Origin of the sequence: Pseudomonas sp. 30_B, assembly GCF_017491605.1 — a bacterium.
Taxonomy (GTDB): Bacteria; Pseudomonadota; Gammaproteobacteria; order Pseudomonadales; family Pseudomonadaceae; genus Pseudomonas.
Genome location: NZ_JAFGYY010000001.1, coordinates 1 through 56390 on the forward strand (window position 1 = coordinate 1; position 56390 = coordinate 56390).

A 56390-nucleotide genomic window follows, 5' to 3' on the forward strand; every position below is an offset into this window, starting at 1 on the left:
CCCCAAGCTGCCCCCGGCGGGCCCCGTGGATAGCACCCTGGCTCCGCTCAAGAACTGGGCGCACCCAGTGGGCGACAAGTCCGATCCCCTCGCGCAGTTGACCAACCTCGCCAGAGCGTGCGGCGGCTATTACCCATTGGGCCGCAACGGCTTCTGGCATGGCGGTGTGCATTTCGATGCCGGCACGGCGGGCATCGTGGGCATCGACCAGCCCAACGTCCATTGCCTGGCCGACGGCGAGGTCGTCGCCTATCGCATCGACTCGCGATACCCGCTCAGTACCCTCTACACGAAGACGAACGCGCCCATCGAGGCGCCTTTCTCCACAGGCTTCGTGCTCGTTCGTCATCGCCTCCAGGCTCCCGTCATCGAGGGCACTGAGGGGGCTCCGCCATCATTGACCTTCTACAGCCTCTACCTGCATTTACAGAGCTGGGACGAGTACGAAAAGAACCCCGGGCAGGCACGCCCGGTTTTCTGGAAAGCCGGCACTTATCGAGTCAAAGCCGATGCCGCCGATCCAGGTCCGCTGGGCTTACCTGTGTACAAGGAGGCTCGGGCGAAGAGCGGCATTTTGGCCGTACTGCCCCGTAGCACACGGGTGACCATCAACGGCCATCAGGGCTTCGTCAAACTCACCAGCGCGCAAGGCATCGACCTGCCCAGAGTCGACGCGTCGAGCAATACCCTGGGCTTCGTCAGGCTTGATGCTCTCGAAGCCAGCGAGGGCGGCTACCGGGTACGCGACAACGCCATAGGCCAAACACCCGGAGCCCACCTCAACGTCCTGGAAGAGGCCTCCGAAAGCAGCAAGGTCATCGCGACCCTGCCTCGTTGCACCGAAGTGGTGATCAGCGGAACGGGCGACTATCGCAAGCTGGAAGCGATCCAGCCTGCCGGCATCAGCCCGGACAGCGAAGCGGAGGATGAAGCGGCGAGCGACATCCCGCTGACGGACAGCCCTCCCGGCCCACCACTGGAAAAGAACCAGTGGGACGGAACCGACTTCGACGGCCCCAAGGGCTATGTACGCTTCTCCGCGTTGGAACCGATACCGGCGCCGCAGCAATTCGACCGCGTCATAGTTCCCGATCCACCTATCCCCATCAAGGCAGGCCAACTGATCGGCCACATGGGCAACGTCCAGAACGACGAGGAATCCATCCCGGAGAGGCTGCTGCACCTGGAAGTCTTCAGTGGCGACAACGTGGAAGTCTTTATCGAAAAGAGCCGCGACTGGGCGAACAAGCTCCCCGCCACCAGCAAAACCTGGCTGAAACTGGCCAAGGGCACGAAGGTCATCTCCCATCAGGACAGCTTCAAGAAGGATAACCCGCCCACTCTGCAAGCCGACGGCGTGGAAAGCGCCAATGACCTGCTGATTCCCCGCAGCCTGCTCGGCGGTCTGCGCCCGGAGTCGGTCATCCAGGTGCCCGCGAAGAATGGCGCCAACGCCCTCAACTGGTATCGCCTGGATAGGCTGCTCAACAGCGCCAACTATACCTTGCTCGATGGTTGGGTCTGCGAGGAAGTGGGCGTAACGCCCTGGGTCAGCCCCTGGTCCTGGGAAGGGTTCGAGTGCATCTACGACGACTCATCCCCTCGCGAAAACCTTGCCTACTCCATGCGCGCTGAAAATGAACTGGATGAGCAGCAACTGGAACGCTACTGCCGTCTGATCGAACAGCAGGAAAAGAACCCACTGCAAAAGCGCCTGTACGACCTGATTCCCGACGGTTACTGCAATGGAAAAATGACCGCCAGAGAGTTGCACGCCGGCTTGCGCATACCCGCCGTCGCCCAATCGATATCACAACTGATCATTCACTACGAAAGCGAATGGTTTGACGACTCAGGAAAGTGGGATCGGTTGGACGAAATGCTTGGGCACAGCAACTCGACACCCAACCCCAATTGGCTGGCCAGCAAGGAACGGATGCGGATGTTCAGTTGGTGGCGGGAAGTGGCGGAGAGTGCGGGCTTGCCGGGGAACGGGGAGGCTTTTCACTTTCATCCGATTGGGTTTGTTGGTTGGTTGAAAAGAATTTGTCCGAAGGAGTGTGCAACGGATGTTTATGAAATGGATACTCCTATTGGTATTTATAAAGTGTCCAAGGAGGTTTTTGAATTTATTTTGGATAAGGAAGGTTATCGAAAGTTCCCGTATGTGCCCGCCGGGTCTAGTGGGGTGACGGTTGGCTATGGATATGATCTTGGTCAACAGAGTTCCGCTCAAGTTATGCTTGATCTTAATGGGCTATATAATGAGCATGATCTTGCTCGGCTTTTAGCGGTTGTGGGAATGCAAGGTGATGCAGCAAGGGGGGCGCTAGGAACGGTTTCAAATATTCAAATTAGTAAGGAATCAGCCTTGGATCTTGCTGTAACTATGAAGAAGCGCTATGCGAAAGATGTGGTCAGTATTTACCCTGGCGCATTGGGTCTTCATCCGTTTTGCCAAGGGGCGCTGCTTTCGCTCGTTATAAATAGAGGAACTAGTCTTGTAGATCGGCCAGGGCAAGTCTCACGTTTAGAGATGAGGCAGATACAGGAGGATTTTTCGTCCGGAGATATCGATAAAATTCCTTCGAGGCTTGAGGAAATGCAGAAGTATTGGGTTAGTAGTGAAAATAGAGGTGTTGGGATTCGCAGGCGAGAAGAGGCTGATTTCTTTAGAAGGGGGCTTAAATGCGAATGTTGGGAGTAAATGAGGTCACCTGGATTGCAAGCCTTTTTTATGTGTCTCAGATTGCCTTGGCTTGCGATGATGTAGCTGGGTTGGAGGGCTGTGTAAGTGAGTACCACAAGAAATCTGATCTTGCGTTGAATCACCAGTATCAGCTTTCGATGAAATCTCTGCCTTTAGAGCTTAAAGGAAAACTAAAAACAGTAGAGATGTTGTGGCTTGATTATCGTAAGGATGTATGCGGGGGGCTCAATACGCTTGATCGTCTAGGGTGTGAAAGTTCCTTGATGGATCAGAGAACGCAGGAATTGTACTTTATTGAAAGAAGGTTTTCGCAAGAGACTGGTCGCGGGGTTTATGAGCTGATTTCCAAAAGGTACGGGGGAGGTGCAGATTCAGAAATATTGAGTGAGGCTCTTGAGATGCAGGCGCAGAAAGAAACTTGGAGTGTTTATTCTAGTAGTCATTGTGATTTTGTGAGGGAAATCATAGGGGAGCCTGTCGAAAGCTGCAAGATAAGATTGATTTTAGAGGGCTGGAATGGTTTTCGATGAATTGATGCGCTCCTGAGAATTATGGGTTTCTAAGTTTTAGTGGGGCGATGGCGGATGATTGGGGTACGACTTGCGATAGGGGCTTTTTACTTGTGTCCATAAGTGAAGTTTGTTGTGGGGAAGGGGAAAATTGCATTTGAGGTAAGAGATGATTGTTTTTATCGAGGGTCTAATCACAGGATGGAATATCTGGAATTAGTTAATGATGGCTTGTAGGGTGTTTGTAGATGAGAGAGTTTCTCGTCGTATTTTTGTTCATTTTCTTTTGTGCGAGATTGAGCTGGGCGACTGATCGAGAATATGTGGGCTTCCCTCATCCAGCAGTTCTGGCTGAATTGGATGGGAAGAAATCTGTTGTATTTTTTGTTAGGAATACTTATCCGGGATTAATCAATTCTTCAGGGGGTGAGGGTCACATTCACGATATTGACGTTTATAGTGTCCCACAGGATGGTGGGGAGGTAAGTTATGCCGGTCCAGCTCCAGATGGGAACGTAATTTCAGCGTTCTTTTTTACCTCGAAGAATGGCGAGAAATATCTATATGTGTTGTCCTCGGAAGATGGGCGTGATAGGGGGGTGGAGGGGCGAGTGTACAATGCTGTTAATTACTCGATGAGTGTAATTGGTGGGAGGCTTGTTGTCCGTGATTATCCGGGCGATCTCCAGTACTTCGACCTGAGCGGGTGTTTCGATGGTCGAGATTTAGAAACAGGGAGGATCATGCGCTGCCCATTTTATGATGCTCAGACTACCAAGAAATATTTAAAGAGCTTAGAGCAAGGAGGTCCGCCGTTCCAAGGTCTGAATAGGCCCTAAATGGCCGTAGGTAAAGGTAGAGCAATGGGCGATTTTTCGGCCAGCGAGCCAAGAATAAAGTGCGGTAGGACAATACAACACCGTAACGAAAGGTTTGGTGTTGCATTCAGTTTTTTGTGGCTACTCATTTTATTAAATGCTGTGCTGCGCCAGTTGCGTCTCGGCATGCCGCACCAGCATCTCCAGCAGCAGTGCCTGGGTGTGCGGCGGCGTTTCGTCGGCGCGGGTCAGGGCGTAGAGCGTGACCTTCACCGGTGGTGACAGCGGGCGCAGCGCGGTGAGTCTTTCGTCCGCACCCAGGGCGGTGAAGGGATCGACCAGCGCCAATCCCGTCCCGGCCTCTACCAGCGTGCGCGCCAGGGCATAGGTCTGCACGGCGATACGCACGCGTGGCGGCGGTTCGACATTGGCCAGGTGGCTTTCCAGGCGTGCAGACAGCGGATCGGAAGTGGACAGTCCGATCATCGGCTCGCCCGCCAGTTCGTCCAGCGTCAGCGCTTTGCCCAGTCGATCCTCCGGCCAGTGCCCGCGTGGCGCCAACGCCACCAGCGGGCCGCTGGCGATGGGCTGTGAGCGCAGGCCGGGGTGGTCGGTCTGTTGCAGGGTGAGGGCGAGGTCGAGTTCGCGCATCAGCAGGTTCTGCACCAGTTCGCGGGAATGCTGGGTGGCCAGTTCGCAACTGCTCTGCGGGTAGCGGTCGGTCCATTCGCGGATCACCGGCGGCAGCAGCGACAGCGCCATGGCGGGCGTTGCGCCGACCCGCAGGCGGTTCTCCGGCTGGCGGCGCAGGCTCTGCGCCAGGCGACGCACGCCCTGCAGGCTTTCGCTGACCTTGGCCACTTCGCGCTCCAGCTCCAGCGCCTCGGGCGTCGCCTGCAGTTTTCCCCGTACGCGCAGGAACAGCGGGAAACCCAGTTGCTGCTCGGCGTGCTGCAGCACCTTGGTCACCGCCGGCTGGGAGACGTGCAGCAATTGCGCCGCGCCGCTGATCGAGCCGGTCTCGCGGATGGCCTGGAACACTTCGATATGGCGCAGGCGCATGGGCACTCCCGATAGATGTATAACGCAAGGTTATGGGGTGCCCATCTTTATTCATTGTCCGCCGCCTGTCATCCGGCTCTAAGGTCGAGGCCTGGAATCGACTGGCGGTGGGACGGAAATGGCACAGCGGGTTTGCATCATCGGCGCGGGCGTGGTCGGACTGGCCACCGCTCATGCGCTGGTCCTCGAAGGATTCGACGTCACCGTGCTGGAAGCGCGGGATGCGGCCGGGCTGGAAACCAGCTTCGCCAACGGCGGCCAGCTGTCCTATCGCTATGTGGCGCCGCTGGCCGATGCCGGCGTGCCGCAGCAGGCGCTGGGCTGGTTGCTGCGCGGGGACTCGCCGCTGCGCCTGCGACCGCGCCTGGACCTGGCGCAATGGCGTTGGCTGCTCGAATTCACCGCCGCCTGCCGGCGCTCGGTGAACCAGGCCAATGCCAGGCATCTGCTGCGCCTCGCGCTGTTCAGCCAGGCCGCGCTGGCGCAGTGGCGCGAAGACGGACTGGACGGCTTCGAGTGGCGGCGCAACGGCAAGCTGGTGGCCTTCCGCGATGAAGGCAGCTTCCGCAGCGCACGGCAGAACCTGTCCGATCCTTCCGTGCAATTCGTGCTCTCGGCGCAGCAGTGCCGCGACCTGGACCCGGCACTGGAGCGTGCGCCCTTCGTGGGCGGCATCCACACGCCGGACGAGGAGGTCGCCGATTGCTTCCTCTTCTGCCAGCGGCTGGCTGAGCGCCTCCAGGCCTCGGGCCGTTGCCGCATCCTCTACGGGCATCCCGCCGCGCGGCTGGTCGTGCGAAACGGCGCCGTGGCTGGGGTGGAGGCGGGCGGGGATACCTTCGAGGCCGATCATGTCGTGCTCGCCGCCGGTTACCGCAGCGCCGCGTTGCTGCCGGGCGGGCCACGCCTGCCGCTCTATCCGCTCAAGGGCTACAGCCTGACCGTGCCGATCCGCTCAGGTGACCATGCGCCGGACGTGAGCCTCACCGACTACGACCGCAAGGTGGTCTACGCGCGCATCGGCGACCGCCTGCGCATCGCCGCCATGGTCGACATCGTCGGTTTCGACCCGCGCCTCGAGCCCAAGCGCTTGGCGCTGATCCGCCAGCAGGCGGCGGACACTCTGCCCGACGCCTGCGACTACGGCGCTGCCATCGAATGGGCCGGCATGCGCCCGGCCACCCCGACCGGCGTGCCGCTGGTGGGCGCCTGCGGGCCGCGCGGGCTGTGGCTCAACCTCGGCCACGGCGCGCTGGGCTTCACCCTGGCCTGCGGTAGCGCGCAGCTCATCGCTGCGCAAATCGCCGGGCGTAGTCCCGGCATCGATACCCAGGGTCTGACACCCCAGCGTCTGGCCGGCTGATTTCGCGAATCTGGAGACTGACCATGCAACTCACCCGCATCGCCACCAACGACCGCCTCTCCGGCGCTATGGTCTTTGGCTCGCTGGTGTTCCTCTCCGGGCAGGTGCCCGGCCAGGCCGCCGACATCCAGGGCCAGACCCGCGAGGTACTGGCGAAGATCGACGCGCTGCGGGCTGAGGCCGGCACCGACAAGGCGAACATCCTGAGCGCCACGATCTACCTGAAGGACATCGCCACCGACTTCGAGGCCATGAACGGCGTCTGGTCCGCCTGGTTGCCCAAGGGCTGCGCGCCGACCCGCACCACGGTGCAGGCGTTGCTGGCGCGGCCTTCTGTGCTGGTGGAAATCACGGTGATCGCTGCGCGGCCCTGAATCTCAACCTGCTTCACAACAACAAGAGGGATCGAACCCATGAAACGATTTGCACTGGGAATGCTGGCGGCGTCCAGCCTGGTCTGTGCGCTGGCGCAGGCGAACGAGGCGCTGGACGGCACGCTGAAGAAAGTCGCCGACAGCGGCACGATAACCCTGGGTTATCGCGACGCTTCTGTGCCGTTCTCCTACCTGGGCGACAACAGCGGCCAGCCCATGGGCTACTCGGTGGAGCTGGCCGGCAAGGTGGTCGAGCGCATCAAGCAGAAGCTGAACAAGCCCGATCTTGCGGTGAAGTACAACCTGGTGACCTCGCAGACGCGCATCCCGCTGGTGCAGAACGGCACCGTGGACCTGGAGTGCGGCTCCACCGGCGTTACCGCCGAGCGCCTGAAGCAGGTCGCCTTCTCCTACGGCTTCATCTATGTGAAGGGCCAGTTGCTGACCGCCAAGGACAGCGGCATCCACGACTTCGCCGACCTCAAGGGCAAGAACGTGGTGACCACTGCCGGCACCACCAACGAGCGCTACCTCAAGGCCTACAACGCCGAGCACAAGCTGGGCATGAACGTGGTCAGCGCCAAGGACCACGGCGAAGCCTTCCTCATGCTGCAGTCCGGCCGTGCGGTGGCCTTCTATATGGATGACGCGCTGCTCTATGGCGAGAAGGCCAAGGCCCGCGATCCGCACCAATGGGTGGTGGTGGGCGAGCCGCAGTCGCGGGAAATCTATGCCTGCATGGTGCGCCGCGACGATCCGCAGTTCCTCGCCCTGGTCAACCAGACGCTGGCCGACCTGTACGCCTCCGGCGAGATCAAGGGCATCTACCAGCGCTGGTTCGAGCAGCCGATCCCGCCGAAGAACCTCAACCTGGAATTCCCCATGACCGCCGAGCTGCAGGCGATCATCGCCAAGCCCACCAGCGAGCCCGTGCAGTAACCCAGGTCAGCGTTGCAGGCCGAGGTGGCGGATTACCGGCTGCGCCTCGGCCAGGCGCTCCCAGACGTCGTCGAGCAATTCGGCGGGGTAGAAGGAAGGCAGGTGCGGCAGTTGCGCGCGCGGCACCCAGGCGGCTTCGCGGATGTCGAACTCGTCGCCGCCCAGGCCGCGCAGGTTGTCCAGGCTGACATCCCCGGCCCAGGCGTCCACCCGGTAGAACAGCTCCATGTGGAAGCGCCCGGCCAGTGGCTCGGCGAACTCGCGCACGTACACCAGTGGGCCGACTTCCACGGCCAGCCCCGTCTCCTCGAAGCATTCACGGCGCACCGTGTCGCGGGTGGACTCATCCTTGTCCGACTCGAAGCCGCCTCCCGGCGGAATCCAGTAGCGGTCGCCGCCCACCTCGTGGCGCACCAGCAGGATGTGCTCGTCGCGCACCAGCAGGCCGGCGGCGCGGATGCGATGTTGCAGGGGAGCAGTCATTGCCAGTCGAGCCTCGCCAGTTTCCAGTCGGAGCCTTCGCGCCACCATTCCAGTTTCACACTGTAGTGCGCGGCACTGTCGGGGATCAGGCTCTCGGCGCCGGTGAGGGCTACCTGCGCCTGGGTATGGCCGCGGCTGGAATAGGTCGGGTCGAGCTGGCTTTCGCTGGAGAGGACGATCACCTTGATCTGCTGGTGACGCAGGAACATCAGCGTCATGGTACGCCGCGCCCAGTCGCGGTCGAATTCGCCGTTGGCGCGGAAGTCGCTGTGCAGCTGTTCCATCACGGCCCCGCTATTCTTGGCTTCCAGGTTGTTCTGCAATTGCTTGACGGCGGCGTCGAGTTGCACGCGCGGGTCGTCGCGACCGCAACCGGTCAAGGCCAGAGGCAGCAATATCAGAGAAAGAAACAACTTCCGTGGCATGGCGCACGAACTCCTTTATGGGTTTTTCGCTGGCCCGAGTATCATGCCCGACACCGTGGGCGGCGAAGACCTTCGAGAGAGGTCGCGCTGCATCAACGCGACTTTCGACAAGTCGGTGCAGGCCCTAGGATGGTTACTGGTCCGGGAGCGACCGTACGCACTGATCCAGGAGCGAGCCATGCAATCTTTGTATCCGGAAATCAAGCCTTACGCCCGCCATGAACTGGCCGTCGAGGAACCGCACGTTCTCTATGTGGACGAGAGCGGCATGCCCGATGGATTGCCGGTTCTGTTCATCCATGGCGGCCCGGGCTCCGGTTGCGATGCCATGTCGCGGCGCTTCTTCGATCCCAATATCTACCGCATCGTCACCTTCGACCAGCGCGGCTGCGGGCGCTCCACGCCGTACGCGAGCCTGGAGAACAACAGCACCTGGCACCTGGTGCAGGATATCGAGCGCATCCGCGAGCACCTGGGCATCGACAAGTGGGTGCTGTTCGGCGGCTCCTGGGGCTCGACCCTGTCGCTGGCCTACGCCCAGACCCATCCCGAGCGCGTGCTGGCGCTGATCGTGCGCGGCATCTTCCTGTGCCGCCCGCAGGAGATCCACTGGTTCTACCAGGAAGGCGCGAGCCGCCTGTTCCCCGATTACTGGGAGGACTACCTGGCGCCGATCCCGGCGGAGGAGCAGGACGACCTGGTGAGCGCCTTCCATCGCCGCCTGACCGGGCCCGACCAGATCGCCCAGATGCACGCCGCCCGTGCCTGGTCCACCTGGGAAGGGCGCACCGCCACGCTACGGCCGAACCCGGCGGTGGTCGATCGCTTCTCCGACCCGCACCGCGCGTTGTCCATCGCCCGCATCGAGAACCACTACTTCGTCAACAACGGCTTCCTGGAGCCGGACCAGCTGCTGCGCGACATGCACAAGATCGCCCACCTGCCGGGCGTGATCGTCCACGGCCGCTACGACGTGGTCTGCCCGCTGGACAACGCCTGGGCGCTGCACAAGGCCTGGCCCAACAGCGAACTGCAGATCGTCCGCGACGCCGGCCACGCGGCGAGCGAGGCGGGGATCACCGACGCGCTGGTACGGGCGACCAATGAAATCGGCCGTCGCCTGCTGAACCTCCCGCCGGAGGCTGAATGAAGGGTTTGATCCAGCGGGTGCGTGGCGCCCGTGTCGAAGTCGAGGGTGAAGTGGTCGGTTCCATCGATCACGGATTGCTGGTCCTGGTGGGCGTCGAGCCGCAGGACAGCGAGGAGTCGGTAAATCGTTTGTTGCACAAGCTGCTTAACTATCGAGTGTTTGGCGACGATGAAGGTAAAATGAACCTTTCGTTGAGCGATGTCGGTGGCGGTTTGTTGCTGGTTTCGCAGTTCACCCTGGCCGCGGATACCCGAAAGGGGCTTCGGCCAAGCTTTTCCAGCGCGGCGCCACCCGAAAGGGGCGCCGCGTTGTTCGATCTACTCGTGGAACAGGCACGAGCCCGTCATCCGCTGGTCGCCACGGGTCGTTTCGGCGCCAACATGCAGGTCCACCTGGTCAATGACGGGCCAGTGACCTTTCTTCTGGAGGCTTGAACGCGCGGCAGCTTGTCATAACGCCGTGGGATGATGGTTAGGGCATATGCATCTAGAACAATGCGTCTCCGGGAGCCGTAAGTACCCGTGGAAAATAACGGGGAATCATTCAGGCTCACCGGGGTCGGAATTCAATCGCCGGCAAATTGGCATCGCCTTTGCTGGCCTTATTAGTTTTGTGTTCACGGACGAGGGGGACTCGTGATTTTCCGTTCCGTTCAACAACCTCTTTCTCGCAACCTCCTGCGCGTGCTGGTCGGTTCCGCCCTCGTGGCGTTGAGCACCAGCCAGGCATGGGCTTTCAACCTCGATGACGTGGCCGAGCGGGCCAAGTCGCTGGCGGGCGAAAAGTACAGCGCGCCGACCAGCAACCTGCCATCGGAATTCAGCGAAATGAAGTTCGCTGACTACCAGCAGATCCGCTTCCGCAACGAGAAGGCTTACTGGGCCGGCGACAAGACGCCCTTCAAGATCAGCTTCTATCACCAGGGCATGCATTTCGACACGCCGGTGAAGATCAGCGAAGTGACCTCCACCAGCGTCAAGGAGATCAAGTACGATCCCTCGCGTTTCGACTTCGGTTCGCTGAAGTTCGACGCCAATGCCACCAAGGACCTGGGCTACGCCGGCTTCCGCATCCTCTATCCGATCAACACTCCGGACAAGCAGGACGAGATCGGCACCTTCCTGGGCGCCAGCTACTTCCGCATCATCGGCAAGGACCAGTGGTGGGGCCTGTCCGCCCGTGGCCTGGCGCTGGACACCGCGCTGCCGTCCGGCGAGGAGTTCCCGCGCTTCCGCGAGTTCTGGATCGAGCATCCCAAGCCTACCGACAAGCACCTGGTGATCTTCGCCCTGCTGGATTCGCCCCGTGCCACCGGCGCCTATCGCTTCATCATTCGCCCGGGCAACGACACCGTGGTCGATGTGAAGGCGCGCGTGTTCCTGCGCGACAAGGTATCCAAGCTGGGCCTGGCGCCGCTGACCAGCATGTTCCTGTTCGGCTCCAACCAGCCGTCCGCCGAGCACAACTTCCGTCCGGAACTGCACGACTCCACTGGCCTGCAGATCCATGCCGGCAACGACGAGTGGATCTGGCGTCCGTTGAACAACCCGAAACACCTGTCCGTCAGCGCCTACAGCGTCGAGAACCCGAAAGGCTTCGGCCTGCTGCAGCGCGGCCGCGAGTTCTCCCGCTACGAAGACCTGGACGACCGCTACGACATGCGTCCGTCCGCCTGGGTCGAGCCGCAGGGCGACTGGGGCAAAGGTACCGTCGAGCTGGTGGAGATCCCCACGCCGGACGAAACCAACGACAATATCGTCGCCTTCTGGAACCCCGAGAAGCGTCCGGAAAACGGCGAGCCGCTGGACTTCGCCTACCGCATGCGCTGGACCAAGGACGAAGAGGCGCTGCACGATCCGAAATCCTCCTGGGTCATGCAGACCCTGCGCTCGGTGGGTGACGTGAAGCAGAAGAACCTGATCCGCCAGCCGGATGGCAGCATTGCCATGGTCGTCGACTTCGTCGGCCCGACCCTGAAAGCGCTGGCCGGTGATGCGCCGGTGAGCACTCAGGTGAGCACCGACGACAATGCCGAGGTCAAGGAGAACAACCTGCGCTACAACCCGGTGACCCAGGGCTGGCGCCTGACCTTGCGGGTCAAGGTCAAGGATCCGAAGAAGCCGACGGAAATGCGCGCCGCGCTGGTGAATGGCGGCCAGACCATTTCCGAAACCTGGAGCTACCAGCTGCCTGCCGATGAATAACTCCACCGCTACCACCGCGCCGGTGGCCGATTACCTCGCGCACCTGCCGCTTTCGGCGGCCGAGCGCGAGCGTCTGGCCCGGGCCGGTTCCTTCAGCGAGCTGCACGAGCAGCTCGCTGGCGATGATGCCCAGAGCGACGATGTTGCGCTGGCCTCGGTCGGGGCGCGCCTGCGCCACGGCTATGGTCAGGAACTGGACGATGCCCGGATGCTGGGTATGGACGATAACGGCCGCACCTACCTCAAGGCCGCGCCGCCGATCCAGCGCACCAAGGTCATCCCCGAACCCTGGCGCACCAACCCACTGATTCGCGGCTGGCGCCGCCTGATCGGCCGCAGCAACCCGTCCAGGCCGGTTCGCGACTTGCCCAAGGCGCGCTGGCAGCGGGTCGGCTCCTGGCGCCGTTTCATCCTGGTGCTGCTGATGCTGGGCCAGACCAGCGTCGCCACCTACTACATGAAAGGCATCCTGCCCTATCAGGGCTGGGCCTTCGTCGACCTGGAAGAGATCAACCGCCAGACCTGGCTGCAGACCCTGGTGCAGGTGCTGCCGTACCTGATCCAGTTCGGTGTGCTGACATTGTTCGCCATCCTGTTCTGCTGGGTGTCGGCCGGTTTCTGGACCGCCCTGATGGGCTTCTGGGAGCTGCTCACTGGCCGCGACCGCTACCGGATTTCCGGCAGCAGCGCCGGCAATGAGCCGATTGCCGCCGAGGCGCGCACCGCGATCGTCATGCCGATCTGCAACGAGGACGTGCCGCGGGTCTTCGCCGGCCTGCGGGCGACCTACGAGTCGGTGGTCGCCAGCGGCGAGCTGGATCGCTTCGACTTCTTCGTGCTCAGCGACACCAACCAGCCGGACATCGCGATGGCCGAGGAAAAGGCCTGGATCGAGCTGTGCAACGAAGCCAAGGGCTTCGGCCGCATCTTCTACCGCCGCCGTCGGCGCCGGGTGAAGCGCAAGAGCGGCAACATCGACGACTTCTGCCGTCGCTGGGGTGGCCAGTACAAGTACATGGTCGTCATGGACGCTGACAGCGTGATGAGCGGCGACTGCCTGACCAAGCTGGTGCGCCTGATGGAGGCCAATCCCGAGGCCGGCATCATCCAGACCGCGCCCAAGGCGTCGGGCATGGATACCCTGTATGCGCGCATGCAGCAGTTCGCCACCCGCGTGTACGGCCCGCTGTTCACCGCCGGCCTGCACTTCTGGCAACTGGGCGAATCGCACTACTGGGGCCACAACGCGATCATCCGCGTGAAGCCCTTCATCGAGCACTGCGCCCTGGCGCCGCTGCCGGGCAAGGGTTCCTTCGCCGGTGCGATCCTCTCCCACGACTTCGTCGAAGCCGCGCTGATGCGCCGCGCTGGCTGGGGCGTGTGGATCGCCTACGACCTGGAAGGCAGCTACGAGGAATTGCCGCCCAACCTGCTGGACGAGCTCAAGCGCGACCGCCGCTGGTGCCACGGCAACCTGATGAACTTCCGCCTGTTCCTGGTCAAGGGCATGCACCCGGTGCACCGCGCGGTGTTCCTCACTGGCGTGATGTCCTACCTGTCGGCGCCGCTGTGGTTCTTCTTCCTGGTGCTGTCCACCGCGCTGCTGGCGGTGCACCAGCTGATGGAGCCGCAGTACTTCCTGGAGCCGCGCCAGCTGTTCCCGATCTGGCCGCAGTGGCACCCGGAAAAGGCCATCGCCCTGTTCTCCACCACCCTGACCCTGCTGTTCCTGCCCAAGCTGCTCAGCGTCATGCTGATCTGGGCCAAGGGCGCCAAGGCGTACGGTGGCGTGATCAAGGTGACCCTGAGCATGCTCCTGGAGATGTTCTTCTCGGTGCTGCTCGCCCCGGTGCGCATGCTTTTCCACACCCGCTTCGTGCTGGCCGCGTTCCTCGGCTGGGAGGCCCAGTGGAAGTCGCCGCAGCGTGACGACGACGACACCCCGTGGAGCGAAGCGATCCGCCGTCACGGCCTGCAGACCCTGCTGGGCCTGTGCTGGGCGCTGCTGGTGGCGTGGCTGAACCCGCGCTTCCTGTGGTGGTTGTCACCCATCGTCGGTGCCCTGATGCTGTCGATCCCGGTCTCGGTGATCAGCAGCCGGGTCAAGCTGGGCCTGGCCTCGCGTGACGAGAAGCTGTTCCTGATTCCCGAGGAATACGACACCCCGCGCGAGCTGCGTGCCACCGACGAGTACACCTACCAGAACCGCTGGCAGGCGCTGAAGGACGGCTTCGTCCGTGCAGCCGTGGACCCTGTGCTCAACGCCCTGGCCTGCGCCATGGGCACGGCCCGCCACGGCCATTCCGCCGCCATCGAATCGACCCGCACCGCACTGGTCGAGAAGGCGCTGGACGCCGGCCCCGAGCAGCTCGACGGCAATCGCCGCCTGGCGCTGCTGAGCGACCCGGTTGCGCTGTCGCGCCTGCACCTGGCGCTCTGGCAGGGCAACAAGGAGCAGTGGATCGGCCAATGGCAGCAGTCGCTGCGGGCCGACAGCCACGCGCCGGCGGTGCCGCTGGCGCCGGTGGCCGAACAGCCTCCGCTGTCGTTGCCCGCCGCGCAGTCCTGATCCTCGCCCGCCCTCGTCCCTACGTGGACGAGGGCGGTTGGCGAGTTTCCTGGTTTTCCCCGCGCGGCGCTGCTGGTACCCTGCGCCGGCTATCCAGAAATGATCGAGAAATCAGGCGCATGGGGTAGTCTTCGCACCCTTGTGCTGCACAGTGCGCCGTATTGCCCGCCGTCATGGATGCGCGACTCGATTTCTGGAACAACAAGAAGACCTTTTATTTGCTTGGGAGTTTGGGGATGAAAAAGTACCTGGCATCGCTGGTCATGGGCGTCTGCGCCCTGGTGGGCGTGGCCTCGGCGCAGGCTGGCGCCATCGATGAAGCGGCCAAGCGCGGCACCCTGCGCGTGGGCATGGACCCGACCTACATGCCGTTCGAGATGACCAACAAGCGCGGTCAGATCGTGGGTTTCGAAGTGGACCTGCTCAAGGCCATGGCCAAGGCCATGAACGTCAAGCTGGAACTGGTTTCCACCAGCTATGACGGCATCATCCCGGCCCTGCTGACCGACAAGTTCGACATGATCGGCTCGGGCATGACCCTGACCCAGGAACGCAACCTGCGCCTGAACTTCTCCGATCCCTTCATCGTGGTCGGCCAGACCCTGCTGATCCGCAAGGACCTGGAAGGCACCATCAAGTCCTACAAGGACCTGAACGATGCGAAGTACCGCATCACCTCCAAGATCGGCACCACCGGCGAGTTCGTCGCCAAGAAGCAGCTGTCCAAGGCCCAGTACCACGGCTTCGACAACGAGCCCGAGGCGGTGATGGACGTGGTCAACGGCAAGGCCGACGCCTTCATCTACGACTCGCCCTACAACGTCGTGGCCGTCAACAAGTTCGGCGCCGGCAAGCTGGTCTTCCTGGACCAGCCGTTCACCTACGAGCCGCTGGCTTTCGGCCTGAAGAAGGGTGACTACGACTCGATCAACTTCATCAACAACTTCCTCAAGCAGATCCACGAAGACGGCACCTACGATCGTCTGCATGACAAGTGGTTCAAGAGCACCGACTGGCTGAAGGACATGGAATAATCCACGTCTGATGCTGGTTCACCCGACGCGCAGGCCCCAGGCCTGCGCGTTCGCATTTTCACGGTAGAGATTCGTGGCTAGAACGAAACGCGCAACCTGGCCCTGGCATGGGCTGACCGGCCTGATCATCCTGCTGATCGGCTTCGGGCTTTGGTACTCCACCTCGCTGATTTCCTACGAGTGGCGCTGGAATCGCGTCCCGCAGTACTTCGCCTACCAGGCGGAGGAGCCGCAGCGGGCCGAGAACATCTCGCGGGTGGAGAAGATCGAACAGAGCGGGCACGACGCGCGCGTCACCCTGCAGGGCGAGGATGGCCAGCAGCAGGTGCTGAGTGTGGCCGCCGACAGCCTGCAGTTCGCCGAGAACGACGATGTCGCCGAGGGCGATGTGGTCGGCATGCAGCGCCATTGGGCGGCCGGGCCGCTGGCCTGGGGCCTTTGGACCACCTTGTGGATTTCCTTCATCTCCGGTGCCGTCGGCCTGTTCATTGGATTGCTGGCCGGTCTCTGCCGCCTGTCGAAGAACCCGACCCTGCACGACCTGTCGACCGTCTACGTCGAGCTGGTGCGCGGTACGCCGCTGCTGGTGCAGATATTCATCTTCTACTTCTTCATCGGCACCGTGCTGAACCTCTCCCGCGAGTTCGCCGGTGTGGCCGCACTGGCGCTGTTCACCGGTGCCTACGTCGCCGAGATCGTCCGTGCCGGTGTGCAGTCCATCGCCCGTGGCCAGGATGAAGCCGCCCGTTCGCTGGGCCTGAACGCCGCGCAGTCGATGCGCCACGTGATCCTGCCGCAGGCCTTCAAGCGCGTGCTGCCGCCGCTGGCCGGGCAGTTCATCAGCCTGGTCAAGGACACCTCGCTGGTCTCGGTGATCGCCATCACCGAGCTCACCAAGAGCGGCCGCGAGGCGATCACCACCTCGTTCTCCACCTTCGAAATCTGGTTCTGCGTCGCGGCGCTCTACCTTGTGATCAACCTGCCGCTGTCGCACCTGGCAGGCCGTCTGGAACGGAGGCTCGGCCAAAGTGATTGAAGTTCGCAACCTGACCAAGGTCTTCGACACCCGTGGTCACACCGTCCGTGCCGTCGACGACGTGAGCACCTCCGTGGCCAAGGGTGAAGTGCTGGTCGTGCTGGGCCCGTCCGGCTCCGGCAAGTCCACCTTCCTGCGTTGCCTGAATGGCCTTGAGGAGTTCGACTCCGGCTCGGTGAGCATCGATGGCCTCGACCTGGCCAACCCGAAGACCGACATCAACGCCTACCGCCGTGAAGTCGGCATGGTGTTCCAGCACTTCAACCTGTTCCCGCACATGACGGTGCTGGAGAACCTGTGCCTGGCGCAGAAGGTTGTGCGCAAGCGCGGCAAGGCCGAGCGCGAAGCCAAGGCGAAGGCGCTGCTGGAAAAGGTCGGCATCGGCCAGAAGGCCAACGAATACCCGTCGCGCCTTTCCGGCGGCCAGCAGCAGCGCGTGGCGATTGCCCGTGCGCTGTGCATGGACCCGAAGGTGATGCTGTTCGACGAGCCCACCTCGGCGCTCGACCCGGAGATGGTCGGCGAGGTGCTGGACGTGATGAAAACCCTGGCCGTGGAAGGCATGACCATGGTCTGCGTGACACACGAGATGGGCTTCGCCCGCGAAGTGGCCGACCGGGTGCTGTTCTTCGATCACGGCAAGTTGCTGGAAGATGCATCGCCCGCGCAGTTCTTCGCCCAGCCCAGGGACCCGCGCGCGCAGGCGTTTCTGCGGCAGGTGCTTTGAGGTTTTTGCTTTATTGAAAAAGCCGCCTTCGGGCGGCTTTTTTGTGCCTGAACACCGTGCGTAGGAGCGGACTCTGTCCGCGATAGGTCCGCATCGCGCCGGAAACCATCGCGGACGGAGTCCGCTCCTACGGTTGCCGGGGACCTCGGCAAAAAATCCGAGGCAAAAAGAAACCGCCCCGAAGGGCGGTTTCTTCTACAGCGTCAGTCGCGGTTGCGGGTCAGCAGCGCCGGACGCTCGGTCTTGCGGCGCGGTTCCAGCTCTTCCAGCTGCTCGGCAGTGGGGAAGCGGTCGCCGCGAACCAGGTCGCGTTTGTTGATCACCACCGGCTGACGGGTCGGTTTGGCGGCGCCGTACTCGCTCGGCTCGCGCAGCGGGGCGTCGTTCATGCGGGAGGCCGGAGCCTTGCCGCCGCGCTTGCGTTGCTGGCCCTGCTTGCCCTGGCCGTTGCCGCCCTGGCCCTGGCTGCGACCAGCGCCGTTAGGCTTCTTCGCGGCCTTGCCTTGGCCCTGACCTTGACCCTGGCCACGGCTCTGACCGTTGCCTTGGCCGCCGCCCTGGCCACCCTGACCACGGGAGCGCTGCTGGCCCTGATTCTGGCCTTGTCCCTGACCTTGGCCGCCACGGCGGCGCTGGCCGCGTTGCTGGTCCTTGTCCGGGAACGGGCTGACATAGTCGGCGCGGTTGCCGAAGTTGTCGAAGTCGTCGTCGAGGAATTCTTCCGGATCGCGATTACCGTCGATTTGCGGCGCGCGAGCTGGCTTGGGCTGCTGCTGACGACCCTGGCCCTGCTGCTCCTGGCGGGGCTGACGCGGCTGGCGCGGTTGCGCGTTGGCATTGGGCTGAGCGTCGCCGCCCTGGCCTTCGCCCTTCTTCTTGCCACGGCCGCCACGACGGCGGCGCTTGCCGGCGGGCTTATCGCCCTCAGCGGCTTCACCGGTAGCGGGAGCGGCGTTCTGCTGCTCTTCGGCCTGCGGCTGCTGGGATTTTTCCTTGCTGCGCTCCTTGCGCTCGCCACGCTTGGCCTTGTCCTTGCGCGGCTGGCGCTGCGGAGCTTCCTTCGGCTCGGGCTGCTGGACTTCCGGCAGCACGACGTCAGGATCGAAACCTTGCATGTCGCCATCGGGGATGCGCTGCTTGGTCAGGCGTTCGATGGCCTTGAGCAGCTTGTCTTCGTCCGGAGCCACCAGGGAGATGGCTTCACCGGTACGGCCAGCGCGGCCGGTACGACCGATGCGGTGGACGTAGTCTTCCTCGACGTTGGGCAGCTCGTAGTTGACCACATGGGGCAACTGGTCGATGTCCAGGCCGCGGGCAGCGATGTCGGTGGCGACCAGGATGCGCACGTCGTTGGCCTTGAAGTCGGCCAGGGCCTTGGTGCGCGCGTTCTGGCTCTTGTTGCCGTGGATCGCGGCGGCCGGCAGGCCGTGCTTGGTCAGGTACTCGGCGAGGCGGTTGGCGCCGTGCTTGGTACGGGTGAACACCAGCACCTGCTCCCAGGCGCCAACGGTCACCAGGTGCGCGAGCAGGACGCGCTTCTGCACGGCGGGGATGCGGAACACGCGTTGTTCGATGCGCTCGACGGTGGTGTTCGGCGGGGTGACCTCGATCCGCTCCGGGTTGTGCAGGAGCTTGTTGGCGAGGTCGACGATGTCTTTGGAGAAGGTCGCCGAGAACAGCAGGTTCTGGCGCTTGGGCGGCAGCTTGGCGAGGACCTTCTTCACGTCGTGGATGAAGCCCATGTCGAGCATGCGGTCGGCCTCGTCGAGAACGAGGATTTCCACGTGAGACAGGTCGATGCTGCCCTGGCCGGCCAGGTCGAGCAGGCGACCGGGGCAGGCGACCAGGATGTCCACTCCCTTGGAAACGGCCTGGACCTGGGGATTCATGCCGACGCCGCCGAAGATGCAGGCGCTCTTGAGCGGAAGGTCGCGGGCATAGACCTTGAAGCTGTCATGCACCTGGGCGGCCAGCTCGCGGGTCGGTGTCAGGACCAGCACACGGGCCTGGCGCGGGCCGTGGCGGTGTTCGCGGTCAGGATGACCTTCGGGGAACAGGCGCTCGAGCACCGGGAGGGCGAAGCCGCCGGTCTTGCCGGTGCCGGTCTGGGCGGCAACCATCAGGTCGCGGCCTTGCAGGACGGCGGGGATGGCGCGTTCCTGAACCGGAGTGGGGCGCGTGTAGCCAGCGGCTTCGACGGCGCCAACCAGGGCCTCGGAGAGACCGAGGGAAGTAAAGGACATGCGGGGTTCCTGTAGGCCGGCGACCTGCCGGCTCGAGGGCGCGTGATTTCAAGCTCGGGGCGAGCGCTCAGCCTGGGGCTGGAAGCACTCCGTCCACGATACGCCGGCGTTGCGCTGGCCGGGATCGCGGACGGTAAGCCCGGAGCAATGATCCTCAGCGGGGGAGCTTGAGGTTGTTCCAGAGCGCCAGGCTGGGTTCAGCCTGGTTCAGGGTGTAGAAATGCAGTCCGGGTGCGCCGCCTTCAAGGAGGCGTTCGCACATTTCGGTGATCACCTGCTCGCCAAAGGCCTGGATGCTGGCGATGTCGTCGCCGTAGGCTTCCAGTTGCTTGCGAATCCAGCGGGGGATTTCCGCGCCACAGGCGTCGGAGAAGCGGGCCAGTTTGGTGTAGTTGGTGATTGGCATGATACCCGGTACGACCGGAATGCTGACACCGAGTTTCTCCGCACGCTCGACAAAATGGAAGTAGCTGTCGGCGTTGAAGAAGTATTGTGTGATGGCAGAGTCGGCGCCGGCCTTGACCTTGCGCACGAAATTCGCCAGATCATCCTCGAAATTGCGCGCTTGTGGGTGAACTTCCGGATAGGCGGCAACTTCGATGTGGAAGTGATCGCCGGTTTCGGCGCGGATGAACTCCACCAGCTCGTTGGCGTAGCGCAGCTCGCCGCTGGCCATGCCCATGCCCGAGGGCAGGTCGCCGCGCAGGGCGACGATGCGACGGATGCCGGCATCCTTGTAGTGGGCGAGCAGGGCGCGCAGTTCGGCCTTGGTGTCGCCGACGCAGGACAGGTGCGGGGCGGTGGAGATCTGCACTTCGCCGTCGAGCTGCAGCACGGTGCTCAGGGTGCGGTCGCGGGTCGAGCCGCCGGCGCCGTAGGTGCAGGAGAAGAAGTCAGGCTTGTACGCGGCCAGCTGGCGCGCGGTGGCCAGCAGTTTTTCGTGGCCGGCTTCGGTCTTGGCGGGGAAGAACTCGAAGCTGAAACGGCGTTCTTGAGACATAGGAGAAGGCTCTCTTCTCAGCGGCAAACTTCAAGCGGCGGACTGCCAGCGGGTATTCGCTGGCAGTCCGTGGCCTGCAGCTTGCGGCTGCGATCAGTAACGGTAGGTGTCCGGCTTGAACGGGCCTTCCACGGTTACGCCGATGTAGTCGGCCTGCTGCTTGGTCAGCTGGGTGACGACACCACCGAAGCCTTTCACCATCTCCAGCGCCACTTCTTCGTCCAGCTTCTTGGGCAGTACTTCGACGGTCAGGCGCTCGGCTTTCTTCTCGGCGGAGAGGTCGGCGTACTTCTGCTCGAACAGGAAGATCTGCGCCAGTACCTGGTTGGCGAAGGAGCCGTCCATGATGCGGCTCGGGTGGCCGGTGGCGTTGCCCAGGTTCACCAGGCGGCCTTCGGCCAGCAGGATCAGGTAGTCGTCGTTGGCCGGGTCGAAGGCGCCGGCGCCGGTGCGGTGGATCTTGTGCACCTGCGGCTTGACCTCTTCCCAGGCCCAGGTCTTGCGCATGAAGGCGGTGTCGATCTCGTTGTCGAAGTGACCGATGTTGCACACCACGGCGCGCTTCTTCAGCGCCTTGAGCATGCCGGCGTCGCAGACGTTGACATTGCCGGTGGTGGTGACGATCAGGTCGATCTTGCCCAGCAGGGCGGCGTCAACGCTGGCTTCGGTGCCATCGTTCAGGCCGTTCTTGTACGGGGAGACCAGCTCGAAGCCGTCCATGCAGGCCTGCATGGCACAGATCGGATCGATTTCGGAAACCTTCACGATCATGCCTTCCTGGCGCAGGGACTGGGCGGAGCCCTTGCCCACGTCGCCGTAGCCGATCACCAGGGCCTGCTTGCCCGACAGCAGGTGGTCGGTGCCGCGCTTGATGGCGTCGTTCAGGCTGTGGCGGCAGCCGTACTTGTTGTCGTTCTTGCTCTTGGTCACAGCGTCGTTGACGTTGATCGCCGGGACTTTCAGGGTGCCGGCCTTGAGCATGTCGAGCAGGCGGTGCACGCCGGTGGTGGTCTCTTCGGTGATGCCATGGATGCGCTCGAGCATCTGCGGGTATTTCTTGTGCAGGATCTCGGTCAGGTCGCCGCCGTCGTCCAGCACCATGTTGGCGTCCCACGGCTTGCCGTCCTTGAGGATGGTCTGCTCGATGCACCACTCGTATTCCTGCTCGGTCTCGCCTTTCCAGGCGAAGACCGGGATGCCGGCGGCGGCGATGGCAGCGGCGGCCTGGTCCTGGGTGGAGAAGATGTTGCAGGACGACCAGCGCACTTCGGCGCCCAGCGCGGTCAGGGTCTCGATCAGCACGCCGGTCTGAATGGTCATGTGGATGCAGCCGAGGATCTTCGCGCCTTTCAGCGGCTGGCTGGCGGCGTACTTGCGGCGCAGGCCCATCAGCGCCGGCATTTCGGATTCGGCGATGATCAGCTCACGGCGGCCCCAGGCGGCCAGGGAAATGTCGGCGACTTTGTAGTCGGTGAAACCGGCAGGCGTCATGACAGCGCTCATGCGTAACTCTCCATTCGTTGTCTGCGAATGGGCGCCGTTGATGCGTTTGGCGACCGGCGGATGCCGACCGTGACGCGCCCCATCCGAGCCTGACAAATCGAAGCGAATCGATCTGCTGCAGCGCCCCTCGGATGGGTGGCGGGAACGGCCGGGCAGCGCCGGCCGTGAATGAAACCTGCGGATTATAGCCATGGCGGATGACAAGCCAAAGGCTTTTGGTCGCGTTCGCGCAATCGGTCGCGCCCAGGCTCCCCGTCGCGCCCGCGCCGGGGGCCGTGAAAACCCTGGCGCGGGCGTCGTTGCGGGGATCGTTGGGCGCTCGCCGGAGCGGGCGCCGATGGTCAGTCGTAGGGGTTTTACCGTGGAGCGGGAAAGTCAGATGACGCCGCCGTCGCGCAGCTTGCCGATGGCGGCCGAGTCCAGGCCCAGCACGCCTTCGAGGATTTCCTGGGTGTGCTGGCCGAGGGTCGGCGGGGCGTTGCGGTATTGCACCGGCGTTTCGGACAGGCGGATCGGGCTGGCCACCTGCGGCACGGTTCCGGCCAGGGGGTGTGGCAGCTCCACGCGCAGGCCACGGGCGATTACCTGCGGGTCGGCGAAGACCTGCGAAAGGTCATTGATCGGCCCGCAGGGCACGCTGGCCTGTTCCAGCACGGCGATCCACTCGGCGGTGGTGCGCATCACGGTGGACTGGCGGATCAGCGGGATCAGCACGTCGCGGTGCGCCACGCGCGCCTGGTTGGTGGCGAAGCGCTCGTCGGTGGCCCACTCCGGGTGGCCCGCCAGCTCGGCGAACTTGCGGAACTGCCCGTCGTTGCCGACGGTGAGGATGAAGTCACCGTCGGCGGTGGGGAAGTCCTGGTACGGCACGATGTTCGGGTGCGCGTTGCCCAGCCGGCGCGGCGGGTTGCCGGTGGTCAGGTAGTTCAGGGTCTGGTTGGCCAGGCAGGCGACCTGCACGTCCAGCAGCGCCATGTCGATGTGCTGGCCGATGCCGCTGACGTCGCGGTGGGCGAGGGCGGCGAGGATCGCGGTGGACGAGTACAGGCCGGTGAGGATGTCGGTCAGCGCCACGCCGACCTTCACCGGGCCCGCGCCTTCCTCGGCGTCGGAGCGGCCGGTCAGGCTCATCAGGCCGCCCAGGCCCTGGATCATGAAGTCATAGCCGGCGCGCTTGGCGTAGGGGCCGAACTGGCCGAAGCCGGTGATCGAGCAATAGATCAGCTTCGGGTTGATCGCCTTCAGCGATTCGTAGTCCAGGCCGTAGGCCTTGAGCCCGCCGACCTTGAAGTTCTCCAGCACGATGTCGGCCTTGGTCGCGAGCTCGCGTACCAGGCGCTGGCCTTCGGGCTGGGTGAAGTCGATAGTCAGGGATTTCTTGTTGCGGTTGGCGGACAGGTAATACGCCGCTTCGCTGGTGTCGCGGCCTTCGGCGTCCTTGAGGAACGGCGGGCCCCAGGCACGGGTGTCGTCGCCGCTGCCGGGACGCTCGATCTTGATCACTTCCGCACCGAGGTCGGCGAGGATCTGCCCGGCCCAGGGGCCGGCGAGAACGCGGGAGAGGTCGAGGACACGAATGTGCGAAAGGGCGCCGGACATGGAATCACCTGCAACGTGAAGTGGGGCGGGGAGGGCGCAGTGCGGGGACGCCACGGTCCTCCCCGGGGCCTCTCGGGCGAGAGGTAAAACGGGCGCCGGCTCGACTCCTGAGGGGCCGGCCGGCGCGAGGCGCTTAGAAGAACGCCTGGATGCCGGTCTGGGCGCGGCCGAGGATCAGCGCGTGGACGTCGTGGGTACCTTCGTAGGTGTTCACCACTTCCAGGTTGACCAGGTGGCGGGCCACGCCGAACTCGTCGGAGATGCCGTTGCCGCCGAGCATGTCGCGGGCCATGCGGGCGATGTCCAAGGCCTTGCCGCAGCTGTTGCGCTTCATGATCGAGGTGATTTCGACGGCGGCGGTGCCTTCGTCCTTCATCCGGCCCAGGCGCAGGCAGCCTTGCAGGGCGAGGGTGATCTCGGTCTGCATGTCGGCCAGCTTCTTCTGGATCAGCTGGTTTGCAGCCAGCGGACGGCCGAACTGCTTGCGGTCCAGGGTGTACTGGCGAGCGGTGTGCCAGCAGGCTTCGGCGGCACCCAGGGCGCCCCAGGAGATGCCGTAGCGAGCGGAGTTCAGGCAGGTGAACGGGCCGCGCAGGCCGCGCACGTCGGGGAAGGCGTTTTCTTCGGGGCAGAACACGTTGTCCATCACGATCTCACCGGTGATGGAGGCGCGCAGGCCGACCTTGCCGTGGATGGCCGGGGCGGACAGGCCTTCCCAGCCTTTCTCCAGGACGAAGCCGCGGATCTGGCCTTCGTCATCCTTGGCCCAGACCACGAAGACGTCGGCGATCGGGCTGTTGGTGATCCACATCTTGTTGCCGGTCAGGCGGTAGCCGCCATCGACCTTGCGGGCGCGGGTGATCAGCGAGCCCGGGTCGGAACCGTGGTTCGGTTCGGTCAGGCCGAAGCAGCCGATGTATTCGCCGCTGGCGAGTTTCGGCAGGTACTTCTGCTTGGTGGCTTCGTTGCCGAACTCGTTGATTGGCACCATGACCAGGGAGGACTGCACGCTCATCATGGAGCGGTAGCCGGAGTCGACACGCTCGACTTCGCGGGCGATCAGGCCGTAGCACACGTAGTTCAGGCCGCTGCCGCCGTACTCGACGGGGATGGTCGCGCCGAGCAGGCCGGTTTCGCCCATCTCGCGGAAGATCGCCGGGTCAGTCTGCTCGTGGCGGAAGGCTTCCAGTACGCGCGGGGCCAGCTTGTCCTGGGCGAACTGGTAGGCGCTGTCGCGCACCATGCGCTCTTCTTCGGTGAGTTGCTGATCCAGCAGCAGCGGATCTTCCCAGTTGAAGCTTGCTTTGGTGGCCATGGAGAAACCTCGGAACAGACAATGAAGGACCCGACAAGTCTAGGCGGGTACGGTGTGGGCCATCCTAGTCAGCCGTCGGGAAGCCGGGCAACTGACTAATTCGCATGGTGTTGTGCTATTTTCTCACTCCGTAATTGCACTGCTGATGCGGATTCCTGCATTTCTGCCTCTATTACAGGCTTTTTGCGCGATCCGTTCGCATCACGAGATTCCGAAGAGGCATTCGATGCGACGCAAGATTCCGACCACCGCGGCGCTGGTCGCCTTCGAGTCCGCCGCCCGCCACGAGAGTTTCACCAAGGCCGCCGAGGAGCTGTCCCTGACCCAGAGCGCCATCTGCCGGCAGATCGCCGCGCTGGAGGAGTTTCTTGGCGTCGAGCTGTTCCGCCGCTCGCGGCGTGGGGTGAAACTGACCGAGGCCGGGCTGAACTATAGCCGCCGCGTCGCCCAGCGCCTGGACGCGGTGGAGCGCGATACCCTGGCGGTGATGGGCCAGCAGGGCGGCGGTACGCTGGAGCTGGCGGTGGTGCCGACCTTCGCCACCCAGTGGCTGCTGCCGCGGCTGAAGGACTTCAAGCGCCTGCACCCGGAGGTCACGGTCAACCTGACCAACCGTACCCGCCCCTTCCTCTTCGCCGACACCGAGTTTGACGCCGCACTGTATTTCGGCGATGGCGTGTGGTCCGGCACGGTCGCCAACTTCCTCATGCACGAGAACCCGGTGCCGGTGTGCAGCCCCGAGCTGCTCGGCGGGCGCATGGAGCTGTCCGCTGCGCAGATCGCCGAGCTGCCGCTGATGCAGCAGACCACCCGGCCTTACGCCTGGCGCCAATGGTTCGGCTCGCTGGGCATGAGCGTCGCGCACGACATGAGCGGCGCCCGTTACGAGCTGTTCTCTATGCTCGCCCAGGCGGCCATGCACGGCATGGGGGTGGCCCTGATTCCGCCGATGCTGATCCAGCACGAACTGGCCGACGGCAGGCTGATCGTGCCGATGCAACATGCCTATTTGAGCGAAAATGCCTATTACCTGATGATTCCCGAACGCAAGGTGGAGTCGGCGACCCTCGGTGCCTTCCGCGACTGGCTGGTCGACGAGGCCGCCAGGTACCGCGCCGAAGCGGGCCTTGGCTGAGCCAGGGCAGGGCGAGCGGCGGCGATCCGGGCCAGACTTGCGTAGCCGGCGGGGCTTTCCCCGTCATCGCGCTCACGAGGCGCAACCTGTTAGGAGTTCACATGAATTTCCATACCCGAAAATGGGTCAAGCCTGAAGACCTCAACCCGAACGGCACTCTGTTCGGCGGCAGCCTTCTGAAGTGGATCGACGAAGAAGCGGCGATCTATGCCATCGTCCAGCTGGGCAACCAGCGCGTGGTCACCAAGTTCATCTCCGAGATCAACTTCGTCAGTTCCGCGCGCCAGGGCGACATCATCGAGCTGGGCATCACCGCCACCGAGTTCGGCCGCACCTCGATCACCCTGACCTGCGAAGTGCGCAACAAGATCACTCGCAAGAGCATCCTCACGGTCGACAAGATGGTCTTCGTCAACATCGGCCCGGACGGCCAGCCGGCGCCCCACGGTCGCACCGAGATCAAGTACATCAAGGACCAGTTCAAGGACGACGCCATCCCGCAGCCCTGATCGTCCTGAAGGCTTTTCCCTGCGGGCCCGGAGCGAGGGCGAATCGTAGCGAAAGGCTTTGCATTTGCGTCGATTGAATGTGAGCCTGTGCCCGCCCACGGCGGGCATGGGCCGACGCAGCCTCCCCGCCGTTCCTGCAGCACACGATCCAGCAGAGCAACGACCAGGGAGAGACCATGCACACCACCTTCGCATCCGCACTGCGCCAACTGGCCGTGGCCACATGCGCCAGCCTGCTGCTGGCCGGCGCCGCGCATGCCGCGCCGCTCAAGGCCGACACCAAGCCCGAGGCGGGCACCTTCAAGATGGGCATGCAGCCCTGGCTGGGCTATGGCCAGTGGTACGTCGCCGAACAGGCCGGCGCCTTCAAGGCCAACGGCCTGGAGCAGGTCGAGCTGGTCAACTTCACCGAAGACAAGGACATGAACGCCGCCCTCGCCAGCGGCCAGATCGATGGCGGCAACCTTGCCACCCACACCGCCATGGCCATGGTCGCCGCCGGCCTGCCGGTGAAGATCGTCCTGCTGCTGGACCAGAGCACCCGCGCCGACGCGCTGATCGTCGATCCCTCGATCAAGACCCTGACCGACCTCAAGGGCAAGCAGGTCGCCTATGAAGAGGGCACCACCAGCGACATCCTCCTGCACAGTGCCCTGCGCAAGGCAGGCCTGACCCTTGCCGACGTGCAGCCGGTGCCCATGCCCGCCGCCAACGCCGGCAGTGCACTGATCGCAGGGCAAGTCCCGGCGGCCGTGACCTACGAGCCGTACCTGTCCGCCGCCAGGCAGCAGAACCCCAAGGTCAACCTGCTGTACAAAGGCTCGGATGATCCGGGCATCATCAGCGACGTGTTCGTGGTACGCGAAGAGGTCCTGAAGGAGCGTCCCGGCCAGGTACTGGCACTGATCAAGAGCTGGGAAGCGGGCCTGAAACACTACAACGAGAAGACCGCCGAAGGCCGCGCCGCCATCGCCAAGGGCGTGGGCGCCGACGAGGCCGAGCTGACCAGCGCCTTCGACGGCGTGCACTTCTATTCGGTGAAGGAGAACCGGGCCGAGCTGAAGGGCGCCTTCCAGAAGGGCTCGTTCGAGCATATCCAGAAGGCGGCCAGCGAAGCCGGTATCCTCCAGCAGCCGGTCACCCCGGCGCAGGCCATCGACGCGCGTTTCGTCGAGGCGCTCTGAGGCACCCGGTGCGCCGGCCAGTGAGCCGGCGCGCGCTTTCTCCCGTTCGACGAGCTCATCATGAAAGCCCGTAAAGCCAACCCGCTGTTCACCATCGGCAAGCCGATCGCGCAGCGTCACTTCCTGCTCATCGGCGGCGCCGTGTTCGTCCTGCTGGCTCTGTTCTGGTGGCTGGCCGGCGCCAGCGGCGCGGTGCCGAAGATATTCCTGCCGGCGCCCGGCGACGTCTGGGCGCGCATGCTCAAGCTGGCCGCCGACGGCACCCTGTGGGCGGACCTGAAGGTCAGCGTGTACCGCATCGCCGTGGCCTTTCTGGTGTCCTCGGCGATGTCCATCGTGATCGGCGTGTTCGCCGGCTGCTACGGCTTCTGGAAGGCCGCCACCGAGCCGCTGGTGGACTTCGTGCGCTACATGCCAGTGGTCGCCTTCGTCCCGCTGACCATCCTCTGGGCCGGCACCAGCGACTTCCAGAAATTCCTCATCATCTGGATCGGTACCTTCTTCCAGCAGGTGCTGATGGTGATGGACGCGATCAAGCGGGTGCCGGCGGATTTCGTTGGCCTTGGGCGCACCCTCGGCATGCCGGATCGCCGCATCCTCCTGAAGATCGTCCTGCCCAGCGCGTTGCCGGGCATCTGGGATGCCCTGCGGATCAGCCTCGGCTGGGCCTGGACCTGGCTGGTGCTGGCCGAGCTAGTGGCCGCCACCTCCGGCCTGGGCTATCGCATCACCGTGTCCCAGCGCTTCTTCCAGACCGACACCATCATCGGCTACATCCTTCTGCTCGGCTTCCTCGGGTTGGTCACCGACCAGGCCATGCGCGCCGGCGAGAAGGTCCTGTTCCGCTACAACCGGAGACGCAGCTGATGGCGACTTTGGAAATCTCCGGCCTGAACAAGAGCTTCGCGGTCGACAAGGAGCGCCGCGAGGTGCTGCGCAACATCGACTTGACCCTGGCGGACAACGAGTTCGTTTCCATCGTCGGCACCTCGGGCTGCGGCAAGAGCACGCTGCTGTCCATCGCCGCCGGCCTGGAGGAATTCGACAGCGGCAGCGTCAAGGTGGATGGCGTGCCGATCACCGGGCCCGGCCTGGACCGTGGCGTGGTGTTCCAGTCCTACACCCTGCTGCCCTGGCTCACCGCGCGGCAGAACGTCGAGTTCGCCCTCAAGGCGGCCGGCCTGCCCCGCGCACAGTGCCGCGAGATCGCCGACGAGCACCTGGCGCTGGTGAAGCTGACGAAGTTCGCCGAGGCCTATCCGAACGAGCTGTCCGGCGGCATGAAACAGCGCGTGGCGATTGCCCGTGCGCTGTCCTACCGGCCGAAGATCCTGCTGATGGACGAGCCCTTCGGCGCGCTGGACGCCATGACCCGCCACCAGATGCAGGAGCTGCTCACGCGCATCTGGGAAACCCACCGGTTGACGGTGATGTTCGTCACCCACGACGTGGAAGAGGCGGTCTACCTGTCCGACCGCATCGTGGTGATGGGGCTCGGCCCCGGACGGATCAAGACCACCTTCGACGTGAAGCTCGGCCGCCCGCGTCATGAGGAGATGGCTGCCTGCGCCGAGTTCATCGACCTGCAGCGCCAGGTGCTGCGCTCGATCCGCGAGGAAGAGCAGGGCGTAAGCACCCTGTAAGTCGGTTACCAGCGGCCGGAGGCACCGCCGCCGCCGCTGGAGCCGCCGCCGCCCCGGAAGCCACCGCCTCCGCCGCCTCCACGACCGCCGCCGCCGCGCCCTATCGAACTGAGGATCATCCACAGCAGCTGCAGGACGCCCGAGGTCAGCCACATCGGCGGCAGGAAGAAGATGTACAGCACCAGCGGGATCGAGAAGGAACCGATCATCTGCTGCTGCAGGGCTTCGGGATTGGCTTCGCTGAACAGCAGCACCGCCGAGGCCACGCCGCCAACCAGTGCGCTGCACAACAGGTAGCGGCCCATGCTGCGCTGGCGCAGCCACTGCACCGGGAACAGCAGGCACAGCAGCGGCACGCCCACCAGCAGGGCGAGCAGGCCGAGCAGGCGCGCGGGCGGGATTTCCTCGGCAGCGCTGGCGTTGCGGTTGGAGTAGGCGTCGCTGTAGCCCGTCACCGGGCCCGTCTGCGGCAACTGATCCGTCGCATTCTCCTCGGCTTCGGCTTCGGCTTCGGCTTCGGCCGGGGCCGCGGCCGGCGGTTCGATCAGGGCAATCAGGTTGTCCACGCCGGACTGGATGCCGCCAGCGAAATCGCCAGTCTTGAAGTGCGGGACCATGGTGTCGCGGATGATGCGCCCGGCCTGTACGTCGGTGATGGTGCCTTCCAGCCCGTAGCCGACTTCGATACGCAGCGCGTGGTCATTCTTGGCAACTACCAGCAGCACGCCATCGTCCACGCCTTTGCGGCCCAGCTTCCACTGTTCGAAGGCGCGCACCGCGTAGTCCTCGATGCTGTCCTCGCCGGTGGTGGGGACCAGCAGCACGGCGATCTGCGCGCCCTTGCGCTGCTCAAGGCCCGAGAGCTGGCTTTCCAGTTGTGCGCGCTGGGCGCTGTCGAGGGTCTGGGTGAGGTCGGTGACGCGGGCGCTGAGCGGCGGAATGGCGACCGGCGCCGCCTGCAGCAGGGCCACCCAGCACAGCAGCAGGGCGGCCAGCAGCCAGCGCGGCAGGTTCATTGCGCGGGCTGCGCCGGCGCGTTGCCGAAGTCCACTTTAGGCGCGGTGGAAATGGCGGCTTCGTTCTCCACGCTGAAGTTGGCCTTGGGCTGGTAGCCGAGCACTTTCGCGGTGAGCACTTCCGGGAACTGGCGGATCAGCACGTTGTAGGCCTGCACCGACTTCACGTAGCGACCGCGGGCGACGGTGATGCGGTTTTCGGTGCCTTCCAGCTGGGTCAGCAGGTCCTTGAACAGGCCGTCGGCCTTGAGCTGCGGGTAGTTCTCGGTGACCACCAGCAGGCGCGAGAGCGCCGAGCTGAGCTCGCCCTGGGCCTGCTGGAAACGCTTCACGGCAGCCTCGTCGCCAAGCTGGTCGGCGTTGAGCGTGGTACTGCCAACTTTGGCGCGAGCCTCGGTCACTTGTGTCAGCACTGCCGCTTCATGGGCGGCGTAGCCCTTCACGGTGCTGACCAGGTTGGGCACCAGGTCCGCGCGGCGCTGGTACTGGTTGAGTACTTCCGACCAGGCGGCCTTCACCTGTTCGTCGCCGGCCTGCATGGCGTTGTAGCCGCAGCCGGAGAGCAGGGTGACAAGGATGTAGGCGGTCAGGAACTTGATCAGGCGTGGCATGGCAGGTGCTCGTGCTGGCGAAAAGGCCCAGTCTAGGCCAGTTCCGGCCGAGGACGCAGGGAGAAATGTCTGAAAAGGCGGGTGCTTGCCGGCGATGGGGGCGCTCAGGGTAGAATCGATCTGGTATATACCAGGAGTCATTCCGTGCTCGCCACTACCCTGGTGCTGCTGGCCGCCCTGCTGCACGCCACCTGGAACACCCTCGTCAAATTCAGCAACGACCGCCTGCTGGTGGTTGCCTGCATGGACATCGTCGGCCTGGCCGCCGGGCTGGCCCTGCTGCCCTGGATCGAGATTCCGCCCGCCGAGGTCTGGCCCTGGCTGCTGGCCGCCGTTTCACTGCAACTGGTCTACCGGGTACTGCTGATCCAGGCCTACAAGGTCGGCGACCTGGGGTTGGTCTACCCGCTGATGCGCGGGCTGTCGCCGTTGGTGGTGCTGGCGCTGACCCTGACCTTCGGCGGCGAGCACCTGACCGAAAAGCAAATCCTCGGCATCCTGCTGATTCCGGTCGGCATGCTGTTCCTGCTCAAGGGCGGCGGTGGTTCGAAGCTGCCGTGGATCGCCTATCCCACCGTACTGCTGATGGGCCTGTGCATCGGCAGCTACACCTGGACCGACGGCAATGCGCTGAAGCTCTGGCCCAAACCGCTGGATTACCTGGTCTGGCTGTCGCTGCTGTCCGGTCTGCCGTTCCCGCTGGTGGCGCTGGTCGGGCGTACCCGTGCCTTTGCGAAATTCTGGATCAACGACTGGAAGCTGGGTTTGAGCGTCGGCTTCTGCGTGCTGCTCAGCTACGGACTGGTGCTCTGGGCCATGCAGCTGGGCTCCATCGCCGAGGCCGCCGCGCTGCGCGAGACCAGCGTGCTGCTGGTGGTGCTGTTCGGCATGCGCTTCCTCAAGGAGCCCTTCGGCCTGCCGCGCCTGGCGGCGTGCAGCCTGGTACTGGCGGGGATGCTGGTGATGAAGCTCTGATGGGCGGCTGAACGGCGGCTGAACGGAATCGATCCCGCTGCGACGGATGGCCGCAGCCGCTTCTGCATGGTCTGGATCATTCGGAAATCGGGGCGGATAATCCGGCGCTTCCGTGTCTAGCCGTCCTACAAGAGTTCCCCATGAAGCTGAAGACCCTGCTCGTTCTGCTGCTCGCCGGCACGGCGCTCGCCGGTTGCCATCGCCTGGACCCCAATTCGCCGGAGGCCAAGCGCCAGGTGGTGTTCAAGGAGCTGCTCAAGACCAGCGAGGACATGGGCGGCATGCTGCGTGGGCGGATTCCCTTCGATGCGGACAAGTTCCGCGCCGGCTCCACCAAGCTGGGCGAGCTGGCGGACAAGCCCTGGCAGTACTTCCCCACCACCCAGCCGCCGGCGGACAAGGTGGAAAACGAGGACACCCGCGCCAAGGCGGAAATCTGGCAGCGCCAGCTGGAGTTCCAGGCCGACGCCAAGACCTTCCAGCAGGCCGTCCGCGTGCTGGGCGAAAACACTCGCAACGCCGCGCCGACGCCCGAGGGCGTGCGCAAGGACTTCGCCGCGGTGGAAGACGCCTGCGAGGCCTGCCACAAGAAATTCCGCGCGCTCTAAGCGCGCTCTTTTCGTAGGAGCAACTGTCTACTTCTGGACAGTCTGTGCCGGCGCGTTCCCCCTCACCCCAGCCCTCTCCCTCAGGGAGAGGGGGCAGACCGTGCCGGCTGAGACCGAGATTTCCTCCTGCACCGAACGGTCCCCTCTCCCCCTGGGAGAGGGTTAGGGTGAGGGCCGCCCCGAGCGCAGAGACATCTCGTAGGAGCGGACTACGTCCGCGATTCGCTGGCATGGCCCGCTCCTACGAAAATCCAACGCTCCCGTAAGAGCGGATCTTATCCGCGATCCGGCCGACAGGCCGGCCCCGGTCTCCTCGCGGAAATGCCGGGTTTCACGCTCACTCCTCCAGTTCGCGCTTGGCCTGCTCCAGTTCTGCGCGGGCCTCCGCCAGCTTGTTCTTGCGCTTCTCGATCTTCTGCGCGTCGCCCTTGTCCATCGCCTTGCTCAGGTCCTTCTCGCGTCGGCTGACGTCCTGTTCCGCATCCAGCACGCGCTGCTTGCGCTGCTGCGCCAGGCCGGCGTCGGTGCAGTAGGTTCTTACCTTTTCCAATGCCGTCTGCAGGCCGGCGACCTGGTTGTCGTTGCCGTGGGCCCTGGCTTCTTCGAGCTGGCGCTGAATGGCGTCCTGCTTGGCCGCGCACCCGGTCAGGGGCTCGGCCGCCAGCAGCGTGGCGGTGCAGCCGAGGGCGAGGAGGGCGGCCATCAGGGTAGAGCTTCGGAACATTTTCGGATTCCTGGGTTACCAAAGACTAAGACGTTCGAATGTGACGGCTAGAGTTTGTCATGGAGTGGCGCCGTGCGTGATGTCCTGGAACAAGGCCGACGTTCACGAAGCCCGCGGGGCGGGCAAGGAGAGGCGCCATGCGTATCGCTATCCGCGTCGTGCAGGGACTCATCGCGTTGCTCGTGCTGATGCTGCTGGTCGGCTTCTGGTGGTATCTGCCGGGGGAGCTGAGGCATCGCCCCATGCTCACTGGGACCAGTGAGGACTCGTCGATCCGCTTGGCCGAGCGGCGGCGCAGCTACGTGCTCTATACGCCCCGTCAGCTCGCCCAGCGGCCGGCGTTGCTGGTGGTGCTGCACGGGTCCATGAGCAACGGCGAGCGGATGCGCCGTGACAGTGGCTATCGCTTCGATGCGCTGGCGGACCGCGACGGTTTCCTGGTGCTTTACCCCGATGGCGTCGAGGGGCACTGGAACGATTGCCGCAAGGCTGCTACCTACAGTGCACGGCGCCTGAACATCGACGATGTCGGCTTCCTCTCGGCGATGATCGAGCGCCTGCAGCGCGAGCGCGGCGTCGACCCGGCACGGGTCTTCGTCGCCGGCTATTCCAATGGTGGGCAGATGGCGCTGCGCATGGCGGCCGAGGCAGCCGACAAGGTGGATGGCGTGGCCGCGGTTGCCGCCAGCCTGCCGAGTGCGGACAACGATGCCTGTCAGCCCGCGCAGCAGCCGAAGGCGGCCTTACTGATGAATGGTACGCGCGACCCGATCAATCCCTACGCGGGCGGAGTGGTGACGCTGTTCGGCTTCGGCAATCGCGGCACGGTGTTGTCGACGGAGGATTCCGCCCTGGCGCTGGCGCGGCGTAACGGCCAGAGTGGCGTGCCCAGCCAGGATCGGCTGACCTCGGTCGGGCCGGTCTGGGCCGAGCGGCAACGGTGGAACGTGGCCGGTGCGGCGCCCGTGGAGCTGGTGACGGTGCACGGCGGCGGGCACCTGTTGCCGCAGCCGGTATATCGTCCTCCGCGCCTGTTGGGGCTGGCGGACCCGGACCTGGATGGCCCAGCCGAAATCTGGCGGTTTTTCAGCGAACTGCCGCACTGAGGGTCAGAGGTCGATTACCCAGCACGGATCGAAACCGCTGTCTTCCCCCGGATAGGCGCCGGGATTGGCCACCACCCGGGCTTTGCCGATGCGGTAGTCCATTCGCTCGTGGACATGCCCGTGCACCCACAGGTCGCAGCGCTCCACCAGAGACTCGAGGTTCGAGGCGAAGGCCGGCGACAGGCTGTCGCCGACATAGGGCTCGGGAATCGACCGGCCGCAGGGCGCGTGATGGGTGACCACCACGGTGCGTCCGGCGAAGGGCCGGGACAACTCCGCAGCCAGCCACTCGCAGGAGGCTTCGCACAGGTCGCGGCTCAGTTCCGGGGTGAAGGGCTGGGTGAAGTAATCCACGCAGCGGAAGTCCGGCATCAGATGCAGTGCCTGCTCTACGGCGAGCTCCGCGCCGTGCTCGCCGTAGAGCTGGAAGTCGGTCCACAGGGTTGCGCCGAGCACACGCACATCGCCCAGCACCACGGCGTCGTTCTCCAGAAAATGGATATCCAGCGCGCGGGCCAGGTTGCGCATGGCCTGGGTGAGTTCCGGCAGGTCGGAGTGGTAGAACTCGTGGTTGCCGGCGACGTAGACGATCTCGGTATCGGGAAATGCCTCCCGTGCCCAATGCAGACCCTGCAGGTGCTCGTGGATATCGCCGGCGAGGATCACCAGGTCGGCCTCGGCCTCGGGCAACGCGCGGCCGCCGGGGAAGTGTTCGTGGTGAAGGTCGGAGAGGATACGGAGGCGCATGGTCGGTCACGGGGCGACAATGGGTGTTCATTCTGCGCACGGTGCATGCGGATTGCCCAGCCCTTGACCTGTGTCATGGTAGGGCCGGTCAAGTGCCATATCCCTTACGAAATTAAGGGATGATTCAGAGGAATCCTTCAGTTTTCGCTTGGAAAAGCAGTCTGGGAGGACCCCATGAAACTCATCTGGATCATCCTGGCCGCCGTCGCGGCGGCCTTCGGCCTGGCCCTGTTGCTCGACCCTCCGGCAGCCCTGGACATCTGGGTCGTCCGCAAGCAGGCGATCCTGTTCACCGGCGTCGCGGCCTTCGCCCTGATGTCGCTGATCATGCTGCTGGCGGTGCGTCCGGCGTGGCTGGAGCGGCCACTGGACGGGCTGGACCGCATGTACCAGGCGCACAAATGGGCGGGCATTCTCGCCATCGTGCTCGCCTTGCTGCACTACCTGATGGAACTGGGCGGGCCGCTGCTGGCGGAGTTCATCGCCAAGCCGGCCAAGGGGCCGCGGGTGGAAACCTTTCTCGACGTCTTCCGCGGCTCTGCCAAGGACCTGGGCGAATGGTCCGCCTGGCTACTGGCGGCGATGCTGGTGATCACGCTCTGGCAGCGCTTCCCCTACCACCTGTGGCGTTACGTGCACAAAACCCTCGCGGTGGTTTACCTGGTGCTGGCCTTCCACGCCGTGGTGCTGGCGCCGGCGGCTTATTGGACTCAGCCGATCGGCTGGCTGGTGGCGCTCTGTGCGGCCGTAGGCAGCCTCTGCGCGCTCTGGTCGCTGGGCGGGCGGATCGGCCGCAAGCGCACCCACGAGGGCGTCGTGGTGGCGGTCGAGCGGCCTGGCGAGCGTATGCTCGAGGTCACCTGCAAGCTGCAGGGACGCTGGCAGCACCGCGCCGGACAGTTCGCCTTCCTGACCTGTGACCGGCTGGAAGGGCAGCATCCCTTTACCCTCTCCAGCGGTGATCGTGGCGACGGCGAGGTGCGCTTCAGCATCAAAGCGCTGGGGGACTACACCCAACGCCTGCAGGAGGGCCTGAAGGTCGGTGATCCGGTGAAGGTGGAAGGGCCCTACGGTCGCTTCGATTTCCGCCGCGACAAGAGTGGGCGCCAGGTGTGGATCGCCGGCGGGATCGGTGTCACGCCCTTCCTCGCCTGGCTGGAATCCCTGCAGGGCAAGCCCGAGGACTGCCCGGAGGTAACGCTGCTGTACTGCGTGCGCTCGCCGTCCGACGCCATCTACGCCGGGCGCCTGCGCGAGTTGTGCGCGCAGTTGCCGCGTATCGATCTGCGCATCCACTACAGCGAGAGCGAAGGCCGGCTGCAGGCCAGCGATCTCGAATTGCAGCCTGGCCCGCAAGGCCGCTGGCCGAGCGTCTGGTTCTGTGGCCCGCAGGGGCTGGCCGAACTGCTGCGGCGCGACTTGTGCCGCCAGGGCATGCCGCGCAGTCGCTTCCACCAGGAAGCGTTCCGGATGCGCTGAGGATTTCAGAAACCGGCAATGCCGACGTCATGCAATTGCTGCCGCAGCTGCATGACGTCCGGCGCGTTGAAGAAGCTTTCCAGCTGGGCGGCGCGCACCTTGCCGATGCCCGGTCGCGTCTGCCACTGCTCCTTGCTGCGGGCGGCCAGGGCGGTCCAGTCCTCTCCCGGCGGCAGTGCGTCGACAGAGGGTGTGCCGAGCGCTCGCAGCCAGGTCGTGAAGGAGCGCTGGCGGGCCCGCTGGAACTGCTGGTGCAGGTTCGCAGCGCTGCGCTCGCCCAGGCCCGGCTGTTGCGACAGCTGATCGGGCGTCAGCCTCAGCCAGTCGAGCAATCCCGGCAACAGTTCAGCCTCGTGTAGTCGCCGCCATGTGCCCGGCCCTACGCCGGAAAGATTGAGCCCCTGCTTACCACCCAGCCATTCCAGTCGAGCAAGAAACTGGTCTTCACAGCCCTCTGTCGGCTGCCAGCAGGTCAGGGGGCCGTATTGCCCGTCCGCTGGTGCGGTGATCTCGGGGCGGGCGGGTGAGCGCCAGACCACGCCATCCAGACGCGGGATGGTCAGGCCGGCGAGAGCGATGGCGACCTGATCGCCGGGACGGATGTCGAGGCTGCGCCAGCGTTTCAGGGAGCCGGTGCTGACGCGCTGGATGCTGCGTCCGTCCAGTTCCACCGGCGCCAGATGCAGCACGGGCGTGGCCCGGCCGCTGCGCCCGACCTTGAACTCCACCCGGCGCACTTCGGCCAGCGCCTGCTGATAGGGATATTTCCACGCGACCGCCCAGCCCGGCGTCTGCGCGCTCCAGTTCCTGCCCGGTGGCCGCCGGCCCTGGCGGATGACGATGCCGTCGCTGGCGAAGGGCAGCGGTTGCCGGTACCAGCGCTCGCGCCAGGCTTCGATCTCGGCGAGCCCGGCGACCGGCTTCGTCAGTTCGGCGCTGTCGGCAAAGCCGAGCTGCCGCAGACGCTGCAGGCGCTCCGGCATGTCCAGCGGGCCCTCCGGCACCTCCCAGACGAACAGGCCAATGCTCTGGCCTTCGCTGCCGAGCGACTTGCGCGTCATCAGTCCGGCGACCTTGCCGCGTGCGCCCAGGCCACCCTGACGGGCCTGCACGTGTTCCGGCAGGCGCCAGTACAGTTCTCCCTGCACTACCAGTCGCCCGCGCTCGCCGGGCAGTTGCCGGGGGATTGCAGGCACCTGGCGCGCATTGGCGGTCCAGTCCTGCCCGGAGGTACCGTTCCCGCGACTGATCGCCTGGTGCAGTTGCCCGTCCAGATAGATCAGGGTTACGGCGACGCCATCGACCTTGGGCTGCACCCACAGGTCGCTGCGGTTCGCCATCCACGCGCGCACAGCGGCGGCATCCGGGAGCTTGTCGAGGCCGGTGTGGATGACCGGATGGCGGACTTCGCCGGCGCTGCTGGCCAGCGGCGCATCAGCGGCTGTCGCGAACTGCGGATAGCAGGACTGCCATCGCCGCAACCGCTCACGCGCCTGGTCGTAAAGTTCGTCTGCGACGGGGGAGGCTCCCTGTCGATGGTAGGCGTCGTCCCATTGCGCCAGTTGGGCCTGCAGGGCGCGCACCTCGCTGGCAGCCTGCTCGGGCGTCCATTGCGGGCAGGCGAGTGTGGCAAGCGGCAGGCAAAGCAGGAAGGCGAGGATCAGGCGTGGCATGGCGAGCGTCCGTGCTGCGGGAAGTTCGTCAGCCTAGAAGCGGTTCGTGGTGGGCGACGCCGAGACGAGTGCGGATTATTCGGTGTGGTTTGTCGGAGGTCGGAAGCGAAAAGGTAGGGCGGATCGCGGACAGAGTCCGCTCCTACGAAAAGCGGCTACGCCAGAAACGAAAAAGCCCCGCCGAGGCGGGGCTTTTCCGAGGACGGACCTTACAGGCCGGCAGCGTCACGCAGGGCGGCAGCCTTGTCGGTGCGCTCCCAGGTGAAGGCGGTGAAGGTGTCGCCGTCGTAGGTCATTTCGAACGGGTTGCGGCCGAAGTGGCCGTAGGCCGCGGTCGGCTGATACATCGGGTGCAGCAGGTCGAGCATCTTGGTGATCGCGTACGGACGCAGGTCGAAGTGCTCGCGGACCAGCTGGACGATCTTGTCGTCGCTGATCTTGCCGGTGCCGAAGGTGTTGATCGAGATGGAGGTCGGCTGGGCCACGCCGATGGCGTAGGACACCTGGATCTCGCAACGCTCGGCCAGGCCGGCGGCAACGATGTTCTTGGCCACGTAGCGGCCGGCGTAGGCAGCCGAGCGGTCAACCTTGGACGGGTCCTTGCCGGAGAACGCGCCGCCGCCGTGACGGGCCATGCCGCCGTAGGAGTCGACGATGATCTTGCGGCCGGTCAGGCCGCAGTCGCCCACCGGGCCGCCGATCACGAAGTTGCCGGTCGGGTTGATGTGGAACTGGGTGTCCTTGTGCAGCAGCTCGGCCGGCAGCACCTGCTTGATGATCAGCTCCATCACGCCTTCGCGCAGGTCCTTGTAGCTGACTTCCGGGTTGTGCTGGGTGGACAGCACGATGGCGTCGATGCCGACCACCTTGCCGTTCTCGTAGCGGCAGGTGACCTGGGACTTGGCGTCCGGACGCAGCCACGGCAGCAGGCCGGACTTGCGGGCTTCGGCCTGGCGCTCGACCAGACGGTGGGAGAAGCAGATCGGCGCGGGCATCAGCACGTCGGTTTCGTTGCTGGCGTAGCCGAACATCAGGCCCTGGTCGCCAGCGCCCTGGTCTTCCGGCTTGGCGCGGTCGACGCCCTGGTTGATGTCCACGGACTGCTTGCCGATGATGTTCAGCACGCCGCAGGTGGCGCCGTCGAAGCCGACGTCGGAGCTGTTGTAGCCGATGTCGATGATGACCTTGCGCACCAGCTCTTCCAGGTCGACCCAGGCGGAGGTGGTGACTTCACCTGCGATGATGGCTACGCCGGTCTTGACCAGGGTTTCGCAGGCCACGCGGGCGTACTTGTCCTTGGCGATGATGGCGTCGAGCACCGCATCGGAAATCTGGTCCGCGATCTTGTCGGGATGGCCTTCGGAGACGGACTCAGAAGTGAAAACAGAGTATTCGCTCATCTAACGGTTCCTATCATTTACCGGTGGGTGAGGACGCTTCGCGGATCCGGCTTGGCGAAATGCCGCACCTGGATCTGAAAGCCATTACGTAAACCAATGTACAAACTTTCGCCGGGTTCGAGCCCGGCGGATTCGGCCCATTGGGCCAGGTCTTCCTGTTCGAACCCCAGCCAGAGATCACCGCAGGCCTCGCGGGCCCAGCTCTGGTCGTGGCTGCAGAGCTCCGTCACCAGCAGGCTGCCACCGGGTTTCACCAGGTGGGCCAGCTGCTTCACGGCCTCCGCCGGTGCGGCGAAGTGATGCAGCACCATGTTCAGCACCACGCAGTCCGCCGCGTCGTCGGCATCTTGCAGGGCATCGGCCAGTCGCAGCCGGACGTTGTTCAAGCCTTCGCTGGCGCAGCGTTGCCGCGCCATGTCGAGCATCGCCTCGCTGTTGTCCAGCGCGGTGACCTCGTCGAAGCGCCGGGCCAGCTCGGGGAGGAACCCGCCGTCGCCGGGACCGACTTCCAGCGCCGTGGCGCCGGGGGCGAAGCTCAGTGCGTCGAGCAGCGCCAGCACGCTTTCGCGGTATTGCGGCAGTCCTGCGATCAGGTCCTGCGTGGCCTGGAACTTCTCCGCGCTGCGGGCGAAGTAGTTGCGGCTCACCGCGGCGCGCTGGGCATGCACGCTGTCGATGCGCGCGCTGACGTCCTCCGGCAGCACCAGGCTGTCCACCTCCTCGAGCAGCGCACCGTGCAGCGTGCCGCCAAGGCTGTCGGCCTGGGGCAGGGCGCGGCGATAGAAGATCGCGTTGCCTTCGCGCCGCGTGGCCACCAGCCCGGCCTGGGCCAGCACCTTCAGGTGATGGCTCATGCCCGACTGACGGACGCCGAAGATATGCGCCAGCTCCAGTACGCCGAACGAATCGTTGGCCAGGGCGCGCAGCACGTTCAGTCGCAGCGGGTCGCCACCAGCCTTGCACAGGGCAGCCAACTGGTCGCAGTCGTCGTGGCGGATTTCGGGCAGGCGCAGGCTCATAGGTCGCGCAGTCTAGTCGTGGGCCAAAGTGTGGGCAATAGCTGTATCAAAAAGTTTTGATATTGCCGGATGGACGGTTTTTGATCAGTTGGCCGGTCCGGTCGGGTGCTCTGTGTCAGGCATCTGCCGATCTGTCATTGCCCCGCGGGGCCCGGCTGGGCGAAAATGCTGGCCTTTTTCATCCCTTCGATCATTCGAAGCAGCCCCCGCAGGAGATTCAGCGATGCCCAGCCGTCGTGAGCGAGCCAATGCCATCCGCGCACTGAGCATGGACGCCGTCCAGAAAGCCAACAGCGGCCATCCCGGCGCCCCCATGGGCATGGCGGATATCGCCGAAGTGCTCTGGCGCGACTACTTCAGGCACAACCCGAGCAACCCGCAGTGGGCCGATCGCGACCGCTTCGTGCTGTCCAACGGCCACGGCTCGATGCTGATCTACTCGCTGCTGCACCTGACCGGCTACGACGTCACCGTCGACGACCTGAAGAACTTCCGCCAGCTCAACTCGCGTACTCCGGGCCACCCGGAGTACGGCTACACCGCCGGCGTCGAGACCACCACCGGTCCGCTGGGCCAGGGCATCGCCAACGCCGTGGGCATGGCGCTGGCCGAGAAGGTACTGGGTGCGCAGTTCAACCGCGACGGCCATGCCATCGTCGACCACTACACCTACGCCTTCCTGGGCGACGGCTGCATGATGGAAGGCATCTCCCACGAGGTGGCTTCGCTGGCCGGCACCCTGCGCCTGAACAAGCTGATCGCCTTCTACGACGACAACGGCATCTCCATCGATGGCGAAGTCGAGGGCTGGTTCACCGACGACACCCCGAAGCGTTTCGAAGCCTACGGCTGGCAGGTGATCCGCAACGTCGACGGGCATGACGCCGACGAGATCAAGACCGCCATCGACACCGCCCGCAAGAGCGACGTCCCGACCCTGATCTGCTGCAAGACCGTGATCGGTTTCGGCTCGCCGAACAAGCAGGGCAAGGAAGAGTGCCACGGCGCTCCCCTGGGCAACGACGAAATCGCCGCCACCCGCGCCGCGCTGGGCTGGAACCACGGCCCGTTCGAAGTCCCGGCGGAGATCTACGCCGAGTGGAGCGCCAAGGAAGCCGGCGCCAGCCACGAGAACGAGTGGAACCAGCGCTTCGCCGCCTACCAGGCTGCGCACCCGGAACTGGCCGCGGAATTCCAGCGCCGCGTTGCCGGCGAGCTGCCGGCCGACTTCGCCGAGAAGGCCGCCGCCTACGTCGCCGAAGTCGCCAGCAAGGGCGAGACCATTGCCAGCCGCAAGGCCAGCCAGAACGCGCTGAACGCCTTCGGCCCGCTGCTGCCGGAATTCCTCGGCGGCTCGGCTGACCTGGCCGGTTCCAACCTGACCCTGTGGAAGGGCTGCAAGGGCGTGAGCGCCGAAGACGCCAGCGGCAACTACATGTTCTACGGCGTGCGCGAGTTCGGCATGAGCGCCATCATGAACGGCGTGGCCCTGCACGGCGGCTTCATCCCCTACGGCGCGACCTTCCTGATCTTCATGGAATACGCCCGCAACGCGGTGCGCATGTCCGCCCTGATGAAGCAGCGCGTGCTCTACGTGTTCACCCACGACTCCATCGGTCTGGGCGAAGACGGCCCGACCCACCAGCCGATCGAGCAGCTGGCCAGCCTGCGGATGACCCCGAACCTGGACACCTGGCGCCCGGCCGACGCGGTGGAGTCCGCGGTGGCCTGGAAGTACGCCATCGAGCGCGCCGACGGTCCGTCCGCGCTGATCTTCAGCCGCCAGAACCTGCCGCACCAGGCTCGCGATGCCGCCCAGGTGGCCGACGTGGCCCGTGGCGCCTACGTGCTCAAGGACTGCGACGGCGAGCCGGAACTGATCCTGATCGCCACCGGCTCCGAAGTCGGCCTGGCCGTGCAGGCGTTCGACAAGCTCAGCGCCGAAGGCCGCAAGGTGCGCGTGGTTTCGATGCCGTCCACCAGCGTGTTCGACCAGCAGGATGCCGGCTACAAGCAGGCCGTGCTGCCGGTCCAGGTGGGCGCACGCATCGCCATCGAAGCCGCCCACGCCGACTACTGGTACAAGTACGTAGGCCTGGAAGGCCGCGTCATCGGCATGACCACCTTCGGCGAATCGGCCCCGGCCCCGGCGCTGTTCGAGCACTTCGGCTTCACCGTCGAGAACGTGCTGGAAGTCGCCGCCGAGCTGCTCGACGCCTGATAAGGCTCTTGTAGGAGCGAGCTTGCTCGCGAATGGCATTGCTCGGTTCGCGAGCAAGCTCGCTCCTACGAAGAACCACAAGGGATAACAATGTCCAAGCGCCCTTACCGAGTTGCCCTCAACGGCTACGGCCGCATCGGCCGCTGCGTGTTCCGTGCCCTGCACGAACGCCGCGCCAAGGCTGATTTCTCCATCGTCGCCCTGAACGATCTGGCGGACCTTGCCAGCCTGGAGTACCTGACCCGCTTCGACTCCACCCACGGCCGCTTCCCCGGCGAGGTGAGCGTGGATGACGGCTGCCTGCACATTGGCGGCGACTGCGTGAAGGTGTTCCGCGAGGCGACTCCCGAGGCCATCGACTGGCGTGCGCTGGATGTCGACCTGGTGCTGGAGTGCTCCGGCGTCTACCACACCCGTGCCGATGGCGAGCGTTTCCTCGCTGCCGGCGCACCGCGCGTGCTGTTCTCCCAGCCCATGGCCAGCGAGACGGACATCGACGCCACGGTGGTCTTCGGCATCAACCAGCAGGGCCTGACCGGCGCCGAGCAACTGGTGTCCAACGCTTCCTGTACCACCAACTGCAGCGTGCCGCTGCTCAAGCTGCTGAACGAGGCCGTGGGCATCGAGTACGTCTCGATCACCACCATCCATTCGGCGATGAACGACCAGCCGGTGATCGACGCCTACCACCATGAAGACCTGCGCCGTACGCGCTCGGCCTTCCAGTCGGTGATTCCGGTGTCCACTGGTCTGGCGCGTGGCATCGAGCGCCTGCTGCCGGAACTTGCCGGGCGTATCCAGGCCAAAGCCATTCGGGTGCCGACGGTGAACGTCTCGGCCCTGGACATCACCCTGCAGGTCTCCCGCGACACCTCTGCCGAGGAGATCAACCGCGTGCTGCGCCAGGCCGCCACCGAAGGCCCGCTGAAAGGCCTGCTGGCGTACACCGAGCTGCCCCACGCCAGCTGCGATTTCAACCATGACCCGCACTCGGCCATCGTCGATGGCAGCCAGACCCGCGTTTCCGGCCCCCGCCTGGTGAACGTGCTGGCCTGGTTCGACAACGAGTGGGGGTTCGCCAACCGCATGCTCGACACCGCAGGTCACTACCTGCGGGTCGCCGCTACCGAACGTTAATCAAACAGCCCCAACAGGACTGACTGTCATGACCGTGTTGAAGATGACCGACCTCGACCTCCAAGGTAAGCGCGTACTGATCCGCGAAGACCTCAACGTTCCGGTGAAGGACGGTGTGGTCAAGAGCGACGCGCGTATCCTGGCCTCGCTGCCGACCATCAAGCTGGCCCTGGAGAAGGGCGCGGCGGTAATGGTCTGCTCGCACCTGGGCCGCCCGACCGAGGGCGAATACTCCGAAGAGAACAGCCTGCAGCCGGTCGCCGACTACCTGTCCAAGGCCCTGGGCCGCGCCGTGCCGCTGGTCAAGGACTACCTGGGCGGCGTCGACGTGAAGGCCGGTGAAGTCGTTCTGTTCGAGAACGTGCGCTTCAACAAGGGCGAGAAGAAGAACGCCGACGAGCTGGCGCAGAAGTACGCCGCCCTGTGCGACGTGTTCGTCATGGACGCCTTCGGCACCGCTCACCGCGCCGAGGGTTCGACCCACGGCGTGGCCAAGTTCGCCAAGGTCGCCGCGGCCGGCCCGCTGCTGGCCGCCGAGCTGGAAGCACTGGGCAAGGCCCTGGGTAACCCGGCGCGCCCGATGGCGGCCATCGTCGCCGGCTCCAAGGTGTCCACCAAGCTCGACGTGCTCAACAGCCTGGCGCAGATCTGCGACCAACTGATCGTCGGCGGCGGCATCGCCAACACCTTCCTCGCCGCGGCGGGCCACAAGGTTGGCAAGTCGCTGTACGAAGCCGATCTGGTCGACACCGCCAAGGCCATCGCCGCCAAGGTCAGCGTTCCCCTGCCGGTGGACGTCGTGGTCGCCAAGGAGTTCGCCGAGACCGCCGTCGCTACCGTCAAGGACATCGCTGACGTGGCCGACGACGACATGATCCTGGACATCGGCCCGAAGACCGCTGCCCAGTTCGCCGAACTGCTGAAGACTTCCAAGACCATCCTGTGGAACGGTCCGGTGGGCGTGTTCGAGTTCGACCAGTTCGGTGAAGGCACCAGGACCCTGGCCAAGGCCATTGCCGAGAGCCCGGCGTTCTCCATCGCCGGCGGCGGCGACACCCTGGCGGCCATCGACAAGTACGGCATCGGCGAGCAGATCTCCTACATTTCCACCGGTGGCGGCGCCTTCCTCGAGTTCGTCGAGGGCAAGGTCCTGCCGGCCGTGGAAGTACTGGAGCAGCGCGCCAAGGCCTGAGGTCTTCGCCGACGGGCGCGGATCGATCAGTCGACTCGCTCCCATCCGTACAGCGCCGCCCTCGTGTGATCGTGGGCGGCGCTGGCGTTCCAGCTGTAGGCCGGGCAAGCTGGCACATTGGATGCTCGGCGGGTATGCCGACTCAAGGGAGAGTTGCCCGATGCTGCGTTATGTTGTCCCGGCCCTCGCTCTGTCACTGGTCGCCGGATGCTCCAGCCATTCGTCCGGTGGCGCCGGCGGCAAGGAGTCCGGCTGGAATCGCTGGACCTGCGACAGCCAGGCCGAAGTCATCTGGCGTTACGTGGATGTCAGCAAGTCGGTAGTCGACCTGCGCCTGGGTGAGGATGACGTGGTTCATCACCTGGAGGAGGAACCCGGCGGAGCCGGCGCTTTCTATAGTGACGGACTGGTCGGATTCAGCATTACCGGCGAGCAGGGATTGATCTACTGGGTCGAGAGCAACGATCTCATCGGCCGAGGTTGCAAGGCGCGCTGAAGCGCCGACTGTCCAGGCCGAGGCCTGGATACTTGAACACCGCCTGCCCGTGGGGCAGGCTTTTGAACAACTGAACGAGCCCGACTTCTGGGAGAAGCGAAACCATGGCACTCATCAGCATGCGCCAAATGCTGGATCACGCCGCCGAATTCGGCTACGGCGTTCCGGCCTTCAACGTCAACAACCTCGAGCAGATGCGCGCCATCATGGAAGCGGCCGACAAGACCGACTCCCCGGTGATCGTGCAGGCCTCCGCCGGTGCCCGCAAATACGCCGGTGCGCCCTTCCTGCGCCACCTGATCCTCGCGGCCATCGAAGAATTCCCGCACATCCCGGTGTGCATGCACCAGGACCACGGCACCAGCCCTGACGTCTGCCAGCGCTCCATCCAGCTGGGCTTCAGCTCGGTGATGATGGACGGCTCGCTGAAGGAAGACGGCAAGACCCCGGCCGACTACGAGTACAACGTCCGCGTGACCCAGCAGACCGTTGCCTTCGCCCACGCCTGCGGCGTGTCCGTGGAAGGTGAGCTGGGCTGCCTGGGCTCCCTGGAAACCGGCATGGCCGGCGAGGAAGACGGCGTCGGCGCCGAAGGCGTGCTGGACCACAGCCAGCTGCTGACCGATCCGGAAGAAGCTGCCGACTTCGTCAAGAAGACCCAGGTCGATGCCCTGGCGATTGCCATCGGCACCAGCCACGGCGCCTACAAGTTCACCAAGCCGCCGACCGGCGACATCCTCGCCATCGACCGCATCAAGGCGATCCACGCGCGCATTCCGGGTACCCACCTGGTGATGCACGGTTCGTCCTCCGTCCCGCAGGACTGGCTGGCGATCATCAACGAATTCGGCGGCGAAATTCCGGAAACCTACGGCGTTCCGGTCGAGGAAATCGTCGAAGGCATCAAGTACGGCGTGCGCAAGGTGAACATCGACACCGACCTGCGTCTGGCCTCCACCGGCGCCATCCGCCGCTTCCTGGCGAAGAACCCGAGCGAGTTCGACCCGCGCAAATACTTCGCCAAGACCGTCGAAGCCATGCGCGACGTCTGCATCGCCCGCTACGAAGCCTTCGGCACCGCCGGCCACGCCTCCAAGATCAAGCCGATCTCCCTGGAAGGCATGTTCCAGCGTTACGCCAAGGGTGAGCTCGAAGCGAAGGTCAACTGATCCCGCTCCGTTCGCCAAGAGCCCCGCATTGCGGGGCTCTTTCGTATCTGCCAGAAGGAGATTGATGGCATGTCGATGCTGCGTGCCGGGCTTGCCGCCCTGTCGCTGGCGCTGCTCGCCGGCTGTTCGTTGCGCCCCGCGGAACCCCCGGCGCCACCGCCCAAGCCGCCGGTGGACCTGCCGGTGGATGCGCAGAACTGCCTGACCCACCAGGAGTGCACGCTGAAGACCTCACGCACCCTGCTGTTCGTCTTCGACTATGCCGAGGCGGGGGCGGCCCTGGTGGAAAACGAGAACCGCGTGCTCAGCACGCCGGAGAAGGCGCCGAAGAAAGGCTGGCCGGCGATCCGCATCCAATTGGCCGACCCCGATGGCGGCCGCTTCGAATTTGCCAGCGAATGTCGGCAGAAACGTTGCCGGATCAAGAGTTCGCGCCTGCTCAGCTGCTACCGTAGCTATCTTGATGGCAAAACCTGCCGGTTCCGCTGAGCGCTTGTGCTCGGGCCGGGCTGGCTCAGGAGGCACGATGACGGATGTGCATGGCAGTGCGCGGGAGGGGTACGCCCGCGAAGCGAAAGCCTATGCCCACGGGCGACCGGACTATCCGGAGGAGCTGCTCGGCTGGCTCGGCGAGGAGCTGGAGATCGGCCCGGGCAAGGACGTGCTCGACCTTGGCGCGGGCACCGGCAAGTTCACCGCCTTGCTGGTGCGCACAGGCGCGCAGGTCACCGCAATCGAGCCGGTGGCGGCGATGCGCGAGCAACTGAGCGCGACCCTGCCGGCGGTAAGGGTGCTCAACGGTACTGCCCAGGCGATTCCCCTGACGGCGGGAAGCATGGAAGCGCTGACCTGCGCCCAGGCCTTCCATTGGTTCGCCGACGAGCGCGCACTCGCCGATATCCATCGGGTCCTACGTCCGGGCGGCCATCTCGGCCTGGTCTGGAACGTGCGTGATGAGCGGGTCGACTGGGTCGCCGAAGTGACTCGCATCGTCGAGCGCTACGAGGGCAGCACGCCGCGCTTCCACACCGGCGAATGGCGCCGGGCGTTTGCCGGCGCACAATTCGCGCCGCTGCGCCTGCGGGAGTTCAGCTACCAGCACATCGGCCCGCCGGAGCAGGTGATCGTGTCGCGCATCCTGTCGGTCAGCTTCATCGCTGCGCTGCCGGACGAACAGAAACAGCGGGTCGCCGAGCAGCTGCGGGAGTTGATCGGCACTCATCCGGCCCTCAAAGGCCGCGCGGAGGTGGCATTCCCCTACCGTACCGAGGCCTACAGCACCCAGGCACTGGGTTGAGCGGGGAATGCGGTAGACTGGCGGCCTGATTTCCCGCCAGTCGCCGTCCCATGCAGCCGCTCCGCTATCTCCAGGCCTACCCGCAACAGCTCCAGGACCAGGTGCGCCAGCTCATCGAGCAGGACCGCCTCGGTGAGTACCTGGAGCGCCGCTATCCCGGCCGTCATGACGTGCAGAGCGACAAGGCGCTGTATGGCTATGTCATGGACCTGAAGCAGCAGTACATGCGCACCGCGCCTGCGGTGGACAAGGTGCTCTACGACAACAAGCTGGACGTGGTGCAGCGTGCCCTCGGCCTGAATACCGCGATTTCGCGGGTACAGGGCGGCAAGCTCAAGGCGAAGAAGGAGATCCGCGTCGCCTCGCTGTTCAAGGATGCGGCGCCGGAGTTCCTGCAGATGATCGTGGTCCATGAGCTGGCGCACCTGAAGGAGCGCGACCACAGCAAGGCCTTCTACCAGCTGTGCGAGCACATGCTGCCGGGTTACCACCAGCTCGAGTTCGATTTGCGTGTCTACCTGACCTGGCGCGATCTGCCTCAGTAGGACAGGCGCACCAGCCAGCTGGGCTTCGCTGCTGCGGGAAGCCCCTGACGCGCCGGATGGGGTCGGTCGTCCGGGGTTGTTCGCCGCCGCAAGCGGCAGGTTAATCAATGCTTTGGCGAAATGCCATGATTCTTTGAGAATCATTCCCTCAATGCAAAAGCCCCTCTTGCGAGGGGCTTTTGTCTGCCTGTCAGAACAGGTCGATCGGCGCTTCTTCTTCTGCCGGCATGCCGCTTCCCGGCGCGCTTCCCGGAGCCAGTTCGCTCATCGAGGGCGGCGTATCCTCGTTCTTGAACAGCTCGAAGTAAGCGCCCGGTGTGCCCGGTGCGGCTGCGCGGCCGGTCACCGGATCGATCCGCAGGCTGACCATGCCGGCGGGTTCGGGCAGCAGGTGCGAGGGTTTGTCCTTCAGCGCCGCGCCCATGTAGCGCATCCAGATCGGCAGGGCGACGTTGCCGCCGTACTCGGCACGACCGAGGCTGTCGGGCTGGTCGAAGCCGACCCAGACGGTGGTCATGTAATCGGCGTTGAAGCCGGAGAACCAGGCGTCCTTGGATTCGTTGGTGGTGCCGGTCTTGCCTGCCAGGTCGTCGCGCTTGAGCGCCAGGGCGCGGCGGCCGGTGCCACGCTTGATCACATCCTGCAGCATGCTGGTCATGATGTAGGCGGTGCGGGCATCGATGATGCGCTCGGCGGCGGCCGGCTCGATGGTGGTCTTGGCCAGGCTCGGGTCGTCGTTGCCCAGTTCGTTGGTGCCGGTGGATTGCGCCTGGGGCGGCGTGGGCTGGGCCTGTGTCTCGTCAGCGGGTACCCGCGGCGGATTGGCCTGATAGACCACCTGGCCGTCGCGGCTTTCGATGCGCTCGACCACGTAGGGCGAAACCTTGAAGCCGCCGTTGGCGAAGGTGCTCCAGGCGGAGGCAATTTCCAGCGGCGTCAGGGTGGCGGTGCCGAGCGCCATCGACAGGTTCGGCGGCAGCTCGTCCTTGTTGAAGCCGAAGCGGCTGATGTAGTTGCGCGCGCGCTCGACGCCCAGGCCCTGGAGGATGCGGATCGACACCATGTTGCGCGACTTGTACAGCGCCTCGCGCATCGGGATCGGGCCGAGGAAGGTGTTGGTGTCGTTCTTCGGCCGCCAGACCTTGTCCAGGTATTCGTCATAGAACACCACGGGAGCGTCGTTGATCAGCGAGGCGGCGGTGAAACCGTTGTCTAGTGCGGCGCTGTAGATGAACGGCTTGAAGCTGGAGCCGGGCTGGCGCTTGGCCTGGGTCGCGCGGTTGTAGTTGCTCTGCTCGAAGGAGAAGCCGCCGACCAGCGCCATGATCGCGCCGTCCTGCGGATTCAGCGAAACCAGCGCGCTCTGCGCCGCCGGCACCTGACTCAGGCGCAGCGAGCCGTCTTCGCGGCGTTGCACGCGGATCACGTCGCCAGGCTGGACTACATCGCTCGGCTGGCGCGGCATCGGCCCCATGCTGTTGTTGCTGAGGAAAGGACGTGCCCATTTCATGCCGTCCCAGCCGAGCGCTTCTTCCTTGCCGTCCCGAGTCATCACCAGGGCGCCGCTCTTTTCCACCTGGACGACGATCGCCGGCTCCAGGCCGCCGAGTGGGCGCTGCTGGGCAATCGCCTGGCGCCAGGCATCGCGGGTCTTGCCGGGCAGGCGGGTTTCCGGGCCGCGGTAGCCGTGCCGCTGGTCGTATTCCTGCAGGCCGTCGCGCAGCGCATCGTTGGCGTCGTCCTGCAGGTCGCTGCGCACGGTGGTATAGACGCGGTAGCCCTCGGTATAGGCATCTCCGCCAAAGCGGCCGACCAGTTCGGCGCGCGCCATTTCGGCGATATACGGTGCCGCCAGTTCCGGACTCTGAACGTGGTAGGAGGCCGCAATGGGCTCCTTCACGGCGGCGTCGTAGCGCGGCTGGTCGATGAAGCCCAGCTTGAGCATGCGCTCGAGGATCCAGTTGCGACGTTCCAGGCTGCGTGCTGGGTTGGCCAGCGGGTTGTAGCGTGATGGCGCCTTCGGCAGGCCGGCGATCATCGCCATCTGCGCCAGGCTCAAGTCCTTGATCGATTTGCCGTAATAGACCTGGGCGGCAGCTTCCACGCCGTAGGCGCGGTTGCCGAGATAGATCTTGTTGACGTACAGCTCGAGGATCTCGTCCTTGGTCAGCGACCGCTCGATCTGTAGCGCGAGCAATATCTCATTGATCTTTCGGGAGAAACTACGCTCGTTGGTGAGAAAGTAGTTCTTCGCCACCTGCATGGTGATGGTACTGCCGCCCGTCTGGATATGTCCGGTCTTCAATAATTGCGCGGCAGCGCGCATCAGGCTTTTGACGTCGACGCCATAATGATTGGCGAAGTTGTCATCCTCGGCCGACAGCAATGCGTGGGTGAAATCCTGGGGGATTTCAGCAAAGCGAATCGGCGTGCGGCGCATCTCGCCAAACTCTGCTATCAATTTGTTATCGCTGCTGTACACGCGCAATGGCATCTGCAAACGCACGTTGCGCAAGGCCTCCACGGACGGGAGGTTGGGGCTGAGGTAGAGATAGGCGCCGCTGAAACTGAGCAGCAATCCACAGATTATGGTGACGCAGGTCCACCACAGAAACTTCAGCAGGCGCATTGGAAGGTCTTGGATTTCCAGAGAAAAGAAAGAGTTAAGCGGATGGCGCGGCAAAAAGGGAAAAGCTGATCACATTATAAGCAATTTTTTTCCCGGTGAGCCATTTGCGAAGGTGTCAAGTCTGGTATCTAATGTGAAAAAACATAAATCGTCCGTAAGTCTCGGATGCTGATAGGAAATCAGTCGTGCTAGGGCTATTCAATAAGAAAGCGAACACGCTGCTGGGGATAGACATCAGTTCGACTTCGGTCAAACTCCTCGAACTGAGCCGCTCTGGAGGCCGCTACAAAGTAGAGGCCTACGCTGTCGAGCCGCTCCCGCCCAATGCAGTCGTAGAAAAGAACATCGCTGAGCTGGAGGGTGTCGGCCAGGCGTTGTCACGTGTGGTCGCCAAGGCGCGCACCGGCGTGAAGACGGCTGCGGTCGCTGTCGCCGGCTCGGCGGTCATCACCAAGACCATCGAGATGGACGGCGGTCTCTCGGAAGACGAGTTGGAGAACCAGCTCAAGATCGAGGCCGACCAGTACATCCCCTATCCCCTCGAAGAAGTCGCGATCGACTTTGAAGTCCAGGGCGCATCCGCACGAAACGCCGAGCGCGTCGATGTTCTCCTCGCCGCTTGTCGAAAGGAAAACGTCGAGGTGCGCGAGGCGGCTCTGGCGCTGTCGGGTCTGACGGCCAAGGTCGTCGACGTCGAGGCCTACGCGCTGGAAAGAGCGTTCAGTCTGCTGGGTGATCAGCTGGGCGGCAATGCCGACGAGCTCACAGTCGCGGTGGTCGACATCGGCGCCACCATGACCACCCTGAGCGTGCTGCACCACGGCCGCACCATCTATACGCGCGAGCAGCTGTTCGGCGGGCGTCAGCTCACCGAGGAGATCCAGCGTCGCTACGGGTTGTCCGTGGAAGAAGCCGGTCTTGCCAAGAAGCAGGGTGGTCTTCCGGATGACTACGACAGCGAAGTTCTGCAACCGTTCAAGGATGCGGTCGTTCAGCAGGTATCCCGTTCGCTGCAGTTCTTCTTCGCAGCCGGTCAGTTCAACGACGTGGATTACATCCTGCTGGCGGGCGGTACGGCTTCCATCCCGGATCTGGACAGATTGATCCAGCAGAAGATCGGTACTCCGACACTCGTGGCCAATCCCTTCACCGACATGGTGCTCAGCGGCAAGGTCAATGCGGGGGCTCTGGCCAGTGACGCGCCGGCGCTGATGATTGCCTGCGGTCTGGCGATGAGGAGTTTCGACTGATGACTCGCATCAACCTATTGCCGTGGCGGGAACAGCTGCGCGAGGAGCGCAAGCAGCGCTTCCTGGTGACCCTGGGGGCGGTGCTGCTGGCCTCGGGGGCGCTCGTCTTCCTGGGGGACCAGTACTTCAATTCGGCCATCGAGAACCAGAATGCGCGTAACGATTTCCTGCGCAAGGAGATCGCCGTGCTCGATGCGCGAATCAAGGAAATCAGCGAACTGAAGACTCGCCGGCAGCAATTGCTGGAGCGTATGAAGATCATTTCGGACCTGCAGGGCAACCGTCCGATCATCGGCCGGGTATTCGACCAGCTGGTCCGTACGCTGCCCGATGGCGTCTATTTCACCAACCTGAAGATGACCGGGAAATCCATTGCCATTGCGGGGGCGGCCGAGTCGAACAATCGGGTGTCCAACCTGATGCGTAACCTGGATGCTTCCGAGTGGCTGAAGGCGCCGAACCTGACGGAAGTGAAGGCGGTGACCCAGGGCGCCGTGGATCAGGCGAACATCTTCCAGCTGACGGTTCAACAGACCCAGCCCGGCGCGGAAGAGACGGTGCAGAAGAACGTCGCGCAAGGAGCCAAGAAATGAGTCTGGCCAGTTCCCTCGAGAGCTTGCGCAAGATCGACGTCAACGATCTTGACCTGAACAACCTCGGCTCCTGGCCGGCGGCGGTCAAGGTCATCGCCTGCATCCTGCTGATGGCCGTGGTGCTCGCGCTTGGCTACAACTTCCATCTGAAGGACCTGCAGGAACAACTGGATCGGCAACGCTCCGAAGAGGAGACGCTCAAGCAGCAGTTTTCCACCAAGGCGTTCCAGGCGGCCAATCTGGAAGCCTACAAGACCCAGATGAAGGAGATGGAGGAGTCCTTCGGCGCCTTGCTGCGGCAGCTGCCCAGCGACACCGAAGTCCCCGGGTTGCTCGAAGACATCACCCGTACCGGCCTGGGAAGTGGGCTCGAGTTCGAGGAGATCAAGCTGCTGCCGGAAGTGACCCAGCAGTTCTATATAGAGTTGCCCATCCAGATCAGTGTCGTGGGCGGCTATCACGACCTGGCGACCTTCGTCAGCGGTGTGGCCAGCCTTCCGCGGATCGTCACCCTGCACGACTTCGAGATCAAGCCGGCCAGCGCCGACAGCACGTCCCGGTTGAGGATGACCATCCTGGCCAAGACCTATCGCTATAACGACAAGGGCGTGAAGGTTAATGCCCCGAGCACGGGAGCCAAGAAATGAGGGGGCGCCTGATCATTTGCGGTTTCCTGCTCCTGAACCTGGGGGGGTGCGGTTCCGGAGGCGACTTCGGCGACCTGCAGGCTTATATGGACGAGGTACGTGCGCGTCCCAAGGGGGCCATCGAGCCTCTGCCCAAGTTCCAGCCGTATGAAGCGTTCACCTACAGTGCCTCGGCATTGCGCAGCCCGTTCCAGCCGCCGGTCAAGATCGATCTGGCGGTGAAGCAGAAGGGCAACAAGGTGGTCAAGCCTGACGAAACCCGGGTCAAGCAGTTCCTGGAAGGCTTCAATATCGAAACCTTCGAGATGGTGGGGACCTTGTCCAGGGACAACCAGATGTTCGCGCTCGTAAAAGGTGCAGGAGGGGTGCACCGGGTACGGATCGGCGACTACCTGGGGCGCAACGACGGCAAGATCATTGCCATCAGCGAAGGCAAGATCGACGTGATTGAAATCGTTCCTGATGGTGAGGGTGGCTGGCTTGAGCGTCCGCGCAGCCTGACTCTCAAGGAACGCTCCTAAGGGCGGGGATGAACATGGATAACAAACTGCAGTCTGCACGACGGATTCAGACGATGAATAAAATGCTTTCCCGCCTGAGCATCTCCTTGCTCGCGGCAGTCTTCGCGCCGGCGCTGCTGGCCGCCAACCTGCAGAGCGTCGATGTGGCAGCCCTGCCGGGCGACCGGGTCGAGCTGAAGCTGGGCTTTGACGGGCCGGTCGCGACGCCGCGTGGCTACACCATCGAGCAGCCGGCACGCATCGCGCTGGACTTGCCGGGTGTGCAGAACAAGCTGGGTAGTAAGAACCGCGAGCTGGGAGTGGGCAATGCCCGCAGCCTGACGGTGGTCGAGGCCAAGGATCGCACTCGCCTGATCGTCAACCTGGCCACCCTGGTGCCATATACCACTCGTTCAGAAGGTTCGAATCTGTACGTCGTGGTCGGTGGGGCGGGCGCGACTTCGAATTCCTACGCTTCCGCTGCACCGGTTTCCGCACCGGTTGCCAAGCCTGCTCAGCCCAAACCATACGTTCCAGCCGGCAAGGCGATTCGCAATATTGATTTCCAGCGTGGCGAGCAGGGCGAAGGCAATGTCGTGATCGACCTGTCCGATCCGACCGTCAGCCCGGACATCCAGGAACAGGGCGGCAAGATCCGCCTGGAATTCCCGCGTACCCAGCTGCCCGACAACCTGCGCGTGCGCCTGGACGTGAAGGACTTCGCGACTCCGGTGCAGTTCGTCAATGCGTCCGCGGCGGGCGACAAGGCCAGCATCACCATCGAGCCGACCGGCCTGTATGACTATCTCGTTTATCAGACCGATAACCGGATGACCGTCAGCATCAAGCCGATGACCCAGGACGATGCCGAGAAGCACAAGAAGGACACCTTCGCCTATACCGGTGAGAAGCTGTCGCTGAACTTCCAGGACATCGATGTGCGCTCGGTGCTGCAGCTGATTGCCGACTTCACCGACCTGAACCTGGTGGCCTCCGATACCGTTCAGGGCAATATCACCCTGCGTCTGCAGAATGTGCCGTGGGACCAGGCGCTGGACCTGGTGCTGAAGACCAAGGGCCTGGACAAGCGCAAGGTGGGTAACGTCCTGCTGGTCGCTCCGGCGGAAGAGATCGCGGCGCGTGAGCGTCAGGAGCTCGAAGCGCAGAAGCAGATTTCCGAGTTGGCTCCCCTGCGTCGCGAGCTGATTCAGGTGAACTACGCCAAGGCAGCCGACATCGCCAAGCTGTTCCAGTCGGTTACTGGTGTTGGCGGTGCTCCGGGTACAGCGCCGGCTGGCGTGGATAATCGCGGCTCGCTTACCGTGGATGATCGTACCAATGCGATCATTGCCTACCAGACCCAGGATCGCCTGGATGAGCTGCGCCGCATCGTCGCTCAGCTGGATATCCCGGTTCGCCAGGTAATGATCGAGGCGCGCATCGTCGAGGCAGCAGTGGACTACAGCAAGAGCCTGGGCGTCCGCTGGGGCGGCGCGTTCAGCTCTGGCAACTGGGACTTCTACGGCAAGGACGGGGCTCGGACCATCAATAATGGCCAGGTATCCTTGCCGGGCACCGACACGATTGGCAACTTCACCTCGCAGAATGGTGTGGCGCCGGTCCCGTTCGTCGACATGGGCGTCGCCAACAGCACGTCGGGCATCGGCATCGGCTTCCTGAGCGATCATGCCATGCTCGACCTGCAACTGTCCGCCATGGAGAAGAGCGGTAACGGTGAAGTGGTCTCCCAGCCGAAGGTCGTCACCTCCGACAAGGAAACCGCGAAGATCCTGAAGGGTTCGGAGATTCCGTACCAGGAAGC

At 64.3% G+C, this 56390-nt stretch carries 51 protein-coding genes and 1 riboswitch (1 of these 52 running past the window's edge); of the genes, 35 read left to right on the forward strand and 16 right to left on the reverse strand.

The features are described from left to right. Positions 1–25 precede the first annotated feature (25 nt). From J5M67_RS00005 to J5M67_RS00015, 3 genes are all read left to right on the forward strand, one after another. Positions 26–2707 carry a hypothetical protein gene (locus J5M67_RS00005; RefSeq protein ID WP_207882040.1) on the forward strand — a complete coding sequence of 894 codons (2682 nt, stop codon included), beginning with the start codon at positions 26–28 and terminating at the stop codon, positions 2705–2707. Then, positions 2689–3240: a lysozyme inhibitor LprI family protein gene (locus tag J5M67_RS00010; protein ID WP_207882042.1), complete on the forward strand. Its 552-nt coding sequence runs from the start codon at positions 2689–2691 to the stop codon at positions 3238–3240. Before J5M67_RS00005 ends, J5M67_RS00010 begins: the two co-directional genes overlap by 19 nt. 227 nt (positions 3241–3467) lie before the next feature. Next, on the forward strand, positions 3468–4058 hold the full coding sequence (locus J5M67_RS00015; RefSeq protein WP_207882044.1) for a hypothetical protein: 591 nt from the start codon (positions 3468–3470) through the stop codon (positions 4056–4058). A 132-nt stretch (positions 4059–4190) separates the two neighbouring features. Here the strand turns inward: J5M67_RS00015 and J5M67_RS00020 are convergent, their stop codons facing one another. Beyond that, positions 4191–5099: a LysR family transcriptional regulator gene (locus J5M67_RS00020; RefSeq protein ID WP_207882046.1), complete on the reverse strand. Its 909-nt coding sequence runs from the start codon at positions 5097–5099 to the stop codon at positions 4191–4193. 118 nt (positions 5100–5217) lie between these two features. On the opposite strand from J5M67_RS00020, the gene J5M67_RS00025 reads away from it, so the two are divergent. Genes J5M67_RS00025 through J5M67_RS00035 form a run of 3 tightly spaced genes read left to right on the forward strand, consistent with a single transcriptional unit; the run spans position 5218 to position 7775 of the window. Then, complete coding sequence (locus J5M67_RS00025; protein WP_207882048.1) at positions 5218–6462, forward strand: D-amino acid dehydrogenase; 1245 nt, start codon at positions 5218–5220, stop codon at positions 6460–6462. Positions 6463–6485: 23 nt separating this feature from the next. Further along, a complete protein-coding gene (locus J5M67_RS00030) occupies positions 6486–6836 on the forward strand; it encodes a RidA family protein (RefSeq protein ID WP_207882050.1) in 351 nt (116 codons plus the stop codon). Positions 6837–6875: 39 nt separating this feature from the next. Beyond that, on the forward strand, positions 6876–7775 hold the full coding sequence (locus J5M67_RS00035) for a transporter substrate-binding domain-containing protein (RefSeq protein WP_207882052.1): 900 nt from the start codon (positions 6876–6878) through the stop codon (positions 7773–7775). Between the two features lie 6 nt (positions 7776–7781). On the opposite strand, the gene J5M67_RS00040 is transcribed toward J5M67_RS00035, so the two are convergent. Next, complete coding sequence (locus tag J5M67_RS00040; RefSeq protein ID WP_207882054.1) at positions 7782–8258, reverse strand: NUDIX domain-containing protein; 477 nt, start codon at positions 8256–8258, stop codon at positions 7782–7784. Further along, a complete protein-coding gene (locus tag J5M67_RS00045) occupies positions 8255–8683 on the reverse strand; it encodes a hypothetical protein (protein ID WP_207882056.1) in 429 nt (142 codons plus the stop codon). The genes J5M67_RS00040 and J5M67_RS00045 overlap by 4 nt, the downstream gene beginning before the upstream one ends. A 178-nt stretch (positions 8684–8861) precedes the next feature. Here J5M67_RS00045 and pip point away from each other — a divergent pair, with 178 nt between their 5' ends. The 7 genes from pip (at position 8862) to J5M67_RS00080 (ending at position 17403) form a co-directional block, all read left to right on the forward strand. Beyond that, positions 8862–9833 carry a prolyl aminopeptidase gene (gene pip, locus J5M67_RS00050; protein ID WP_207882058.1) on the forward strand — a complete coding sequence of 324 codons (972 nt, stop codon included), beginning with the start codon at positions 8862–8864 and terminating at the stop codon, positions 9831–9833. Further along, positions 9830–10267 (forward strand): D-aminoacyl-tRNA deacylase, encoded by a 438-nt coding sequence (gene dtd, locus J5M67_RS00055; RefSeq protein WP_207882060.1) that lies wholly within the window; start codon positions 9830–9832, stop codon positions 10265–10267. The genes pip and dtd overlap by 4 nt, the downstream gene beginning before the upstream one ends. A 243-nt stretch (positions 10268–10510) precedes the next feature. Beyond that, on the forward strand, positions 10511–12037 hold the full coding sequence (locus tag J5M67_RS00060; protein WP_243434424.1) for a glucan biosynthesis protein G: 1527 nt from the start codon (positions 10511–10513) through the stop codon (positions 12035–12037). After that, on the forward strand, positions 12030–14606 hold the full coding sequence (mdoH, locus tag J5M67_RS00065; RefSeq protein WP_207882064.1) for a glucans biosynthesis glucosyltransferase MdoH: 2577 nt from the start codon (positions 12030–12032) through the stop codon (positions 14604–14606). Before J5M67_RS00060 ends, mdoH begins: the two co-directional genes overlap by 8 nt. 236 nt (positions 14607–14842) lie before the next feature. Beyond that, positions 14843–15640, forward strand: a complete 798-nt coding sequence (locus tag J5M67_RS00070) for a transporter substrate-binding domain-containing protein (protein ID WP_207882066.1) — start codon at positions 14843–14845, stop codon at positions 15638–15640. A 73-nt stretch (positions 15641–15713) separates the two neighbouring features. After that, entirely contained in the window at positions 15714–16676 is a 963-nt protein-coding gene (locus tag J5M67_RS00075; protein ID WP_207882068.1) for an amino acid ABC transporter permease, read from the forward strand. After that, positions 16669–17403, forward strand: a complete 735-nt coding sequence (locus tag J5M67_RS00080) for an amino acid ABC transporter ATP-binding protein (protein ID WP_207882070.1) — start codon at positions 16669–16671, stop codon at positions 17401–17403. The genes J5M67_RS00075 and J5M67_RS00080 overlap by 8 nt, the downstream gene beginning before the upstream one ends. Before the next feature lie 203 nt (positions 17404–17606). On the opposite strand, the gene J5M67_RS00085 is transcribed toward J5M67_RS00080, so the two are convergent. From J5M67_RS00085 to J5M67_RS00105, 5 genes are all read right to left on the reverse strand, one after another. Further along, positions 17607–19646 carry a DEAD/DEAH box helicase gene (locus J5M67_RS00085; RefSeq protein WP_207882071.1) on the reverse strand — a complete coding sequence of 680 codons (2040 nt, stop codon included), beginning with the start codon at positions 19644–19646 and terminating at the stop codon, positions 17607–17609. 154 nt (positions 19647–19800) lie between these two features. After that, positions 19801–20646, reverse strand: a complete 846-nt coding sequence (metF, locus tag J5M67_RS00090) for a methylenetetrahydrofolate reductase [NAD(P)H] (RefSeq protein ID WP_207882072.1) — start codon at positions 20644–20646, stop codon at positions 19801–19803. Between the two features lie 93 nt (positions 20647–20739). Beyond that, positions 20740–22149, reverse strand: coding sequence for an adenosylhomocysteinase (gene ahcY, locus J5M67_RS00095; RefSeq protein WP_207882074.1), 1410 nt, complete (start codon positions 22147–22149; stop codon positions 20740–20742). A gap of 22 nt (positions 22150–22171) precedes the next feature. Further along, positions 22172–22284: riboswitch (S-adenosyl-L-homocysteine riboswitch) on the reverse strand. 240 nt (positions 22285–22524) lie between these two features. After that, positions 22525–23748, reverse strand: coding sequence for a CaiB/BaiF CoA-transferase family protein (locus J5M67_RS00100; RefSeq protein ID WP_207882076.1), 1224 nt, complete (start codon positions 23746–23748; stop codon positions 22525–22527). Positions 23749–23881: 133 nt separating this feature from the next. Beyond that, positions 23882–25063, reverse strand: a complete 1182-nt coding sequence (locus J5M67_RS00105; RefSeq protein WP_207882078.1) for an acyl-CoA dehydrogenase — start codon at positions 25061–25063, stop codon at positions 23882–23884. 226 nt (positions 25064–25289) lie between these two features. On the opposite strand from J5M67_RS00105, the gene J5M67_RS00110 reads away from it, so the two are divergent. The 5 genes from J5M67_RS00110 (at position 25290) to J5M67_RS00130 (ending at position 29534) form a co-directional block, all read left to right on the forward strand. Then, positions 25290–26198: a LysR family transcriptional regulator gene (locus J5M67_RS00110; RefSeq protein WP_207882080.1), complete on the forward strand. Its 909-nt coding sequence runs from the start codon at positions 25290–25292 to the stop codon at positions 26196–26198. A 101-nt stretch (positions 26199–26299) separates the two neighbouring features. Beyond that, positions 26300–26707, forward strand: coding sequence for an acyl-CoA thioesterase (locus J5M67_RS00115; protein WP_015479269.1), 408 nt, complete (start codon positions 26300–26302; stop codon positions 26705–26707). Between the two features lie 176 nt (positions 26708–26883). Next, complete coding sequence (locus J5M67_RS00120) at positions 26884–27891, forward strand: ABC transporter substrate-binding protein (protein WP_207882081.1); 1008 nt, start codon at positions 26884–26886, stop codon at positions 27889–27891. Positions 27892–27951: 60 nt separating this feature from the next. Continuing rightward, positions 27952–28758, forward strand: coding sequence for an ABC transporter permease (locus J5M67_RS00125; RefSeq protein WP_207882082.1), 807 nt, complete (start codon positions 27952–27954; stop codon positions 28756–28758). Next, positions 28758–29534 carry an ABC transporter ATP-binding protein gene (locus J5M67_RS00130; RefSeq protein WP_207882083.1) on the forward strand — a complete coding sequence of 259 codons (777 nt, stop codon included), beginning with the start codon at positions 28758–28760 and terminating at the stop codon, positions 29532–29534. Before J5M67_RS00125 ends, J5M67_RS00130 begins: the two co-directional genes overlap by 1 nt. A 5-nt stretch (positions 29535–29539) precedes the next feature. Here the strand turns inward: J5M67_RS00130 and J5M67_RS00135 are convergent, their stop codons facing one another. Next, a complete protein-coding gene (locus tag J5M67_RS00135) occupies positions 29540–30550 on the reverse strand; it encodes a YgcG family protein (protein WP_207882084.1) in 1011 nt (336 codons plus the stop codon). Beyond that, positions 30547–31161 carry a LemA family protein gene (locus J5M67_RS00140; protein ID WP_207882085.1) on the reverse strand — a complete coding sequence of 205 codons (615 nt, stop codon included), beginning with the start codon at positions 31159–31161 and terminating at the stop codon, positions 30547–30549. The genes J5M67_RS00135 and J5M67_RS00140 overlap by 4 nt, the downstream gene beginning before the upstream one ends. A gap of 144 nt (positions 31162–31305) precedes the next feature. Here J5M67_RS00140 and J5M67_RS00145 point away from each other — a divergent pair, with 144 nt between their 5' ends. Then, positions 31306–32136 carry an EamA family transporter gene (locus J5M67_RS00145; protein WP_207882086.1) on the forward strand — a complete coding sequence of 277 codons (831 nt, stop codon included), beginning with the start codon at positions 31306–31308 and terminating at the stop codon, positions 32134–32136. A gap of 140 nt (positions 32137–32276) precedes the next feature. Beyond that, on the forward strand, positions 32277–32744 hold the full coding sequence (locus J5M67_RS00150) for a cytochrome c (protein ID WP_207882087.1): 468 nt from the start codon (positions 32277–32279) through the stop codon (positions 32742–32744). A 337-nt stretch (positions 32745–33081) separates the two neighbouring features. Here the strand turns inward: J5M67_RS00150 and J5M67_RS00155 are convergent, their stop codons facing one another. After that, positions 33082–33468 carry a DUF1090 domain-containing protein gene (locus tag J5M67_RS00155; protein ID WP_207882089.1) on the reverse strand — a complete coding sequence of 129 codons (387 nt, stop codon included), beginning with the start codon at positions 33466–33468 and terminating at the stop codon, positions 33082–33084. A gap of 137 nt (positions 33469–33605) precedes the next feature. On the opposite strand from J5M67_RS00155, the gene J5M67_RS00160 reads away from it, so the two are divergent. Further along, a complete protein-coding gene (locus J5M67_RS00160; protein ID WP_207882091.1) occupies positions 33606–34574 on the forward strand; it encodes a PHB depolymerase family esterase in 969 nt (322 codons plus the stop codon). Between the two features lie 3 nt (positions 34575–34577). Here J5M67_RS00160 and J5M67_RS00165 read toward each other — a convergent pair whose 3' ends face one another. Next, entirely contained in the window at positions 34578–35321 is a 744-nt protein-coding gene (locus tag J5M67_RS00165; RefSeq protein ID WP_207882093.1) for a metallophosphoesterase, read from the reverse strand. A 174-nt stretch (positions 35322–35495) separates the two neighbouring features. On the opposite strand from J5M67_RS00165, the gene J5M67_RS00170 reads away from it, so the two are divergent. Continuing rightward, on the forward strand, positions 35496–36800 hold the full coding sequence (locus J5M67_RS00170) for a ferric reductase-like transmembrane domain-containing protein (protein ID WP_207882102.1): 1305 nt from the start codon (positions 35496–35498) through the stop codon (positions 36798–36800). A gap of 5 nt (positions 36801–36805) precedes the next feature. Here the strand turns inward: J5M67_RS00170 and ligB are convergent, their stop codons facing one another. The 3 genes from ligB to J5M67_RS00185 form a co-directional block, all read right to left on the reverse strand. Beyond that, a complete protein-coding gene (gene ligB / locus J5M67_RS00175) occupies positions 36806–38473 on the reverse strand; it encodes an NAD-dependent DNA ligase LigB (protein ID WP_207882104.1) in 1668 nt (555 codons plus the stop codon). Between the two features lie 209 nt (positions 38474–38682). Continuing rightward, the gene (gene metK, locus J5M67_RS00180) at positions 38683–39873 is read right to left on the reverse strand and encodes a methionine adenosyltransferase (RefSeq protein ID WP_207882106.1); all 1191 of its coding nucleotides are present in this window, start codon (positions 39871–39873) and stop codon (positions 38683–38685) included. Positions 39874–39890: 17 nt separating this feature from the next. Continuing rightward, positions 39891–40892, reverse strand: coding sequence for a metalloregulator ArsR/SmtB family transcription factor (locus J5M67_RS00185; RefSeq protein ID WP_207882108.1), 1002 nt, complete (start codon positions 40890–40892; stop codon positions 39891–39893). A gap of 223 nt (positions 40893–41115) precedes the next feature. Here J5M67_RS00185 and tkt point away from each other — a divergent pair, with 223 nt between their 5' ends. The 8 genes from tkt to J5M67_RS00225 all read left to right on the forward strand — a co-directional run bounded on the left by tkt (position 41116) and on the right by J5M67_RS00225 (position 48949). Then, positions 41116–43113, forward strand: coding sequence for a transketolase (gene tkt / locus J5M67_RS00190; RefSeq protein WP_207882110.1), 1998 nt, complete (start codon positions 41116–41118; stop codon positions 43111–43113). Between the two features lie 90 nt (positions 43114–43203). Further along, entirely contained in the window at positions 43204–44250 is a 1047-nt protein-coding gene (epd, locus tag J5M67_RS00195; protein ID WP_207882112.1) for an erythrose-4-phosphate dehydrogenase, read from the forward strand. A 28-nt stretch (positions 44251–44278) separates the two neighbouring features. Further along, a complete protein-coding gene (locus J5M67_RS00200; protein WP_207882114.1) occupies positions 44279–45442 on the forward strand; it encodes a phosphoglycerate kinase in 1164 nt (387 codons plus the stop codon). A 160-nt stretch (positions 45443–45602) separates the two neighbouring features. Continuing rightward, positions 45603–45938, forward strand: coding sequence for an MliC family protein (locus J5M67_RS00205; RefSeq protein WP_207882116.1), 336 nt, complete (start codon positions 45603–45605; stop codon positions 45936–45938). A 104-nt stretch (positions 45939–46042) separates the two neighbouring features. Beyond that, positions 46043–47107, forward strand: coding sequence for a class II fructose-bisphosphate aldolase (fba, locus tag J5M67_RS00210; protein WP_152226796.1), 1065 nt, complete (start codon positions 46043–46045; stop codon positions 47105–47107). Positions 47108–47176: 69 nt separating this feature from the next. After that, positions 47177–47596, forward strand: a complete 420-nt coding sequence (locus tag J5M67_RS00215) for a hypothetical protein (protein WP_207882118.1) — start codon at positions 47177–47179, stop codon at positions 47594–47596. A gap of 37 nt (positions 47597–47633) precedes the next feature. Then, positions 47634–48404 carry a class I SAM-dependent methyltransferase gene (locus tag J5M67_RS00220; RefSeq protein WP_207882120.1) on the forward strand — a complete coding sequence of 257 codons (771 nt, stop codon included), beginning with the start codon at positions 47634–47636 and terminating at the stop codon, positions 48402–48404. 50 nt (positions 48405–48454) lie between these two features. Beyond that, positions 48455–48949 (forward strand): YgjP-like metallopeptidase domain-containing protein, encoded by a 495-nt coding sequence (locus J5M67_RS00225; protein ID WP_207882122.1) that lies wholly within the window; start codon positions 48455–48457, stop codon positions 48947–48949. A gap of 190 nt (positions 48950–49139) precedes the next feature. Here the strand turns inward: J5M67_RS00225 and J5M67_RS00230 are convergent, their stop codons facing one another. Next, positions 49140–51578: a penicillin-binding protein 1A gene (locus tag J5M67_RS00230; RefSeq protein ID WP_207882124.1), complete on the reverse strand. Its 2439-nt coding sequence runs from the start codon at positions 51576–51578 to the stop codon at positions 49140–49142. A gap of 185 nt (positions 51579–51763) precedes the next feature. Here J5M67_RS00230 and J5M67_RS00235 point away from each other — a divergent pair, with 185 nt between their 5' ends. The 5 genes in view from J5M67_RS00235 to pilQ are tightly spaced (at most 53 nt apart) and all read left to right on the forward strand, a layout consistent with a single transcriptional unit that may run on beyond the window. Then, positions 51764–52828 (forward strand): pilus assembly protein PilM, encoded by a 1065-nt coding sequence (locus J5M67_RS00235; RefSeq protein WP_207882126.1) that lies wholly within the window; start codon positions 51764–51766, stop codon positions 52826–52828. After that, the gene (gene pilN, locus J5M67_RS00240) at positions 52828–53421 is read left to right on the forward strand and encodes a type 4a pilus biogenesis protein PilN (RefSeq protein ID WP_207882128.1); all 594 of its coding nucleotides are present in this window, start codon (positions 52828–52830) and stop codon (positions 53419–53421) included. Before J5M67_RS00235 ends, pilN begins: the two co-directional genes overlap by 1 nt. Beyond that, positions 53418–54068 carry a type 4a pilus biogenesis protein PilO gene (gene pilO / locus J5M67_RS00245; protein ID WP_207882130.1) on the forward strand — a complete coding sequence of 217 codons (651 nt, stop codon included), beginning with the start codon at positions 53418–53420 and terminating at the stop codon, positions 54066–54068. The genes pilN and pilO overlap by 4 nt, the downstream gene beginning before the upstream one ends. After that, entirely contained in the window at positions 54065–54589 is a 525-nt protein-coding gene (gene pilP, locus J5M67_RS00250; protein ID WP_207882132.1) for a type 4a pilus biogenesis lipoprotein PilP, read from the forward strand. Before pilO ends, pilP begins: the two co-directional genes overlap by 4 nt. Before the next feature lie 53 nt (positions 54590–54642). Next, positions 54643–56390, forward strand: the 5' portion of a protein-coding gene (gene pilQ / locus J5M67_RS00255; RefSeq protein WP_207882134.1) for a type IV pilus secretin PilQ. 391 nt of this gene lie beyond the right edge of the window; 1748 of the gene's 2139 nt are visible here — the first part of the coding sequence; the start codon lies at positions 54643–54645; its stop codon lies beyond the right edge, outside the window.

Bases quoted from the DNA above. Each gene is read 5' to 3' on its own strand.
- J5M67_RS00010 (WP_207882042.1), top strand. From the start codon at position 2,689: ATGCGAATGTTGGGAGTAAATGAGGTCACCTGGATTGCAAGCCTTTTT.
- J5M67_RS00015 (WP_207882044.1), top strand. From the start codon at position 3,468: ATGAGAGAGTTTCTCGTCGTATTTTTGTTCATTTTCTTTTGTGCGAGA.
- J5M67_RS00020 (WP_207882046.1), bottom strand. From the start codon at position 5,099: ATGCGCCTGCGCCATATCGAAGTGTTCCAGGCCATCCGCGAGACCGGC.
- J5M67_RS00025 (WP_207882048.1), top strand. From the start codon at position 5,218: ATGGCACAGCGGGTTTGCATCATCGGCGCGGGCGTGGTCGGACTGGCC.
- J5M67_RS00030 (WP_207882050.1), top strand. From the start codon at position 6,486: ATGCAACTCACCCGCATCGCCACCAACGACCGCCTCTCCGGCGCTATG.
- J5M67_RS00035 (WP_207882052.1), top strand. From the start codon at position 6,876: ATGAAACGATTTGCACTGGGAATGCTGGCGGCGTCCAGCCTGGTCTGT.
- J5M67_RS00040 (WP_207882054.1), bottom strand. From the start codon at position 8,258: ATGACTGCTCCCCTGCAACATCGCATCCGCGCCGCCGGCCTGCTGGTG.
- J5M67_RS00045 (WP_207882056.1), bottom strand. From the start codon at position 8,683: ATGCCACGGAAGTTGTTTCTTTCTCTGATATTGCTGCCTCTGGCCTTG.
- pip (WP_207882058.1), top strand. From the start codon at position 8,862: ATGCAATCTTTGTATCCGGAAATCAAGCCTTACGCCCGCCATGAACTG.
- dtd (WP_207882060.1), top strand. From the start codon at position 9,830: ATGAAGGGTTTGATCCAGCGGGTGCGTGGCGCCCGTGTCGAAGTCGAG.
- mdoH (WP_207882064.1), top strand. From the start codon at position 12,030: ATGAATAACTCCACCGCTACCACCGCGCCGGTGGCCGATTACCTCGCG.
- J5M67_RS00070 (WP_207882066.1), top strand. From the start codon at position 14,843: ATGAAAAAGTACCTGGCATCGCTGGTCATGGGCGTCTGCGCCCTGGTG.
- J5M67_RS00085 (WP_207882071.1), bottom strand. From the start codon at position 19,646: ATGTCCTTTACTTCCCTCGGTCTCTCCGAGGCCCTGGTTGGCGCCGTC.
- metF (WP_207882072.1), bottom strand. From the start codon at position 20,646: ATGTCTCAAGAACGCCGTTTCAGCTTCGAGTTCTTCCCCGCCAAGACC.
- ahcY (WP_207882074.1), bottom strand. From the start codon at position 22,149: ATGAGCGCTGTCATGACGCCTGCCGGTTTCACCGACTACAAAGTCGCC.
- J5M67_RS00100 (WP_207882076.1), bottom strand. From the start codon at position 23,748: ATGTCCGGCGCCCTTTCGCACATTCGTGTCCTCGACCTCTCCCGCGTT.
- J5M67_RS00105 (WP_207882078.1), bottom strand. From the start codon at position 25,063: ATGGCCACCAAAGCAAGCTTCAACTGGGAAGATCCGCTGCTGCTGGAT.
- J5M67_RS00110 (WP_207882080.1), top strand. From the start codon at position 25,290: ATGCGACGCAAGATTCCGACCACCGCGGCGCTGGTCGCCTTCGAGTCC.
- J5M67_RS00115 (WP_015479269.1), top strand. From the start codon at position 26,300: ATGAATTTCCATACCCGAAAATGGGTCAAGCCTGAAGACCTCAACCCG.
- J5M67_RS00120 (WP_207882081.1), top strand. From the start codon at position 26,884: ATGCACACCACCTTCGCATCCGCACTGCGCCAACTGGCCGTGGCCACA.
- J5M67_RS00125 (WP_207882082.1), top strand. From the start codon at position 27,952: ATGAAAGCCCGTAAAGCCAACCCGCTGTTCACCATCGGCAAGCCGATC.
- J5M67_RS00130 (WP_207882083.1), top strand. From the start codon at position 28,758: ATGGCGACTTTGGAAATCTCCGGCCTGAACAAGAGCTTCGCGGTCGAC.
- J5M67_RS00135 (WP_207882084.1), bottom strand. From the start codon at position 30,550: ATGAACCTGCCGCGCTGGCTGCTGGCCGCCCTGCTGCTGTGCTGGGTG.
- J5M67_RS00140 (WP_207882085.1), bottom strand. From the start codon at position 31,161: ATGCCACGCCTGATCAAGTTCCTGACCGCCTACATCCTTGTCACCCTG.
- J5M67_RS00150 (WP_207882087.1), top strand. From the start codon at position 32,277: ATGAAGCTGAAGACCCTGCTCGTTCTGCTGCTCGCCGGCACGGCGCTC.
- J5M67_RS00155 (WP_207882089.1), bottom strand. From the start codon at position 33,468: ATGTTCCGAAGCTCTACCCTGATGGCCGCCCTCCTCGCCCTCGGCTGC.
- J5M67_RS00160 (WP_207882091.1), top strand. From the start codon at position 33,606: ATGCGTATCGCTATCCGCGTCGTGCAGGGACTCATCGCGTTGCTCGTG.
- J5M67_RS00165 (WP_207882093.1), bottom strand. From the start codon at position 35,321: ATGCGCCTCCGTATCCTCTCCGACCTTCACCACGAACACTTCCCCGGC.
- J5M67_RS00170 (WP_207882102.1), top strand. From the start codon at position 35,496: ATGAAACTCATCTGGATCATCCTGGCCGCCGTCGCGGCGGCCTTCGGC.
- ligB (WP_207882104.1), bottom strand. From the start codon at position 38,473: ATGCCACGCCTGATCCTCGCCTTCCTGCTTTGCCTGCCGCTTGCCACA.
- metK (WP_207882106.1), bottom strand. From the start codon at position 39,873: ATGAGCGAATACTCTGTTTTCACTTCTGAGTCCGTCTCCGAAGGCCAT.
- J5M67_RS00185 (WP_207882108.1), bottom strand. From the start codon at position 40,892: ATGAGCCTGCGCCTGCCCGAAATCCGCCACGACGACTGCGACCAGTTG.
- tkt (WP_207882110.1), top strand. From the start codon at position 41,116: ATGCCCAGCCGTCGTGAGCGAGCCAATGCCATCCGCGCACTGAGCATG.
- epd (WP_207882112.1), top strand. From the start codon at position 43,204: ATGTCCAAGCGCCCTTACCGAGTTGCCCTCAACGGCTACGGCCGCATC.
- J5M67_RS00200 (WP_207882114.1), top strand. From the start codon at position 44,279: ATGACCGTGTTGAAGATGACCGACCTCGACCTCCAAGGTAAGCGCGTA.
- J5M67_RS00205 (WP_207882116.1), top strand. From the start codon at position 45,603: ATGCTGCGTTATGTTGTCCCGGCCCTCGCTCTGTCACTGGTCGCCGGA.
- fba (WP_152226796.1), top strand. From the start codon at position 46,043: ATGGCACTCATCAGCATGCGCCAAATGCTGGATCACGCCGCCGAATTC.
- J5M67_RS00215 (WP_207882118.1), top strand. From the start codon at position 47,177: ATGTCGATGCTGCGTGCCGGGCTTGCCGCCCTGTCGCTGGCGCTGCTC.
- J5M67_RS00220 (WP_207882120.1), top strand. From the start codon at position 47,634: ATGACGGATGTGCATGGCAGTGCGCGGGAGGGGTACGCCCGCGAAGCG.
- J5M67_RS00225 (WP_207882122.1), top strand. From the start codon at position 48,455: ATGCAGCCGCTCCGCTATCTCCAGGCCTACCCGCAACAGCTCCAGGAC.
- J5M67_RS00230 (WP_207882124.1), bottom strand. From the start codon at position 51,578: ATGCGCCTGCTGAAGTTTCTGTGGTGGACCTGCGTCACCATAATCTGT.
- pilN (WP_207882128.1), top strand. From the start codon at position 52,828: ATGACTCGCATCAACCTATTGCCGTGGCGGGAACAGCTGCGCGAGGAG.
- pilO (WP_207882130.1), top strand. From the start codon at position 53,418: ATGAGTCTGGCCAGTTCCCTCGAGAGCTTGCGCAAGATCGACGTCAAC.
- pilP (WP_207882132.1), top strand. From the start codon at position 54,065: ATGAGGGGGCGCCTGATCATTTGCGGTTTCCTGCTCCTGAACCTGGGG.